The sequence below is a fragment of the Halobacillus trueperi genome (assembly GCF_003386945.1).
Lineage (GTDB): Bacteria > Bacillota > Bacilli > Bacillales > Halobacillaceae > Halobacillus > Halobacillus aidingensis.
Genome location: NZ_QUAE01000013.1, coordinates 1 through 56366 on the forward strand (window position 1 = coordinate 1; position 56366 = coordinate 56366).

The 56366-nt window shown below is 43.8% G+C and carries 63 protein-coding genes and 1 pseudogene (1 of these 64 running past the window's edge); 22 read left to right on the forward strand and 42 right to left on the reverse strand.

The annotated features are described in order from the left end of the window. Window positions 1–330: 330 nt before the first annotated feature. From pdaA to DYE48_RS21200, 3 genes are all read right to left on the reverse strand, one after another. Window positions 331–1110 (reverse strand): delta-lactam-biosynthetic de-N-acetylase, encoded by a 780-nt coding sequence (pdaA, locus tag DYE48_RS14355; RefSeq protein WP_115824226.1) that lies wholly within the window; start codon window positions 1108–1110, stop codon window positions 331–333. An 83-nt stretch (window positions 1111–1193) separates the two neighbouring features. Further along, window positions 1194–2501, reverse strand: coding sequence for a Na+/H+ antiporter family protein (locus DYE48_RS14360; protein ID WP_115824227.1), 1308 nt, complete (start codon window positions 2499–2501; stop codon window positions 1194–1196). A gap of 111 nt (window positions 2502–2612) precedes the next feature. Beyond that, window positions 2613–2762: an SE1561 family protein gene (locus DYE48_RS21200; protein WP_167356021.1), complete on the reverse strand. Its 150-nt coding sequence runs from the start codon at window positions 2760–2762 to the stop codon at window positions 2613–2615. Window positions 2763–2902: 140 nt separating this feature from the next. Between DYE48_RS21200 and DYE48_RS14365 the strand changes: the two genes are divergently transcribed. Beyond that, window positions 2903–3781: a mechanosensitive ion channel family protein gene (locus tag DYE48_RS14365; protein ID WP_115824228.1), complete on the forward strand. Its 879-nt coding sequence runs from the start codon at window positions 2903–2905 to the stop codon at window positions 3779–3781. On the opposite strand, the gene DYE48_RS14370 is transcribed toward DYE48_RS14365, so the two are convergent. From DYE48_RS14370 to DYE48_RS14380, 3 genes are all read right to left on the reverse strand, one after another. Then, window positions 3751–4545, reverse strand: a complete 795-nt coding sequence (locus DYE48_RS14370; RefSeq protein WP_089651702.1) for a YfkD famly protein — start codon at window positions 4543–4545, stop codon at window positions 3751–3753. The two genes, DYE48_RS14365 and DYE48_RS14370, sit on opposite strands and share 31 nt — an antisense overlap. A gap of 62 nt (window positions 4546–4607) precedes the next feature. Further along, the gene (locus DYE48_RS14375; RefSeq protein ID WP_115824229.1) at window positions 4608–5219 is read right to left on the reverse strand and encodes a YczE/YyaS/YitT family protein; all 612 of its coding nucleotides are present in this window, start codon (window positions 5217–5219) and stop codon (window positions 4608–4610) included. 841 nt (window positions 5220–6060) lie between these two features. Further along, window positions 6061–6453 (reverse strand): OsmC family protein, encoded by a 393-nt coding sequence (locus tag DYE48_RS14380; protein ID WP_089651700.1) that lies wholly within the window; start codon window positions 6451–6453, stop codon window positions 6061–6063. A gap of 153 nt (window positions 6454–6606) precedes the next feature. Here DYE48_RS14380 and DYE48_RS14385 point away from each other — a divergent pair, with 153 nt between their 5' ends. Then, window positions 6607–7779, forward strand: coding sequence for an MFS transporter (locus tag DYE48_RS14385; protein WP_115824230.1), 1173 nt, complete (start codon window positions 6607–6609; stop codon window positions 7777–7779). An 82-nt stretch (window positions 7780–7861) separates the two neighbouring features. On the opposite strand, the gene DYE48_RS14390 is transcribed toward DYE48_RS14385, so the two are convergent. From DYE48_RS14390 to DYE48_RS14415, 6 genes are all read right to left on the reverse strand, one after another. After that, window positions 7862–8929 (reverse strand): metal ABC transporter solute-binding protein, Zn/Mn family, encoded by a 1068-nt coding sequence (locus DYE48_RS14390; RefSeq protein ID WP_115824231.1) that lies wholly within the window; start codon window positions 8927–8929, stop codon window positions 7862–7864. 136 nt (window positions 8930–9065) lie between these two features. Further along, the gene (locus DYE48_RS14395; protein WP_115824232.1) at window positions 9066–9476 is read right to left on the reverse strand and encodes a Fur family transcriptional regulator; all 411 of its coding nucleotides are present in this window, start codon (window positions 9474–9476) and stop codon (window positions 9066–9068) included. Then, window positions 9476–10330 carry a metal ABC transporter permease gene (locus DYE48_RS14400; protein ID WP_089651696.1) on the reverse strand — a complete coding sequence of 285 codons (855 nt, stop codon included), beginning with the start codon at window positions 10328–10330 and terminating at the stop codon, window positions 9476–9478. The genes DYE48_RS14395 and DYE48_RS14400 overlap by 1 nt, the downstream gene beginning before the upstream one ends. Next, window positions 10323–11108, reverse strand: a complete 786-nt coding sequence (locus DYE48_RS14405; protein WP_115824233.1) for a metal ABC transporter ATP-binding protein — start codon at window positions 11106–11108, stop codon at window positions 10323–10325. Before DYE48_RS14405 ends, DYE48_RS14400 begins: the two co-directional genes overlap by 8 nt. A 370-nt stretch (window positions 11109–11478) precedes the next feature. Further along, on the reverse strand, window positions 11479–12171 hold the full coding sequence (locus DYE48_RS14410; RefSeq protein WP_089651694.1) for an amino acid ABC transporter permease: 693 nt from the start codon (window positions 12169–12171) through the stop codon (window positions 11479–11481). A gap of 10 nt (window positions 12172–12181) precedes the next feature. Further along, window positions 12182–13063, reverse strand: coding sequence for a transporter substrate-binding domain-containing protein (locus DYE48_RS14415; protein ID WP_115824234.1), 882 nt, complete (start codon window positions 13061–13063; stop codon window positions 12182–12184). A 234-nt stretch (window positions 13064–13297) separates the two neighbouring features. On the opposite strand from DYE48_RS14415, the gene DYE48_RS14420 reads away from it, so the two are divergent. Next, on the forward strand, window positions 13298–15208 hold the full coding sequence (locus tag DYE48_RS14420) for a heavy metal translocating P-type ATPase (RefSeq protein ID WP_115824235.1): 1911 nt from the start codon (window positions 13298–13300) through the stop codon (window positions 15206–15208). A gap of 46 nt (window positions 15209–15254) precedes the next feature. Here DYE48_RS14420 and DYE48_RS14425 read toward each other — a convergent pair whose 3' ends face one another. The 3 genes from DYE48_RS14425 to DYE48_RS14435 are packed head-to-tail and all read right to left on the reverse strand — an operon-like array spanning window position 15255 to window position 16916. Then, window positions 15255–16085 (reverse strand): YihY/virulence factor BrkB family protein, encoded by an 831-nt coding sequence (locus tag DYE48_RS14425; protein WP_089651691.1) that lies wholly within the window; start codon window positions 16083–16085, stop codon window positions 15255–15257. Between the two features lie 22 nt (window positions 16086–16107). Beyond that, entirely contained in the window at window positions 16108–16437 is a 330-nt protein-coding gene (locus DYE48_RS14430) for a YtxH domain-containing protein (RefSeq protein ID WP_115824236.1), read from the reverse strand. An 11-nt stretch (window positions 16438–16448) separates the two neighbouring features. Beyond that, entirely contained in the window at window positions 16449–16916 is a 468-nt protein-coding gene (locus DYE48_RS14435; protein ID WP_115824237.1) for a low molecular weight protein-tyrosine-phosphatase, read from the reverse strand. A gap of 221 nt (window positions 16917–17137) precedes the next feature. Between DYE48_RS14435 and DYE48_RS14440 the strand changes: the two genes are divergently transcribed. Further along, window positions 17138–18529, forward strand: a complete 1392-nt coding sequence (locus DYE48_RS14440; protein WP_115824238.1) for an alanine/glycine:cation symporter family protein — start codon at window positions 17138–17140, stop codon at window positions 18527–18529. Window positions 18530–19185: 656 nt separating this feature from the next. Here DYE48_RS14440 and DYE48_RS14450 read toward each other — a convergent pair. Genes DYE48_RS14450 through DYE48_RS14470 form a run of 5 tightly spaced genes read right to left on the reverse strand, consistent with a single transcriptional unit; the run spans window position 19186 to window position 22137 of the window. Beyond that, window positions 19186–19851 (reverse strand): SOS response-associated peptidase, encoded by a 666-nt coding sequence (locus DYE48_RS14450; protein WP_115824240.1) that lies wholly within the window; start codon window positions 19849–19851, stop codon window positions 19186–19188. Between the two features lie 59 nt (window positions 19852–19910). Beyond that, window positions 19911–20282 carry a DnaJ family domain-containing protein gene (locus tag DYE48_RS14455; RefSeq protein ID WP_115824241.1) on the reverse strand — a complete coding sequence of 124 codons (372 nt, stop codon included), beginning with the start codon at window positions 20280–20282 and terminating at the stop codon, window positions 19911–19913. Window positions 20283–20293: 11 nt separating this feature from the next. Further along, window positions 20294–20749, reverse strand: a complete 456-nt coding sequence (locus DYE48_RS14460; RefSeq protein WP_115824242.1) for a nucleoside deaminase — start codon at window positions 20747–20749, stop codon at window positions 20294–20296. A gap of 13 nt (window positions 20750–20762) precedes the next feature. Next, the gene (locus tag DYE48_RS14465) at window positions 20763–21404 is read right to left on the reverse strand and encodes an MOSC domain-containing protein (RefSeq protein ID WP_115824243.1); all 642 of its coding nucleotides are present in this window, start codon (window positions 21402–21404) and stop codon (window positions 20763–20765) included. Next, the gene (locus DYE48_RS14470) at window positions 21394–22137 is read right to left on the reverse strand and encodes a YkgJ family cysteine cluster protein (protein WP_115824244.1); all 744 of its coding nucleotides are present in this window, start codon (window positions 22135–22137) and stop codon (window positions 21394–21396) included. Before DYE48_RS14470 ends, DYE48_RS14465 begins: the two co-directional genes overlap by 11 nt. Before the next feature lie 163 nt (window positions 22138–22300). On the opposite strand from DYE48_RS14470, the gene mreBH reads away from it, so the two are divergent. The 4 genes from mreBH to DYE48_RS14490 all read left to right on the forward strand — a co-directional run bounded on the left by mreBH (window position 22301) and on the right by DYE48_RS14490 (window position 25537). Beyond that, window positions 22301–23308 (forward strand): rod-share determining protein MreBH, encoded by a 1008-nt coding sequence (gene mreBH / locus DYE48_RS14475; RefSeq protein ID WP_115824245.1) that lies wholly within the window; start codon window positions 22301–22303, stop codon window positions 23306–23308. A gap of 583 nt (window positions 23309–23891) precedes the next feature. Then, window positions 23892–24197, forward strand: a complete 306-nt coding sequence (locus DYE48_RS14480; protein ID WP_089651680.1) for a hypothetical protein — start codon at window positions 23892–23894, stop codon at window positions 24195–24197. A gap of 26 nt (window positions 24198–24223) precedes the next feature. After that, window positions 24224–24595 (forward strand): DUF1428 family protein, encoded by a 372-nt coding sequence (locus DYE48_RS14485; RefSeq protein ID WP_089651679.1) that lies wholly within the window; start codon window positions 24224–24226, stop codon window positions 24593–24595. A 21-nt stretch (window positions 24596–24616) separates the two neighbouring features. Further along, window positions 24617–25537, forward strand: a complete 921-nt coding sequence (locus tag DYE48_RS14490; RefSeq protein WP_115824246.1) for a ketopantoate reductase family protein — start codon at window positions 24617–24619, stop codon at window positions 25535–25537. Window positions 25538–25575: 38 nt separating this feature from the next. Here the strand turns inward: DYE48_RS14490 and DYE48_RS14495 are convergent, their stop codons facing one another. Continuing rightward, a complete protein-coding gene (locus DYE48_RS14495; RefSeq protein ID WP_115824296.1) occupies window positions 25576–26136 on the reverse strand; it encodes a M15 family metallopeptidase in 561 nt (186 codons plus the stop codon). Window positions 26137–26290: 154 nt separating this feature from the next. Here DYE48_RS14495 and DYE48_RS14500 point away from each other — a divergent pair, with 154 nt between their 5' ends. The 6 genes and pseudogenes from DYE48_RS14500 (at window position 26291) to DYE48_RS14525 (ending at window position 30265) form a co-directional block, all read left to right on the forward strand. Then, complete coding sequence (locus DYE48_RS14500) at window positions 26291–27019, forward strand: hypothetical protein (protein WP_341865620.1); 729 nt, start codon at window positions 26291–26293, stop codon at window positions 27017–27019. Between the two features lie 266 nt (window positions 27020–27285). Further along, window positions 27286–27417: a winged-helix domain-containing protein gene (locus DYE48_RS14505; protein ID WP_115824247.1), complete on the forward strand. Its 132-nt coding sequence runs from the start codon at window positions 27286–27288 to the stop codon at window positions 27415–27417. A 60-nt stretch (window positions 27418–27477) separates the two neighbouring features. Continuing rightward, on the forward strand, window positions 27478–28119 hold the full coding sequence (locus DYE48_RS14510) for a hypothetical protein (protein WP_244199442.1): 642 nt from the start codon (window positions 27478–27480) through the stop codon (window positions 28117–28119). Between the two features lie 112 nt (window positions 28120–28231). After that, window positions 28232–28423 (forward strand): hypothetical protein, encoded by a 192-nt coding sequence (locus tag DYE48_RS14515; RefSeq protein WP_115824248.1) that lies wholly within the window; start codon window positions 28232–28234, stop codon window positions 28421–28423. A gap of 21 nt (window positions 28424–28444) precedes the next feature. Then, window positions 28445–29446 (forward strand): annotated as a pseudogene (locus DYE48_RS14520) (acrylyl-CoA reductase family protein). A gap of 420 nt (window positions 29447–29866) precedes the next feature. Next, window positions 29867–30265, forward strand: coding sequence for a hypothetical protein (locus DYE48_RS14525; protein ID WP_115824249.1), 399 nt, complete (start codon window positions 29867–29869; stop codon window positions 30263–30265). 83 nt (window positions 30266–30348) lie between these two features. On the opposite strand, the gene DYE48_RS14530 is transcribed toward DYE48_RS14525, so the two are convergent. The 3 genes from DYE48_RS14530 to DYE48_RS14540 form a co-directional block, all read right to left on the reverse strand. After that, complete coding sequence (locus tag DYE48_RS14530; RefSeq protein WP_089651673.1) at window positions 30349–30543, reverse strand: YwbE family protein; 195 nt, start codon at window positions 30541–30543, stop codon at window positions 30349–30351. A gap of 700 nt (window positions 30544–31243) precedes the next feature. Next, window positions 31244–31456 (reverse strand): DUF2188 domain-containing protein, encoded by a 213-nt coding sequence (locus DYE48_RS14535; RefSeq protein WP_089653273.1) that lies wholly within the window; start codon window positions 31454–31456, stop codon window positions 31244–31246. 81 nt (window positions 31457–31537) lie between these two features. Next, the gene (locus DYE48_RS14540) at window positions 31538–31987 is read right to left on the reverse strand and encodes a DUF2188 domain-containing protein (RefSeq protein WP_115824250.1); all 450 of its coding nucleotides are present in this window, start codon (window positions 31985–31987) and stop codon (window positions 31538–31540) included. 216 nt (window positions 31988–32203) lie between these two features. Here DYE48_RS14540 and pxpB point away from each other — a divergent pair, with 216 nt between their 5' ends. The 5 genes from pxpB to DYE48_RS14570 all read left to right on the forward strand — a co-directional run bounded on the left by pxpB (window position 32204) and on the right by DYE48_RS14570 (window position 37308). Then, a complete protein-coding gene (gene pxpB / locus DYE48_RS14545) occupies window positions 32204–32923 on the forward strand; it encodes a 5-oxoprolinase subunit PxpB (RefSeq protein WP_115824251.1) in 720 nt (239 codons plus the stop codon). Next, window positions 32920–33921: a 5-oxoprolinase subunit C family protein gene (locus DYE48_RS14550; RefSeq protein ID WP_115824252.1), complete on the forward strand. Its 1002-nt coding sequence runs from the start codon at window positions 32920–32922 to the stop codon at window positions 33919–33921. The genes pxpB and DYE48_RS14550 overlap by 4 nt, the downstream gene beginning before the upstream one ends. A 12-nt stretch (window positions 33922–33933) precedes the next feature. Next, window positions 33934–34707, forward strand: coding sequence for a LamB/YcsF family protein (locus DYE48_RS14555; protein WP_115824253.1), 774 nt, complete (start codon window positions 33934–33936; stop codon window positions 34705–34707). Between the two features lie 51 nt (window positions 34708–34758). Then, on the forward strand, window positions 34759–35949 hold the full coding sequence (locus DYE48_RS14560) for an NRAMP family divalent metal transporter (protein ID WP_089653283.1): 1191 nt from the start codon (window positions 34759–34761) through the stop codon (window positions 35947–35949). A 693-nt stretch (window positions 35950–36642) separates the two neighbouring features. Then, entirely contained in the window at window positions 36643–37308 is a 666-nt protein-coding gene (locus DYE48_RS14570) for an O-methyltransferase (protein WP_115824255.1), read from the forward strand. A gap of 128 nt (window positions 37309–37436) precedes the next feature. On the opposite strand, the gene DYE48_RS14575 is transcribed toward DYE48_RS14570, so the two are convergent. From DYE48_RS14575 to DYE48_RS14630, 12 genes are all read right to left on the reverse strand, one after another. Next, window positions 37437–38252 carry a protein phosphatase 2C domain-containing protein gene (locus DYE48_RS14575; RefSeq protein ID WP_167449518.1) on the reverse strand — a complete coding sequence of 272 codons (816 nt, stop codon included), beginning with the start codon at window positions 38250–38252 and terminating at the stop codon, window positions 37437–37439. Further along, the gene (locus DYE48_RS14580; protein ID WP_115824257.1) at window positions 38249–38806 is read right to left on the reverse strand and encodes a GNAT family N-acetyltransferase; all 558 of its coding nucleotides are present in this window, start codon (window positions 38804–38806) and stop codon (window positions 38249–38251) included. Before DYE48_RS14580 ends, DYE48_RS14575 begins: the two co-directional genes overlap by 4 nt. Window positions 38807–38911: 105 nt before the next feature. Then, window positions 38912–39886, reverse strand: a complete 975-nt coding sequence (locus DYE48_RS14585; RefSeq protein ID WP_115824258.1) for a quinone oxidoreductase family protein — start codon at window positions 39884–39886, stop codon at window positions 38912–38914. A gap of 11 nt (window positions 39887–39897) precedes the next feature. After that, a complete protein-coding gene (locus DYE48_RS14590; protein ID WP_115824259.1) occupies window positions 39898–40683 on the reverse strand; it encodes an enoyl-CoA hydratase/isomerase family protein in 786 nt (261 codons plus the stop codon). Window positions 40684–40700: 17 nt separating this feature from the next. Beyond that, window positions 40701–42461 carry an acyl-CoA dehydrogenase family protein gene (locus DYE48_RS14595; protein ID WP_115824260.1) on the reverse strand — a complete coding sequence of 587 codons (1761 nt, stop codon included), beginning with the start codon at window positions 42459–42461 and terminating at the stop codon, window positions 40701–40703. Beyond that, a complete protein-coding gene (locus DYE48_RS14600) occupies window positions 42442–43185 on the reverse strand; it encodes a 2-phosphosulfolactate phosphatase (protein WP_115824261.1) in 744 nt (247 codons plus the stop codon). Before DYE48_RS14600 ends, DYE48_RS14595 begins: the two co-directional genes overlap by 20 nt. A 1-nt stretch (window position 43186) precedes the next feature. Further along, window positions 43187–44248, reverse strand: a complete 1062-nt coding sequence (locus DYE48_RS14605; protein ID WP_115824262.1) for a phosphotransferase family protein — start codon at window positions 44246–44248, stop codon at window positions 43187–43189. Between the two features lie 12 nt (window positions 44249–44260). Next, a complete protein-coding gene (locus tag DYE48_RS14610; protein WP_115824263.1) occupies window positions 44261–44659 on the reverse strand; it encodes an acyl-CoA thioesterase in 399 nt (132 codons plus the stop codon). Window positions 44660–44671: 12 nt separating this feature from the next. Then, window positions 44672–45544 carry a 3-hydroxyacyl-CoA dehydrogenase family protein gene (locus DYE48_RS14615; RefSeq protein ID WP_115824264.1) on the reverse strand — a complete coding sequence of 291 codons (873 nt, stop codon included), beginning with the start codon at window positions 45542–45544 and terminating at the stop codon, window positions 44672–44674. Next, window positions 45534–46112, reverse strand: coding sequence for a TetR/AcrR family transcriptional regulator (locus tag DYE48_RS14620; RefSeq protein WP_115824265.1), 579 nt, complete (start codon window positions 46110–46112; stop codon window positions 45534–45536). Before DYE48_RS14620 ends, DYE48_RS14615 begins: the two co-directional genes overlap by 11 nt. Before the next feature lie 28 nt (window positions 46113–46140). Further along, window positions 46141–46920: an SDR family oxidoreductase gene (locus DYE48_RS14625; RefSeq protein ID WP_115824266.1), complete on the reverse strand. Its 780-nt coding sequence runs from the start codon at window positions 46918–46920 to the stop codon at window positions 46141–46143. Window positions 46921–46924: 4 nt separating this feature from the next. Continuing rightward, entirely contained in the window at window positions 46925–48136 is a 1212-nt protein-coding gene (locus DYE48_RS14630) for an acyl-CoA dehydrogenase (protein ID WP_115824267.1), read from the reverse strand. A 955-nt stretch (window positions 48137–49091) separates the two neighbouring features. Here DYE48_RS14630 and DYE48_RS14635 point away from each other — a divergent pair. Further along, window positions 49092–49652, forward strand: a complete 561-nt coding sequence (locus DYE48_RS14635; RefSeq protein ID WP_115824268.1) for a CotY/CotZ family spore coat protein — start codon at window positions 49092–49094, stop codon at window positions 49650–49652. A 37-nt stretch (window positions 49653–49689) separates the two neighbouring features. Here DYE48_RS14635 and DYE48_RS14640 read toward each other — a convergent pair whose 3' ends face one another. After that, the gene (locus DYE48_RS14640; protein WP_115824269.1) at window positions 49690–50172 is read right to left on the reverse strand and encodes a hypothetical protein; all 483 of its coding nucleotides are present in this window, start codon (window positions 50170–50172) and stop codon (window positions 49690–49692) included. Window positions 50173–50176: 4 nt separating this feature from the next. Further along, window positions 50177–50638, reverse strand: a complete 462-nt coding sequence (locus tag DYE48_RS14645) for a DinB family protein (protein WP_089653327.1) — start codon at window positions 50636–50638, stop codon at window positions 50177–50179. A gap of 151 nt (window positions 50639–50789) precedes the next feature. On the opposite strand from DYE48_RS14645, the gene DYE48_RS14650 reads away from it, so the two are divergent. Further along, window positions 50790–51626, forward strand: a complete 837-nt coding sequence (locus DYE48_RS14650) for an STAS domain-containing protein (protein WP_115824270.1) — start codon at window positions 50790–50792, stop codon at window positions 51624–51626. 14 nt (window positions 51627–51640) lie between these two features. Here the strand turns inward: DYE48_RS14650 and DYE48_RS14655 are convergent, their stop codons facing one another. Further along, window positions 51641–52420: a nucleotidyltransferase domain-containing protein gene (locus tag DYE48_RS14655; RefSeq protein WP_115824271.1), complete on the reverse strand. Its 780-nt coding sequence runs from the start codon at window positions 52418–52420 to the stop codon at window positions 51641–51643. Window positions 52421–52491: 71 nt separating this feature from the next. Between DYE48_RS14655 and DYE48_RS14660 the strand changes: the two genes are divergently transcribed. Next, entirely contained in the window at window positions 52492–53445 is a 954-nt protein-coding gene (locus tag DYE48_RS14660; RefSeq protein ID WP_115824272.1) for a nuclease-related domain-containing protein, read from the forward strand. Between the two features lie 171 nt (window positions 53446–53616). On the opposite strand, the gene DYE48_RS14665 is transcribed toward DYE48_RS14660, so the two are convergent. The 3 genes in view from DYE48_RS14665 to proC are tightly spaced (at most 39 nt apart) and all read right to left on the reverse strand, a layout consistent with a single transcriptional unit that may run on beyond the window. Then, a complete protein-coding gene (locus DYE48_RS14665; RefSeq protein WP_115824273.1) occupies window positions 53617–54876 on the reverse strand; it encodes a glutamate-5-semialdehyde dehydrogenase in 1260 nt (419 codons plus the stop codon). Window positions 54877–54896: 20 nt separating this feature from the next. Next, window positions 54897–56027, reverse strand: coding sequence for a glutamate 5-kinase (gene proB / locus DYE48_RS14670; protein WP_089653338.1), 1131 nt, complete (start codon window positions 56025–56027; stop codon window positions 54897–54899). 39 nt (window positions 56028–56066) lie between these two features. Next, a protein-coding gene (gene proC / locus DYE48_RS14675) for a pyrroline-5-carboxylate reductase (protein ID WP_089653340.1) crosses the window boundary here: on the reverse strand, window positions 56067–56366 show its 3' portion. Its footprint extends 543 nt past the window's final position; only the last 300 of its 843 coding nucleotides appear in the window; its start codon lies beyond the right edge, outside the window — the gene reads right to left on this strand; the stop codon is at window positions 56067–56069.

Genomic DNA, 56366 nt, shown 5'->3' on the forward strand with positions numbered 1-56366 from the left:
GGCGGAGATAAAGGAAACACGAAGAGCGGAGCGATTCGATGTTGACTTATCGTACAGAAGCGAGGGAAGTCTCACTAGCCGCTAGGCGCCGGAACCGGATATCTAAGAGGAAGTGCGTGGTAGATGAGACCCCGCAGAGCGTTAGCTCGAGGAGGCTCATCACTCGCCCACGGAAAGCGAACCTTTTCCCGGAGCCCCTAAACTCTCACAAAAGTCTCGAAATCGAGTCTTCCACAATCCTGCCATATTCTTCAATAACTTATTATCTACATCAAATTTAACTTTAATGAATATGAAAAACCACTGCACGGAATGTGCAGTGGTTTACCCTCAGAGTCCCCAAACAGGCGCTGGAACCATCTGTTTGATCATAAGATCATTCAAACTTCCAAAACTGTACCCTCTTTTTCTAAGTTCATCAATAAGTTGAGACAAGGCTTCTGCATTATCTTGAGAGACGGTGTGTAAAAGGATGACGGCACCTGGGTGAATTTGATCGATGACACTCCTATACGCATATTCCCAGCCGCGTTGTTTGTCTGTCTCCCAGTCCACAAACGCAAGCGACCAAAACGCATGAGTGTACCCAAATTCTTTTGCCCATTCTAGAGTTTTCTCATTAAAGGTTCCACGTGGTGGACGGACGAAAGTCATCACTTCCTGATCAGTCAACTCTTTCACAGCCTGGTCCACTCTTTCTAACTCCTGCTTCATTTTCTCTTTCGACACTTTTGTAAAATCAGGATGGCTCCAGGAGTGATTCCCAATTAAGTGCCCTTCCTTCGCCATTCGCTTTAATAGTTCTGGTGCACTTTCAATATAATGACCGGTAACAAAAAAAGTGGCCGGTACACCTTTTTCCTTCAATACGTCGAGCACTTGACCTGTGTACCCTTGCTCATAGCCATTATCGAAAGTCAAATAAACAACCGGGTCACCGGAAGGATCCGCATAAAAACCATCATACTTCTCAATCATAGGACCGTATCGACCCACGTCAGGGACGGAACCATCTTTCTTCTTACTGAAACCCCAGCCTTCAGCCAATGTCTGGTTGGGCAAAATCAAAAGGGATAACGCCAGTAATACGGCGAATGTTTTTTTCCACATACGTACCACTCACTTTTTTCTTAGTATGTGTGGACATCCACTGAATATAAAAAAAGGCAGGTGGGAATATTACCCACATGCCTTTATAAAAATAGGGACGCCGCCCATCCGAAGATGAACAGTGGAATATTGAAGTGTAAGAATGTCGGAACACAAGTATCCCAAATGTGATTGTGTTTTCCATCTGCATTCAGACCGGAAGTCGGTCCAAGCGTACTATCAGATGCAGGAGAACCAGCATCACCTAAAGCTCCAGCGGTTCCTATTAAAGCAGCAGTTGCCATTGGTGAAAACCCTGCTGACAAACAAATTGGCACGAAAAGTGCAGCTAAAATCGGAATGGTCGCAAAAGAAGAACCTATTCCCATAGTGACGACTAACCCGACAAGTAACAATAAGAATGCGATAAATGCTTGATTATCACCAAGATATTCGGAACTGACTTCGACAAGAGCTGATACAGACTCAGTTTCTGTCAACACGTTTGCATAACCTGCAGCCACTAACATGACAAAGGCGATGAAGCCCATCATTCCGATTCCTTCATTCACTACTTTGTCTCCTTTGTGATAAGGGACTACACGGAAGATAAACATAAGGATAATTCCTGCAAGGGCAGCTAGAATAAGGTTCTGCCATACCGCTTGAATCACTAAGGTGACAACGATCGCGACAATGGTCCAAATATGCTGAAGGTTGAATTTAGCCGTTTCCACTTTCTTGAGTTCAAACCCTTGTCCTTCTGTAGCCACATCTGGCAAATCACGTTTTTTCCGATACGTAACAAAAATAGCAATGAATAGACCGACAATCATACCTGAACCAGGAATAATCAAAGATTGGGCGATCAAACCAATGCCAAGGTCGATTCCACTGCTGCTCATAGAAGATTGAATCGTTTCATGGAAGATGTATCCAAAACCAACCGGCAACATGACATAGGGTGCTTTCAAACCAAAGGTCAACGCTGCTGCTACTGCCCGGCGGTCCAATTTCATTTCATCAAACAACTTCAGTAATGGTGGAATTAAGATAGGAATAAAAGCAATGTGTACAGGGATAACATTTTGGGACAAGCTCGCAACAAATGCGATGACAAGTACCATCATCGTTCGTTTATCCTTCAAAACTCTAAGCAGATATCCAATCAGCAATGAGGTGATCCCTGAATAACTGATGGCTACCGCAAATGCTCCTAACAATATATAACTAAGCGCTACGCTCGCCTGTTCGCCCATACCGCCGACAAGCAGTTCTAATGAACTCACTAAGGTCTCACCGTTCATGAGTCCTGCAGTCAGTCCAGCGGCAAGAATGGCGATAATGACATTCACACGTAACAAACTTAAGATTGTCATTACGAGGACAGAGACAACAACTGCCCATGCCATAAAACATTCTCCTCTCATTCTTTTCATGCATTAACGATTTATCATGATAAAGCACGAACGTAAAAAAATCAACCCTCAAAAAAATTGAGAGTCAATTCTGACGATAACCGTTTATTCCATGTTCTTTTCTAGATCTTCCAACATGGAAATAAGACGATCGATATCTTCAACAGAAGTTTCTTCCGGGTCTAACTTTTCAATACGTCCCATAAAATCCGCCAGGCGCACTTTCAGATCCTCGATCCGTTCTTGTTGTGACATTCCTCTGCACCTCTTTTCTGCAAACTTTCACGTTTTGGCCACGTCCATCATAGTACATGTCACTGGGTCTGTCCACAAAGAAGAAATCCATCCACCACTAATGCTATAATGCTTGATAGAACATATAGGAGGACGAATCCATGTCATTAGCCGAGTTCAATGCTTACCTGGAAGAACACGCCGTTATCAGGTTGTTATTAATTGCAGCTATTCTTTTTGTAGTTGTTCTCATTCTCCGTAAAGTCATTCACACGTTTTTCAAGAAAACGGACTTTATTGAAGAAAGAAAAGAAAACACTCTAGAATCCATGCTCAATTCCATCATCAGTTATGTGGCACTCATTGGGTTCATTCTTATCGTTCTTGATGAATTCACTTCGATTGAAAAATTACTTGCCGGAGCCGGAGTCATCGGTATTATTGTAGGTTTTGGTGCACAGAGTCTGATCAAAGACTTTTTTGCCGGCCTGTTCCTTTTATATGAAAAGCAGCTCCATAAAGGTGACTTCATCTCCGTCAACAACACCTTCCACGGGACGGTTGAGGACATTGGCCTCCGGTTCTTAAAGGTACGCCAATGGAGTGGAAAGTTACTCACCATAAGCAATGGTCAGATCAACACGATTGAAAACTATAACTTTGAATATATGCGCGTGATTGAGAAGGTAACGACAAGTTTTCATCAAGATCCGAAACAAGCGTATCAAGTCTTAGAAAAAGCTTGTGAGCGTCTCAATGAGGAATTGCATGAGTACTTGAAGAAAGATTTGACGGATAAGCCTTACGAGCCTTTCCAAGTGTATGGCATGTCGTCTTTGAACCATGAACACCGCGGATATGAATACACAGTTATTGGTATGGTCAATGACTTAGTCTACTGGACGGCAGCAAAAAAAACGCGCCTCATTCTTGCTGAAGAATTGTTTGAAAACAACATCTTCATGGCAGAACAGCGCGTCGAATTGAATTCATCCGGTCATGAGGACCATCATTTCACTTCAAATGAAAAGCTCACGTGATCTTGGATCGGAATCCATGCCCCGATTCCTTGCCGCGTGACGTTTTTTACGTTCAACGTTTTTTTCGAACCTTTGAGCTGAATGTACACATCACCAAAGGTCACTTCCCCTTTTTCATTGACAGCTGGTGCATAAGCATGCAGAATTCCTACTTTGTTCGTTGGTACACCATAGGTATTGTTTTGCTTTGTGCCTTTACCAATGACGGTGTTGAAGGAAAGTGGAAGTTTCGTATTCTTTTGTGCTTCCAGAAGAATAAGCTTCATCATTTGGTCGCTGTGACTGATTCTTGAAGTTAAACCACCTTTGATCTGCTTTTCTTCTTTCTGGACATAACTTAACTTCTCTGTTTGCTTCCCACCATGGTTGCTGTATTCATTCGTATTGATCTCCTGGTATTCCCAATTGATATTTGTTTCTTTGGATTCGTAAGCAAGCGGCCATCTCCCTAAAAAAATCTCGCCTCTGTAACCAATGGCGAACGGGGATGGTTTCAATGACGTTTCATTCAACATCTCAATCAATTGCGGGTTCGTCACGCGAATATCCGTATCTTCCATCAATTCTTTCGTAATTTCTTCCGCTTCCAACAACTCTTGATCATCCGTCGAATTCGGGTACGTATTGTCTTTGGATATGTTCAGTACATGGTTCGGAATAGCACTTTCTTTTTCTGCTTTCTTATTTTCAGCTGATATAGATCCAGCACTGATGAACATGAAGATCCCAATAAATATGATCAGTCCTAACCATTTTCTTTTCACATCAGGGGCCACCTTTCTTTTTTTATATTTTGTGAAAAATGGCCCAGACTATACACAGGGAATCACGAAAGCATCTTGTTCATGACGTGGTTCGCCTTCCCATCGAAAAACTGAATGAATGGTCCGATCAAGACAATAATAATGACGGTACCGATTCCAATCGGCCCTCCTAGTGCTAGAGCAAGCACAAGCGCAAAGACTTCCGTCAACGTTTTTGCCGTTCGTAAACTGAAACCAAATCTCTTCTGTAGAGCAACCATGAACCCATCGATGGGGTTCAGAGAAAATTTCGGTTGTAAGTATAAAGAAACTCCAAAGGCAATAATGGCAATTCCACCAACCAGCACCGTCAATTGAATCCAAAATGATGCGAGCCCGAAAGTATCAAAAACCGATAACATCCAGAAATCAATGAATTGTCCAATGACAAAGATAGTGATAACAGCCAATAAATCCGGTTTTTCTTTCGCAATGATAGCGTTTGTAAAAATCAGCATAGCGCCGATAATAATGACCCAGCTCCCCACAGTAAAACCGATGCTCTCAGACAGGCCGACATTCACAGCATCCCACGCACCAGCACCAAGATCTGATTTGATCGTTAGTGTAATCCCAAGGGAAATGATGATTAACCCTATCAGATAAAAGAAAGCTTTAATAAAAATATTCCTCATTCCATCTCTCTCCTCTTTCTATAAATAAAACCAAACAAAGTCGTTGGCATTTCAACATTTATTCAACTATATGGCAGGATTGTGTAAGACTCCGTTTCGAGACTTTTGTTGAGTGGATGGGGGCTGCGGGGAATGAGTCGCTTTTCGTGGGAGCGCGGTGAGCCTCCTCGGACTGCGTCCTGGAGGGTTTCACCATGCACTTTTTCCTCTTAGATATCCGGTTCCGGCGCCTAGCGGCTAGTGAGACTTCCCTCGCTTCTGTACGATAAGTCAACATCGAATCACTCCGTTCTCCGTGTTTCCTTTATCTCCGCCAGCTCAGTCCAGTCCATACGCCGCTGATCAAGGCGCCTCCACACTTAAGGTAGGAGTCTCCCCATTCCCCTCCGCCCCTTTACTATGTAAGTGTCTCGAAACCACTTCTAGAATAAGCAGCCATTCAGCTTGATGGAATTGTAAGAATAAACTCCCATGCTCAGGTGTTAGAATCCTGAAAGCTTGATACAGCGCGCTTTATGCTTCTAACAGTGGGATGGTCGAAGGCAAATCCAACTTGGTAAAGGGGTTCGTTTCTCACCTACATCGAATGGGGTGGTTGGGAAGCTGCAAGACTTTCGTGGGAAAAAGGAGATAGGCGAGATCCCGCAGGACGTAGTCCGAGGAAGCTCGGCCCTCCCCCACAGGAAAGCGAGTAGCTTCCCAACCACCCCTGACGCTCAACCCAGCAACGAAACCCGAAAGAGTCTCGAAACTGAGTCTTCCACAATCGGGAGCTTATGCGCAATAGGATAAAGCACAAAAAAAGAGCGCTTATCCAAATTCAGGATAAGGCTCTTTCATTTTACTTGCTTAGTTGAATGCACTCAAGCGTTTCTTCTACTTCTATACTATTTTGAACCGATTGAACCATGGAACAATTTTTCTGTGATATATCCAGATTCTTCAACAACTTATCCTGATTTAAATGATACCCTTTAATAACATAATGAAGGTAAATCTTCTCGATACGATTGGCTTCATCAGGATTTCTCTCGACCTCGGCCGTCACTTTAATATCCTCATAGTCCGTCCGTTGCTTATCCAGGATCTTTCTAAAAACTCCGATGCTGCAACCTGCAATGGAAGCAACCATAAGCTGATAAGGGCGGAAACCAAACGTCTCATCACCAGAAATGTTCATTTGGCCGTACTCAAATGACGTGCGTACACCGTTTTCTTTTAAATAAAAGTCCATGATTCATTCACTCCTTTGACAATATGCTGCGTCTTTAGTTTTATAATAACCGTTTTCAGTAAGGAAATAACCTTCTTATGAGAAAGAAAAACTTGTCCCCTCCTATCGATTTCTTATACGATAAGGAAGTATGAAAAAGGGGGCAGTCAGTTTATGGTATCCAAACAAACACGATTCTGGATTTTAATAGGTCTCGTGACCATTTCAGGATTTTCCCAGGGGATGCTCCTTCCATTGATCGCTGTCATCCTTGAACAGAACGGCATTTCTTCTTCTATCAATGGATTGCATGCTACTGGGCTTTATATAGGAATTTTACTTTCCTCTCCATTCATGGAAAGACCGCTGCAACGAGTCGGTTATAAACCAATGATTATGGCTGGAGGGGCCCTGGTTATAGTGTCTCTTGCCTTATTTCCCTTCTGGCAGGCGCTATGGTTCTGGTTCATTTTAAGAGTCACCATTGGGATTGGTGACCAAATTCTTCACTTTGGAACTCAAACGTGGATCACAGCCACAGCTGAAAAACACAACCGTGGTCGAAGCATCGCTTATTACGGCTTGTTTTTCAGTGTAGGCTTTACACTTGGACCATTGATGACCAACTTGTTGTCTTTCGGTATCTATGTCCCATTCATCATTTCCTCATTCTTAAGTTTAATTGTCTGGTTATTCATGATCTGGGTGAGAAATGAAACACCTGAAAAAGACCATACCACAGCCTATGGAACAAGTTCAATTAAAAGGTTTGCCAAAGCCATCCGTCTGGCATGGGTCGCTTTTTTGCCACCACTTGCCTATGGATTTCTAGAAGCGACTCTTCATGGAATCTTCCCTGTATACGGGATGAGGATTGGACATGATGTTAACTTATTATCCTTGATTATTCCGAGTTTTGCTGCTGCAAGTTTATTTTCTCAAATTCCTTTAGGTGCTTTAAGTGACCGGATCGGAAGAAAAAAAGTCATCTTGACCGTGGTAGCCGGTGGGATCATGGCTTTCCTTGCCGCTGCTCTGTTTGAAAACTCCGTGGTCGCTCTTTTCGCCACTTTCGCACTAGGCGGTTTATTCGTCGGTTCTTTGTTCTCTTTAGGCATTTCTTTTATGACAGACTTGCTGCCAAAGGACCTTCTTCCTGCCGGGAACATTTTATGTGGAATGGCTTTTAGTATCGGGAGTATTCTTGGGCCTTTTTTATCCGGATTCTTCTTGGATTTTTGGCCGGACCTATCCTTCTTCTACGTCGTTGTTACCCTGTTAATCATTATCTTTGCAGCTACCGTTTACAAAAAAGATCCAAGTGCTTCAGAACCACAGCAGGCTTAATACACTTCTCTAGTTTAAGTGTCCTAAATACTAAAAGAATACGTATGAAAAAAACTGCGGACTTCTTGTCCGCAGTTTTTGCTTATTCAGATAATGCTTTAGTCAGTACATCAAGGTTTTGTTCCATCAAAGTAAAATAATTTTCATCGTTTTCCACATTATCTTCAGTTAATACAGACAGATTGTGGAAACGGAGCGCTTCTGCTCCAATTTCATTTTGGATCACTTCTGAAACTTTCGGAGTGATGTTCTGCTCAAAAACTACATACTCGAGATGATTTGACTCAGCGACTTGAACGATATTTTCAAGGTCTTTTTGAGAAGGCTCATTTGTCGGACTTAGTCCTGACACAGCAATCTGCTCAATCCCGTAAGCCTCTTCCCAATAACCATAAGCAGCGTGAGAAACGATGACTTTGTTTTTAGTTTTTGATTCTACACGATTATGAAACTCCTGATCTAAATCCATCAATTTCGCTTGTAGTTCTTTATGGTTTTCTTCATAAAGCTCTTTCTGTTCTGGATTCATTTTAATCAACTGACTTTTGATTCCTTCTGCCATTTGTGCCGCTCGAACGGGATCCAACCAAACGTGAGGATCCATTTCTCCATGGTCGTGGCCTTCATGATTATCTTCTGCATTGGCATGTTCATCTGTTTTGTGGGCATCTTCTTCATTTGCTTGCTCATCTTCTCCGTGGCTGTCCTCTTCATGGGCATGATCCTCTCCCTCCTGAGCATCTTCTCCATGGTTATGAACATGTTCTTTTAGGTCGATATCCCCTGCTGCTTCGAGGATCTCCACACCCTCTGGCTGAATAGATTCAGAAATTTTCTTTGCATAACCTTCTAAACCGGCACCATTGTAAATGAAAAGATCCGCTTCCGCCATTTTCACCATTTCCTTGGTCGTTGGCTCATATGTGTGTGCGTCAGAACCGGGAGGCAGAATGGATTGTACATTTACCGTCTCTCCACCTATTTGTTCAGTGAAAAATTGTAAAGGATAAACCGTCGTATAAACATTTAGCTCCCCATTCTCGTCATTTGCTGTTTCCTTATTCTGCTCGGTTGATGTCTCTTCATTCCCACAAGCAGTAACCACTAGAATGGTAAGTATAAAAGATAATAAGATTGCTAGTTTTTTCATTCGTCGACCTCCTCATCTTCCAAAAAGATTATATCGTAACCGTTACAGTTTGTAAACAGTAACCATTACTTTTTGCCACACACAAAAAAGATACCCGCGTTAAAAACGCAGGTTCCTTCTCCATCCAGTGCATAGATCAGTGGCATTGTGGACATTTACCATAAATTTCGAACTTGTGGTTTTCAACATCATATCCATTCAGGTTCTCATTGATACTATCCATTGGGCAGAACTCAATCGACTTCGTTTTTCCGCACGTGGTGCAAATGAAATGATGGTGATGTCCATGCGTATCACAGCCTAAACGGAAATGCTTTTCTCCACCGAGCTCCGTCGCCTCCAAAATATCCACGTCTGTCAGCATATAGAGGTTTCGATAAATCGTATCATAACTGACACCCGGAAAATCATTTTGAATTTGTTTTAAGATTTCTTTGGCAGCAATATATTGGTCTTGTTTCACAAAAATCTCTAAGATACGTTCCCGTTGCTTCGTCCTCTTATATCCTTTTTCTTTCAGTTTCTGCAAAGCTGTTTCCACATTCATTATGCTTCACCCTTTATCCATTGTTGAGCTCGTACTCGCTTGTAAAGAATCGACATAATCAAAATCAAAATAGCCGTCACCACAATCGTTCCTCCTGGAGGTACACTGAGATGATAGGACGAAATGAGACCTACCAGAACAGAGGTTTCTCCAAATGCGATCGATAAACCAATCGTTTGCTTAAAGCTTTTTGCAATACGGATCGCTGAGGCCACTGGTAAGGTCATTAAGGCGGAAACAAGTAAAATCCCAACCACCTGCATAGAGGATGCAATCACTAGTGCGACCATGACGATAAACAACAAATGAATCCATCTTCCATTCACACCAGACACAGACGCATGCTCCTCATCAAAGGATAGGACGAAAAGTTCCTTATAAAACAGAATAACGATAAGAATGACAATGGAAGTAATCACCAGTACTGTCCACATACTATCACGGCTGACGGCTGTTACACTTCCAAATAAATAACTGAATAAATCCGTATTAAAACCATCTGCAAGAGAAATGAGAATAACACCAACGCCGATTCCTCCAGAAAGAATAATAGGAATGGCAAGTTCCTCATAGTGTTTATACACTTTTCGAAGCCGCTCAATCAATATCGCTCCGAACACGGAAAAGACCATCCCCATATAAATCGGATTCCAGTCATTGACGGCGGTCACTCTTTTTTCAAGCAGCAGGCTTGCGGCAATCCCTGTTAACGTGATGTGGGATAAGGCGTCCGCAATCAACGAAAGGCGTCTAACCACAATGAACACTCCTAATAATGGAGCAACAATCCCGATTAGGATCCCTGTTATAGCGGCGTTTTGTAAAAATTCATATTGTAGAAAACTATCAATCATTATGGTTCACCTCATGATGCTCATGATTATGGGTCAGCTGCTGGACGGAGTGACCATAAAGCTGATTGAGGTCCTCTTCACTAAACTCCTTATATTCCTCGGAAGCTCCGTGGAAGTGAACCGTTTTATTCATACAGATGACGTGTGTCGCATGGTCTGTGATCGTCCCGATATCGTGGGTGACCATCAAAAGGGTAATCCCCTGCTCTTGATTCAGTTTACCGAGCAAATCATAAAATTCCGTTACGTGCTTGGCATCTACTCCGACCGTCGGTTCATCAAGGATTAATAACGATGGATCACTTACCAAGGCCCTTGCAATAAACACACGCTGTTGCTGTCCTCCGGATAACTCTCCGATATTGGAGTAGGCGTATTCCTCCATCTCGACAACTCTCAAAGCTTCTAAGGCTTTTTCTTTATGTTTTTTATTGAAAAATTTAAATGCTCCAATGCGGGAGACAAGTCCTGTCTTCACGACTTCAATTACCGTCGCAGGAAAACCAGAATTGAAGCTGTTAGCTTTTTGCGAGACGAAACCAATCTCTTGCCAATCCTGATAGTGCTTTAAGGTTTGACCGAATAAGTGGATGGAACCCTGATCCGGTTTAACAAGCCCCAGCATCAGTTTAATCAATGTGGATTTCCCTGACCCATTCGGACCGACAAGACCGAGGAACTGGCCGGATTGGATGTCCAGGTTTACGTCTTTGACGACCCATTCTCGTTCATATTTAAAAGATACATTTTCTAACTTTACAATTGTTCGATTTTCCATGGTCAATCCCTCTCGAAATAATAATCATTACGAATTAAATTATAATGGATACGTACATCAAAGTAAAAACGTCTGTTTTATAGCATTCCCTTTTCAGGATATAAGTTAATTAATAATCATTACGATTTAAACACACAAGTTCCATCATAAAGGATGAACTCTTTCGAATCAAGGCTATCTTTCAATCCTTTTAGTTCTGTACCCGGTACGAACTTTCAACTATGTTTGCCTGGTACATTCATCGATCATCTTGGTACCAGTATGAGCTTACTACCATTCCGCACCTGGTACCTGTTCACGTTGAGCTGATGCGAAATGTTAGTAAGATAGAAAAAAGCCAGAGCTGAATGAAAAGCTCTGGCTTCATCGTTTATAGATATCGGTTGTGACGCTTCTCCAAGTAATCTTGAAGAGCGGAAAAGATCATAGTAAGCGGCCAATACACGAGGGCTGCTGTAATATACATCGTCATCGAATCAACCGTACGTCCTGCTGCAATCTGTGCTTTGTTCAAAATCTCAGGCACAGAGATCATGGCAGCAAGTGATGTGGCTTTCAACAAATCAAGAAAGACATTCCCTAGCGGCGGGATAGCAATTCTCGTTGCCTGAGGCATGATGATTCTTCTTATCGCCTGCCAATACGTAAATCCCAGCGCACGGGATGATTCCCATTGACCATTCGGAACACTGTTCAAAGATGCTCGGTTGATTTCTGCAATATAGGCTGCACTGTTTGTTCCGAATCCGATAATGGCAGCTACGGTTGCCGGCATTTTTATTCCTACAACAGGAAGTCCGAAATACAAAACGAATAAATACACGAGGATTGGGGTACCTCGCATAAAAGATATATAAAATCGGGCCGGCCATCTGAGCCAGACACGATCCGATCCTCTCGCAAGTGCTAAAAAGAAACCCAGAACGAGCCCGACCAGCATACCACTCAAAGCGACCAGCAAGGTCAGGGGAACACCTTCAAGAATAAAAGGAAGGTTCGCCCAGGCACGCTCCGCGTTAAAAAGCTTTTCGATTTGAATTTCGTTTATTTCGATACCTAACATAAGAATCTCCTTACAGTTCTAGACCTTCGATTTCACGGATATCCGCTTCTGGTTTTTTAGAAGCATCCTTGCCACCGAAGAACTCTTCAGAAAGCTTCGTAAGGGTTCCATCTTCTCGCATCTCTTGTAGCACCGCATCGATTTCCTCTTTCATCTCTGATGCATCATTAGGCAAAACAATAGCTGAGTTCGTCGGATGGAACTTCAAATCCGGATGTAGTTGAACTTCGATATTAGGCAGTGCTTTTAGTGCAAGGGACTGCAAGTAATAATCGTTGATAATAAAGTCTGTATTCCCGTTCTCTACATCTCGCAAGTACACATCATTGGTTACATTTCCGTATGTTTTCGTCTCTGCACCAAAGTGTTCAGCAATTTGGGAGAACACGGTAGTCGCTCCACCGCCATGTGTTTTTCCTTCGAGGTCTTCCAATTTCTCGATTCCGGATAAGTCAGACTCACGGACAATCATTGTAGAATAAGAATACTTATATGGTTCACTAAACGTAAACTGTTCCTGCCGAGCTTTCGTCACTTCCATGTCGTTGATTACTGCATCAATACGGCCACTGTTGATCGCAGAAAGCAGTCCGTCCACTCCATATTCTTCAAACTTCAATTCAAGACCGAGGCGATCCGCCACCTCTTTCATGATTTCTACATCATATCCAGTCATCTCATCAGATTCTTCTGGATAATAAGAAGCTGGGAAAAGCGTACCGGAAGTACCGACGACAATCTCCCCTTTTTCTTGGATTTCACTCCATTTGCTATCGGAAGCCTCTTCACTTCCATTGCTATCTGAACTGCTTTCTCCTTCATCACTTGAACCACAAGCAGCTAGGAATCCGGCAAGCATAAGCATAAGTATAAATAAAAGACCTTTGCGCATTCGTTATTTCCACCTTCCATATGTTTTTTGCACCTGTCTAATATAGCAACTTGACACCTGTAATATCAACTGCCTGGACTCTTTTTTACACATCCCGTTATTTCCACTTGTATTCTCACCCTTTCGTGATATTATAATAATATATATTAAATTAAAATAATTTTAAATAACCACCCCTGTTCATCTGCATTAATTGACTTTCATTCTCAATTAACAAAAGGAGTTGAAAATTGTATGAATCAATCACGAACCTTCCCTTCCTTGAAGTGGTGGAAATTACCATCGTCTTCTTCTCTTAAGGAACACGCTGAATTGATCGCAGCCATAAGCAGCGGATTACTTATCTTACTAGCGTGGTATGGTGAACACCATTGGGCGCCTTCCTTTTATGTCAGTTTATATGTGACGGCCTTTCTTATTGGTGGTTTTGCCAAAGCGAAAGAAGGATTAGAGGAAACGGTAAAAGAAAAATCACTCAATGTAGAACTGCTTATGATTCTAGCCGCTATAGGCTCAGCTTCCATCGGATACTGGACAGAAGGAGCCATCCTCATCTTCATCTTCGCACTAAGCGGAGCTCTGGAAACATACACGATGAACAAAAGCCATAAAGAGATCTCTTCTTTGATGAGCTTGCAACCGGAAGAAGCCTTTCTCATTACAAATGCCGGGTATGAATGGGTTCCTGTAAAAACCCTTCAAATCGGCGATCAAATATTAATCAAACCGGGCGAGCGTGTCCCTGCAGATGGCAGGATTGTGAAAGGCAGCTCTACATTAAATGAAAGTGCCATCACCGGCGAATCCCTCCCTGTTAACAAAAGCGAAACTGGAGATGTATTCGCAGGGACAATGAACATTGACGGGAGTCTTGTCGTTTCTGTCACTAAACCAGCAAATGAAACGCTTTTTCAAAAAATCATTGCCATGGTCCAAAACGCTCAAAGTGAGAAATCTCCCTCCCAATTGTTTATCGAACGATTCGAAAGCACTTATGTAAAAATCGTATTAGCTGTCGTAGCCCTTATGTTATTCCTCCCTCACTTTTTATTCGGGTGGACGTGGATGGAAACCATTTACCGGGCAATGATTCTACTTGTCGTAGCATCTCCATGTGCTCTTGTCGCTTCCATTATGCCTGCAACGTTATCGGCCATATCGAAAGGGGCACGCCAAGGCATTTTGTTCAAGGGGGGCGTACACCTCGAACACCTATCCCACCTAAAAGCGATCGCCTTCGATAAAACGGGTACGCTCACAAAAGGGGAGCCGGAGGTCACTGACTTCCTTCCCTTAGAAAGGGGCATGGGACATTCGATTCTTTCTGTCGTTTCTTCCATTGAAAATGAATCCAATCACCCTCTCGCCCAGGCGATTGTAAGCTATGCGAAAAAGAATGACTGTTCTTTTCCTTCGGTCGAAAACGTCAAAGATCATAGCGGAATGGGTGTAAGTGGGCAATATGACAACGAAGAGTGGAAAGTTGGAAAAGCCGATTTTGTCGGGAAAGAAGCAGCAACGGCCTATAAAGATAACTACGCAGAAGACCTTGCTTCAGAAGGAAAAACCGTAATTTTCGTGGCAAAAAACGAAAAAATTGTCGGCCTCTTTGCACTGAAGGATACAGTTCGAAATGAAGCAAAGGCAGCGATTTCAACATTAAGATCGCATGGAATATACACCATCATGTTGACGGGTGACAATGACCGGACCGCAAAAGCCATTGCTGAAGAAGTGGGAATGGATAACTATATTGCTGAGTGTATGCCTGACCAAAAACTCCAGGAAATCAAAACCTTAAAAGACCATTTCTCTCATGTCGCTATGGTCGGGGACGGAATCAATGATGCCCCGGCGCTTGCAGAAGCTGATGTCGGTGTCGCGATGGGCGAAGGAACGGACGTCGCATTAGAAACGGCCGATGTGGTCTTAATGAAAAATGACCTTCCGAGGATTGGTGAAGCGATTCAAGTTTCCCAAAAAATGAACAAAATCATCAAACAAAACATTATTTTTTCCATTACGGTAATCATGCTTCTGATTGTGAGCAATTTCTTACAAATCCTTGATCTTCCTTTAGGTGTCATCGGACACGAAGGGAGTACGATTCTTGTAATATTGAATGGACTCCGACTATTGAAATAAAGAAGAAAGGCGGAACCTTACACGGTCCCGCCTTTCTTTATATGTTCTACCCCCATGTCTCTTTCGTTCTGCGATGATGACTCATAGCATTGATTTCCCCTCCCAGAATAATGACGACTCCTGAAAGGTATAACCAAATCATCAGCACAATCACTGTACCTAAACTCCCATATGTCGCAGAGAAATTCCCAAGACTACTCACATAAAAAGAAAACAACAAGGAAACTAACTGCCAGCCGAATGTGGCAAACACCGCCCCAGGGACGGTATCACGGTATTTTAACCGTTTATTTGGTGCCATAACGTACAAGAAAGATAATACGATGTAAAAGATGATGGATGAAATCACCCACCTCATCCCGTTCCATAACGTCAAAAAGTTTTCAGAAAGTCCGAAGACGGAAAACAGTTGGACGCCGATTGTATGACCGAGGACAGGCAGCAGAAAAGCAATTCCGATAACGAAAACCATTGCCACTGTCAGGACAATCGCGATGATGCGTGATACAAGAAACGAACGGTTCTCACTGACGTTATGAGCACGGTTGAATGCTCGCATAATAGCATTGACCCCATTCGATGCAGCCCAAAGAGTGCCTAGTAAACCGATGGATAGCAAACTTCCATTTTCACTGCTTAATAAGGACGAGACATTTTCCGTAATCAAATCGAACGTTTCAGGCGGCGCATAGGTACTGACGAAAGCAAGTACTCGTTCTTCGTCAATATGTAAATATCCGAGCAGTGTAAGCAGGAATATCATAAAAGGAAACAAAGATAGTAGAAAAAAATACGACAGTTGAGCTGCCATCCCTCCGACATCATCTTCACCGAAGCGAGTAAACAGCTCTTTGCCAAAATTCTTGATGGTCTTCACGATATTCCCTCACCTCTTGTGATCAAGAAGCTTCTTTTGAATCGTCTACAGCTCTCAGCTGCTCTTTCACTTCTTGATTAATTTCCCCTACTTTATTCAGCATACTCTCCGCCTTATCCAATAATTCCAGAAGATCTTCCACTCCCTTATTCACCTGGGAAGAAAAAGCTTCATAGTTCACTCTGATCGTGTGGATTGCCTCTGAAGGGTGCTTCATATAATTTTGACACTTCGCACCTGTCGTTCGTGATTTGTCACCTACATATTGTCTCGTTTCCTTATCCAAAAGAGCGGCCACTCCTCCAACCAAGGCTCCTAATAAAACACCTTTCCAAAGTTTGCTCTGTCCCATAAACATCCTCCTCAAAGATTATGATCGTTTTTTATTTTCTCTAAAAGTTTAAAACACCCATCATGGACGAGCTCATACACATATTCAAAATTACCTGTGAAATATGGGTCCGGCACTTCGCTTTCCTTCGAATGGGGAACGAAGTCCAGTAGTTTAGCGACCACGACATCATTTTTCTCTCGAATTCCTTTTAAGTCCTGGATGTTTTTATTATCCATCGCAATCAAGTAATCAAATTCATCCCAGTCGGACTCCTTCACCTGTCTTGCACTCATCCCCTCATAAGAGATGCTTTTATCATCAAGGATGGCCCGTGTCCCTTCATGAGGTTCAGCACCGATATGCCAATGGCCAATCCCTGCAGAATCGACGATTATTTTTTCGTCCAATCCATCTTTTTTTACCAGATCTTTAAAAATTGCTTCTGCCATAGGTGAACGACAAATGTTACCGAGACAGACGAATAATACACGAATCATAACTATGTTCCTCCAATGTAGTATTTCTCATCTGTTTATTTTCTATGAAAGAGTCGAAAATCCTGCCCAACTAAAACAGTTCACCCAAATATCTTCCCTTTTATTGTCGAAATCAACCGTTCTTTTTCATTTTTGTACTGAAATAACCTTGACATTCGTTGCTAATTTTCGGAATATTTAATATATGGACGAATACTAACTATATGGATAGGGGGAAGATGATGGGTGAAGGTAGTGCACTACACAGTTTTTTAAGTGAATTAAGTGGAATCGTCTGGGGACCGTTCCTCTTGATCTTATTAGTCGGAACAGGGGTTTATTTGACACTTCGTCTAGGTTTTCTTCAGTTTAAAACGCTCCCTTACGCTCTGAAGCTTGCTTTTAAACCAAGCAAAGAGAAGAAAAAGAATGAAAAGGGGGATATTTCTCATTACCAGGCGCTCACCACAGCTCTTGCGGCAACCATCGGAACAGGAAACATTGCTGGCGTTGCAACGGCCGTTGTCCTAGGGGGACCAGGCGCCGTTTTCTGGATGTGGGTGACAGCAGTTTTTGGTATGGCGACGAAATATGCCGAAGCTGTACTAGCCGTTAAATACAGAGTTGAAGGAAAGAACGGTGAAATGTCCGGCGGACCGATGTATTATTTGTCCCGCGGTTTGAAAACGAAGTGGCTTGGGCGTCCTCTCGGTTTCTTATTCGCGATCTTCGGTGCGGTCGCTGCATTCGGAATTGGGAACATGGTACAGTCCAACTCTGTTTCTGATGTCATGGAAGGCACGTTCAATGTTTCTCCATGGGTAACGGGAGTTTTGTTGACCCTTTTGGCAGGTTTAGTATTGCTTGGAGGGATTAAAAGTATCGGGAAAGTTACGGCTTTCTTTGTTCCAATCATGGCTATTTTCTATGTCATTGGTGCATTAATTATACTTATACTCAATTACAACATGGTCATCCCGGCATTTGGTACCATTTTCAATGATGCGTTTACCGCAAGTGCCCTTGGAGGCGGTTTACTCGGAACAGTCATTCGTTATGGTGTCGCACGCGGGGTGTTCTCAAATGAAGCAGGCCTCGGTTCTGCACCGATCGCTGCGGCTGCTGCCCGTACCGACTATGCAGGACGCCAGGCTCTTGTATCCATGACCCAAGTATTCATTGATACTATTATCGTTTGTACAATGACAGGGTTAACGATCGTCATGGCAGGTCAATATCAAGGCGGGCTGGACGGCGCCGACTTGACTTCTACTTCATTCCAAATTTTCCTTGGGGATGTAGGGGCGTATATTGTAACCATAGGCTTAGTCTTCTTTGCCTTCTCTACCATTGTCGGTTGGTCCTACTATGGAGAAAAATGCTTCGGTTACTTGACGAAACAACGATTCATCGGTGTTTACAAGATAGTATTCGTAGCATTCGTCCTTGTAGGATCCGTATCCCAACTGAGCACAGTATGGGTTTTCGCTGATGTCATGAATGGCTTAATGGCCTTCCCGAACTTGATCGGACTATTACTCCTATCCGGGGTCGTAGCCGCCGAAACGAACAAGTTCCTGAAAGTCGCCAAGAAAGAAAAACAACAAGAACGCGAACAACGCCAAGCCGGTTAACCTTAGAATCTAATCAACCATTCAAAAAGAGCTTACAGCCACAAATTGTACTGTAAGCTCTTTTTTTGATGAAACCCCAACTTTATAAATGCTCCCTATTCTTGAAAATTCAGTTTCGAGACTTTTGTTGAGTGGAGGGGGGCTGCGGGGAATGGCTCGCTTTCCGCAGGAGCGCGGTGAGCCTCCTCGGACTGCGTCCTGTGGGGTCTCACCAAGCACTTTTCTCCCGCAGGGGGCTCGCCATTCCCCTCCGCCCTTTTGCCATAAAAGTATCTCGAAACCACTTCCGGAATAAACTGCTTTTATGCCCATGGTAATTGAAGGGGAAAGAACTCCTAAGGACGCTATTCTGCATACGAAAAGCTTGTTATAGAGCGCTTTATGCTTATAACACCAGGATAGTGGAAGGCACCTCCCACAGGAAAGGGTTCGTTTCTCACCTTCATGGTATGGGGTGGTTGGGAAGCTGCGAGACTCCCGTGGGAGAAAGGAGATAGGCGAGATCCCGCAGGACGAAGTCCGAGGAAGCTTGCCACTCCCCCACAGGAAAGCGAGTTGCTTCCCAGCCACCCCTAACGCTCAACACGACAAACGAACCCCGAAGTCTCGAAATCGAGTCTTCCACAATCCTGCCAGATTATTTAATAAAGGTATGGTCACGCTAAGGGGGTGATGCAGTCTGGGCCTTCGTTTTTTGCGGAATTCACATAGTCGCTAACTTCATAGGCTCGGAGGTCGTCCATGGTCAGCTGTTCAACAAAGCCTTTGGCATCTGACGGTGACCATTTCACTGGTTCGATCCACTGATCTTGCCTTCCTTTCGGCAGTATGACAGGCATCCGGTTGTGGATCGGAGCCATGAACTCATTCGCATCCTGAGTGAGAATCGTGCAGGTGTAAAGAGACTCTTCCTCCCCCTCCCACTGGTCCCACAATCCGGCAAAAGCAAAAAGGGGACGGTTTTCCGGTTGAATTCTAACGGGTTGTTTTCCTGATTCAGTTTTCTGCCATTCATAAAAACTATCCGCTACAATCAAGCAGCGCTTTTGACTCATCAGCCTTTTGTAGCTGGGTTTTTCATGAGCTGTTTCACTTCTGGCGTTAATCATTTTATAGCCAATTTTAGGATCTTTGGCCCACGATGGGACAAGCCCCCATTTCATATAACCTGCACGCTTTTGCTTTCCATCATGGATGACCGCCAGTACCTTTTGCCCCGGTGCGATGTTGTACCGTGGTTCATAGCCGTCAATTGGTCTTTCTATTCCGTACTCTCTCAATATTTCCGCTTCTTCTGCTAATAGAGTGTATCTTCCGCACATATCATCGCCTCCTTTTGTTACACCGTGAGCCAATGCTAAAAGTAAAACCCCGGCCAAATTCAAAATCCGAAACGCCGGTCAATCTTGCTTTGATATTGTTTGAATGCCCCTGACTGGTTCAATTTCCTCTTTTCCATCATCATGTCGAAGCGAAGCTTTTTTTCTTTCCATTCTTTTTTATAGTGAGCGGATAACTGAGGGTCTGTAACTTCGGCTAGGAGATCTTCAATTTCTACCATCTCTTTTTTTAGGATCATTTCTTCAGGCAGCATGTTGGCATTCTTCAAAATCCGGTAACTGTTTCTAAGTTCTGGAGGCAGATGAGCGAATTCGTCTTTGGACAGCGGTTTTCCTTTCCCTGGCAAGTTGTCGAAATCCCCTTTTTTCATGGATTGTTTAATCTTTTCTTCAATCAAATGTCCATAATCCATCTTTCTGCCTCCTATCCTTTCTTCGACCCATAGGCTTTCATTGCATCTAACTCTTTATTTTCGATTGGTTCATGGATCATCTTGATTTCACGTTGGCCTTTCGGTTTTTGAAGGTCTTGATAAACTTCTTCTGAAAGGGTAAGCCCAACACGACTTGCATCTTCAACGGATTGCGAGTAAATGACTTTTTTCAAATTAGAAAAACACATGGCTGTGAGACACATCGCACAAGGTTCCCCACTCGCATACATCGTACAATCACTCAAATCAATCGCCCCCCGTGCTTGCTGAGCTTTCTTTATTGCAACCAATTCAGCATGAGCACTGACATCTGGGTGCAGGTGCAGTTCATTCACACCCTCAGCGATAATTTCTCCATCGCAGACAAGGACAGCTCCAAACGGATGCCCTCCACCTTCAACATTCATTAATGCTAATTGTAGAGCCCGTTCTGAAAAAGGATTCATGACCTATTCCCCCTCACTTTTGTAGACGCTTGTTTAGAGATTGCTTCAAACCATCGGCTAGTGGTTCAACAGCTACAATCCGTCTAATTTCAGCGGCATTATCTCGATCGTGGTAGCGCACTTCATTGACATCATCCACCGTCACTCCATCGGGGTGGGACTCAATCAAAGTCATGTAATCCCCCGGGGACACATTTCCCTCCCGTAACACCCTCAAATAAAATCCTGAGAACCCTTTTTCCATGACACGGGCTGGAAAGTCATCGATCCCATGAGTGCGGGCGATGATATAGCATGGTTTCCTCGGCTCAGACACTTGCAGGACGGCGTCTCCGAGCTGAAAAACATCCCCAATACGGACCTCCCGTTCATCAATCCCTTCCACAGTCAAATTCTCCCCAAAAGAAGGAAAACTAAATTCTTGGCTGTAGTGATCTTCCCAGTGCCTATAGTGCTGGGCTGGATAGAGACAGACGGCTTTATCACGACCGCCATGATTCTTTTTATCTGCTTGTTCATCCCCTTCAAAGTTCAGGTAAGTTAAATGAACAGAACCTTTGACAGGGGTTTTCCGATAGGCACTGTTCAACTCGCCTTTATCTGTTTCATAGGTTTCCGGACGGCCGACATTCAAAGATAAGAGTTTATACTTCACTTAAGCTCCCCTCTTTCCACTGCTTGATCCAGGCTGGAAGGTAATCATAACTCCACGCATCCATCGGGTAATCAACAAAAACATCCTCTCCATTTTCATAGAGCGCCTGTATTAACTCATTGATACTTCCGAAATAAAATTGATAAAGAAATTCATAGCTGAACGGTTCTTTTGGCATATGCTGATCGGCACAAACCTGCGGATCACTATAGTTCAAATACGTACGACAAGGAATCGGCCGCACTTCATAAGCCATACACAATTGAGTCTCTGGATCCAGCATCGGACAAGGCAGGTTTAACTTTTTGTATTCCAGCTTCGTCTCTGGTGCTTCATAATCCATAGCCATGGCTATTTGCAATTTATCTTGCTGTTTTTCATAGTAATTTTCCCAATGCGCATAAATCGCTTTTTTTCGATCTTCCGAGAAGTTCTCGATGGAACGAAACAACATTTTCGCTTCCATTTTCGTGATGACAATTGGGAAGTAGCAGCAAAAAGCACACCCCATAAAACAATTCGGCTTCATGGAGGTGAATTCCTCCATCCGCTCGATTTCGTTGTCTACTTCCATCAGGAGACGCTGAAAACCACTCAATATCACAGTTTCCGTATCCTCTTCACTATCCAATAAATCATCTACAATCCCATCGAAAAAAGAAGGATCGATTTCATACGATTGGTTTATTTTTTCACACCGTTTTATAATCTCTTCATGTTTCAAAAAACTCATAAAAAAACTCCTCTGTCTATCGTTAGTACCATTATACATGGGGGATGACTTATGACACCACTTTCTCCCCGACCACGAATTTCCTGTTGTTCAACCCCCAAAAAAATCCTATGATATGAGAAGATATATAAATAGATTATTTCACCTTTGGAGGTACGTCTACATGTTATCAAACGCAGAAATCGGTATCGATCTTGGTACTGCTAATATATTGATTTATTCGAAATCAAAAGGAATTTTACTTAACGAACCGTCTGTTGTCGCCTACAACACAGAAACGAAAAACGTGGTAGCTGTAGGAAAAGAAGCAAAAGAAATGGTCGGAAAGACACCGAGAAACATCATCCCTGTCCGCCCGTTAAGAGATGGTGTCATCGCTGATTATGATATGACCGCACAAATGTTGAAGGAGCTTTTGAAAAAAGTATCCAAAAAATCCGGAATCTCCATGCGTAAACCGACCGTCGTTATATGCACACCTTCAGGCTCAACTTCTGTAGAACGTCGCGCCATTCACAATGCTGTGAAAAGCTATGGTGCTAAAAATGTGCATTTGATTGAAGAACCAATCGCAGCCGCAATTGGTGCTGACCTTCCAGTCGATGAACCCATTGCTAACGTAGTCGTAGATATCGGTGGCGGAACGAGTGAAGTGGCCATCATTTCCTTCGGTGGTGTCGTATCCTGCAAATCCATCCGCACAGGTGGAGACGTCATGGATGAGGAAATCATCCAGCACGTCCGTAAAGCTTACAACGTATTAATCGGAGAGCGCACAGCCGAGCAAATCAAAATGGAAATCGGCTACGCTCTCATCGAGCACCCAGAAGAAACGATGGAAGTAAGAGGTCGTGACATGGTTACAGGTCTACCAAAAACCATCGAACTGAAATCCACGGAAATTCAAGGAGCCTTGAAAGAATCCCTTGAACAACTGCTTGAAACGATTCGTGCAACCCTTGAAGATTGCCCACCGGAACTAAGTGGAGACATCGTAGACCACGGTGTTATCCTTACCGGAGGCGGTTCCTTGCTCAACGGCATGCAAGATTGGCTGTCCAACGAAATTTCCGTACCCGTACACATGGCCCCAAGTCCACTAGAATCCGTAGCCATCGGAACCGGCCGCAGCTTGAAAATGATTCAGAAACTGCAAAAAGCAAGTAAGTAAGAATGAAGTGTGGAACCATCCCGGGAGACTCGACAAGCATAAGACAAGCGGCGCAGTGGAGCGGTCTTCCTCCACGGAGGCGATTGACTTATGTCTCGAGAGTCTGGGTGGTGGAACCGGACAATTCGAAATGCGGAGACGCCCCGGGAGTCCCGACAAGCATAAGACGAGGGGCGCAGTGAGGTGATCTTCCCTCACGGAGGCCATCGACTTATGTCTCGAGGGACTGGGCGTTGGAGCTGGACAAACAGAAGTGTGGAACCACACTGGGAGGCCCGACAACCATAAACCTAAGTTCTGGCGTTCTAATAAAATTCAAAAAATGAAAAACCTCCGGCAATCCCGGGGGTTTTGTTGTTTTCTGCCTTCCTACTACCTTAAAAGTAACAATATTCAAAACGAAAATCCCCTCCCAAGAGAGGAAATAGCATAAGTTGTGTCGAAATACGCAATGAAAGTAGAGATTAATTCACGCTTTTGGTAGAATGTTTCGAAAACCCAGGGAGTGGAAAGATGAGGATAAGGACGATTATTCCACTCTTCCATCTATCGCAAAAGATTACGCAATAAGGAGCAGATTCCAATGAAACTATCTTCTTTACTCAAGTGGTTAACAGGTGGGAGTGAAGCATTCTTAGCTATTCCTATAGCAGGCGGAGCGTTCATTTTCAGTAACGGATGGCTGCCACTTTTATTCATGTTTGTTTTCCACTTGATCACACTCGTAGTATCAGCTAAGGATAAGCGTTCCTACGCAGGAAGTATTCTCGGTATGATCACAAGCGCCATAGGAGCAATTCCTATTGTCGGCTGGGTCATGCATACAGTGACTGCCATTGTTCTTTTAATAGATGCTGGACGGTCCACAAGTCTGGATAATAAATCCTGATAACCTATAGTGCAGGGGGAATAGAGATGTTTACAGTCATATGCCTTTTTCGAGTAAAACAAAAGAATTTGGATGAATTCATAGAATTGAGTAGAAAATCAGGAAATCTCTTAAAGTCTCATGGTGCTCTCGATCATAATATTTATTTTTCCAATAAATTGACCGGCAGCCAAGGATCCATGGGATTTTTGAATGTTGTTGATGTGGAGGAAGATGAGGAACTCGTTCTCGGTCAATCCATATTCAATAGCGAAGATCATTATCATGAAATCATGAGAACAGCAGGATTCGACGATATCATCCAATATTTAGATGATCACATTAAAGATGTTGTAGAAACGACCAGAATTATTACTTCAAGCTTTACAACAGAACGCAGTAAAGAATTAGAAGCATAATTTCTTCGGAGGTGTCGGAATATGAAAATCGTAGTTTTAGGCGCAGGAGCTTTAGGGGCCTATTTTGGAGCACGCTGGCAGGAAGCTGGTCATGAAGTCATTAACCTTGTCCGCGAAGGAAGAGCCGAGCAGATTGAAAAAAACGGTTTGAAGCTACATAGCGAAATGGGGGATTACGAAGTTCCAGATCCTGTGATTGCGAGGAGTCCAGAGGAAATCGAAAGCCCTGACCTTGTTTTTCTTGCCGTCAAAGGCTACCACCTTCATGGTACATTGGACTGGCTGAAAGCTTTGGTAAATAAAGGAGCAAAAGTGTATCCCGTTTTAAATGGCATGGAACACATCAGTATTTTGCAAAAAGAATTGGGAGAGGAAGCTGTTATCGGTGGACTTTCCTACATCATTGCAACCCTAGATGAAGCTGGTCATGTTGTCCATACGAGCCCATTCCATGACCTTGTATTTGGCCCGCTCCATACTTCTCAGCAAGCCATCTGTGAAGAACTTGCCCTCGCGTGTAACCAGGCGAATATGAGTGGAACGTTAAGTACGAATATTTTAGAGGACATGTGGAAGAAGTACATGTTTATCACTGCATTTTCCGGAATTACAACAGCTGTTAATCAACCCATTGGTGTTGTACGAAGTTATCCTCAAACATTCCGTATTGCAGAGCGAATCCTTGCAGAAATGAAAGAACTCGCAAATGCTCACAACATTAGTCTGACAGACGAGCAAGTGCAGCAAGCATTTGAACGCTTACGTGGATTCGATCATGAAATGACTTCTTCGATGCATCAAGATCGACGAAAAGGCCTTCCTCTGGAAGTTGAACACCTTCATGGCGGAGCTTTACGCCTAGGCAGCGAAGTCGGATTGAGCATGCCTTATATCGAAACTATCCATGCGATGATCAAACCTTACGAAGAATACCAACAATGACAAAAAGGGTGCTCCAACTCGGGGGCACCCTTTTCTATCTATTCTTCATCTGCATACTCGTCTACTTCCGGTCGCTTTCCTCTTTTCAATTCCCTGATCGATAATCCGAAGTCCATTTGCAAATGAGGATAATCCTTAAAATTTTCCCAGTCGCCTCCCCACTCAAAGCCAAGACCTTTAGCTACATCTACAATTTCCAACCAATCCGATCGCCCGTTTCCATTTCCATCGTATTCTGTATCCCAAATGACCCGGCCGTCTTCGTGCTCAAGTGCAAAATCGATAGCAAGACCATAATTATGGTAGGACTCACCACCCCTTGCATAAGTGACGATTTTACCCTCAGAAGAACGGCCTTGTTCATATAGCTTATCTTGTCTTTGAACAGAACGGTGACCTTCCGTAATGACGATGTTAATTCCTGCTTCCTGTACCGTTTCGACCAGCTGATCTTTGCGTTTTTCTACCGTCGGGTGAAGGTTCGTGGGCATGGGGACATCTTTTTTATAAAAAACACCTTGAGGAAGTTCCTTTTCTACTTGTGGGACCAAAAAGAAAATTACTAGAGCAACCACGCCAGCAAAAAAGAAAAAGTTCATCAGGTTCGTTAGAATGCGCACTTCCAGCTTCCCTTCTATTCATTTAGTGATTAATTTGAGAATATCACAAGGAGCTTAATAGAGAAATGAATAACTTCCTATTCATAGTCTCCTATAGTATATTTACAGAAACATCCAATTTGGAGGGAGCCTTATGAAATCCGTCTACTTATTACTATCAAACACAGGTACGATCACAAATCAGGCCATCAAAGCATTCACTGCAGCCCCCTATAACCATGCTTCTCTCTCCCTAGATAAAAACATGAAGCGTTTATATAGTTTCGGAAGGCGTCGACCGACAAACCCTTTTTGGGGCGGATTCGTTCAGGAAGACCTTGTTCAAGGGACCTTCAGCTGGTATCCTTACGCGACTTGTGCGGTTTATGAATTAAAAATGACAAGAAGAAAATATCAAAAGCTCGAGCGTCTTCTTAAAGCGTTCGCTAAAAACTATAAAACTTACTTTTACAATTACTTAGGTCTCTTAGGGGTACCTACAAACCAGCCCATTCATGTAAAATCCAGTTATTTTTGCTCCCAATTCGTAGCTGAAGTACTTAAGCGAGCAGGATCCAATCTTTTTCACAAAACCAGTGCACTTGTTACTCCAGATGATTTCCGCGACCACGAAGAACTCCAGTTGATTTATGAGGGACCTCTTTATGAATATCCACATCTCTATTCCAGACCTTATTATCATCCAAAGAAATACAGATCCTTCCCATTCCGGAAGTACATGAAGCAGCAGGTAAGGTCGGAGGTGCTGGGGATTCAAGAAGAGAACGGCGAGCTCTACCAGTTTAGGGACGGCTTCATCAAACCTAAGAAAATCTTAATCTCAAGAAAATGGTACAGAATTAGAAAGTTCCTGAAGCTATAAATCTCACCTCCCACAATAGCTCCCTATTTCGGAAGACTCATTTTCGATACTTTTATTAGGTTTTGAGAAACCACCCGCTTTCCGCGGGAGTCCAGTATCATCCTCAACCTCTGCTCGCGAGGTCTCAGCTAGGACTCTTTTCCTACCAGGAGTCTCGTGGATGCTCAAATGAATAAAAAAGTTTTAGCAATCGTCTGGTCGTTAAATGAATCAATGATTAATGCAAGCCGCAAAAAAATCTATGAAAACTTTCTCAAGACGAATCCATCCCTTTATCAGAACAGCAGATTCGTAGAGTGTTGACAGAGTTAAAAGAGCGAGGATTCGTTACAATCAAACGCGACCGGGCAGGAACACAGATCACAGAGGCCGGGGCTAATTACATCCTCCAAAATTAATGTTCTCCACTTAAGAGAATGATATAATAGTGTCGAATCGACAAAATCAGGGAGAGAGACATGACGATGGGACTACAGACTAGAAAATCCAGTAAAACGTTCTATGAATTATTCATGATCGCTCTTGCCGCCCTTTCCGTCGCCACTATATGGCAGCAAACCGGATATAACAGTGTGATCGTTTGGACGACATGGTCCATCTTCTTTCTCGACTTCCTTTATCGTTTATATAAAGCTGACAGCAAATGGGGTTTTATAAAGAAACACCCCTTCATTGTCATCGCCGCCATTCCCCTTGATGCGATTTTTCAGTTTGCGAGATTTGCTAGAATCCTTCATCTCTTGAGGTTGAAGTCCATCACAAAGTATTACACAATGCCCTTCATACGTTTCCTTAAAAGGCAGCATCTCTTAACAGTGACTGGAGCCACATTCATTCTTGTATTCCTTTTGATCATTCCCTTAAATTTAATTGAAAATGAATTAGACAGTTATGGAGATGCGTGGCTAAGTGCCATCCTTTCCCTCACCTTCTTCGGGAGGTCTGGATTTGAACCAGAAACGATGGCGGGACATATCATCATCGTCGTCTTCACCATCCTCGGGGTCATCCTTCATGGGCTGGTGATCAGCACAACGTTTGATTACTTAATGCAAACTCCCCTATTCCAATCCATAAAAAATAAATTCACCGATAAATAAAAGCCGCCATAATATGAGCGGTTTTTTTCATGCCTTCCTTGGTTGATCAACGTTTAAATCCTTATTGAAAAAGGAATCATAACCGAGACACCCATTTTTTGGAGGTGAAAGAGTGGCTGATCAAAAACGAAACAAAGTATCTGAAAACGACCAAAGTTTTCAAGAAAAACTAAAAAAAGAACGCTTGATTGACGGCATTCCTGATGAAGAAGTTAAAAAAGAAGAACGAGAACAGAATAAAGGAAGAAAATCCAAACAGGACTCGGTTACGGAAGAAGACTACGATGAGGACCTTCGTCCTTAAGATCGGAAATGAGGTGAAACGTTGACAAGTTTCAAGGCATATAAAGTCGATCAGAGCGAAGAAGGTATACATGGTTCGGTGCAAAAACTTTCTTTCTCGGACCTGCCTTCAAGCGATGTTCTAATTAAAGTCCATTATTCCAGCATCAACTACAAAGACGGGATGGTTACCCAACCGGATAACCCCCTCGTCAAAAATTATCCGATTATACCAGGCATTGATTTGGCCGGAGAAGTGGTTCGTTCCTCTGATGAAAAATTTAAAGAGGGCGATTCCGTGATCGCTACCAGTTATGAAATCGGCGTCAACCATCATGGTGGGTATAGTGAATACGCGAGCATCCCGGCCGAATGGGTCGTCCCTCTTCCAGAAGGATTAACGACAGAAGAAGCGATGATTTACGGCACAGCCGGTTTCACCGCTGCCCTCTCCCTTCACCGATTAGAAGAGAACGGCTTGACTCCTGAGCAGGGACCCGTACTGGTGACAGGAGCTTCCGGCGGTGTCGGCAGCATTGCAGTTGCTATGCTTGCTAAAAGGGGTTATACCGTGGAAGCGAGCACAGGGAGCCCTGAACATGAAGAATACTTAAAAGACTTAGGCGCTTCTAAAATCATTTCTCGTGAAGAGGTTTATGACGGAAAGCTTCGAGCCATAGCAAGCGGACGTTGGGCTGGCGCTGTCGATCCTGTTGGAGGATAACAGCTTGCCTCCCTTCTTGGTCAATTGAAGTATGGAGGTTCTGCAGCGGTAAGCGGATTAACAGGAGGTACTAAAGTGCCGACACAGGTTTACCCTTTTATTTTACGGGGTATAAGTCTTATTGGTATTGATTCCGTCAATTGCCCAATGAACCTTAGAAAAAAAGTGTGGCATCGCATGGCCAATGACTTAAAAACCAAAGAAGTCTTCGACCGGATTAAAGTCGTTCATACTCTGGACGAAGTTCCTGAAACAGTCGAAAATATTCTACAAGGAAAAACACGCGGTCGGTCGATCGTGAATCTTATGAATGGATGGTAGTTTCCCAAAACGTATACTATTGACAACTATAAATATAGAGCTTATAATGTTTTGATAGTGCCTTCAAAAGAAGGTAACTCGGAAAAGAAAAGAGTGATTTGTATGAGACTGGCATTCTGCTACGTTTTGATACAACTTAATCACACTGGATCAGCTTCGGAGCTGTAAGGATGCAATAGAGGTAGGGATTGCGTCGTTTAAGTTGCCAAAAACTACCATGTAGAATTTTTGAACCGCGGCATTAACATGGACAAAGTTCCACAACACTTGTTTTAAAAACAAGTAGGTAAAACTTGATATTTTCCGAAAGTATACAAAGCGAGAAGGACTGCAGTCCTTCTCGCTTTTCCAATTTATATAGGTTTAAAGAGATTCGTTCATGGTAATATAAGCCATAGAAGTATAGAAGGAGGCTTAGAAATGTCCCGGTACTTAGACCGTATTGAACCGGAAGATGTCCGCTTTCTTATGGACTTATCAGAATTCAAAACCATCGTACTGGATATGCTCGGCGAAGCCCGGAATTTGGTAAACATACAGATTAACTACGATTTTCTTGATGAGCCTGAAGGAGACACACTCGTCCGTCCGATGGTCCAACTCAATGAAATCAGTAAGTTCACAGAAGAAGACCGTCATACATTGCTGAAAACCGGATTTTCCATTGATGGCGAGCCTTTCGATAACGGGGACTATGCCATGGAGCAAATCTTCGGTGCGGAGTACACGATTCTTGCGATTACAGAAGATGAAGATGGTGCTTTTTTTACGATTGAAATGCCATATAGAAATTTTGAAAAACAAAAGAGCCATATGTAACCATACTTACTTTAAATATCTCTCTAAAAGTCAAAGAGCCCATGTTTTTTCATGAGCTCTTTCTTTTTGCAATGGAGCTATTCTTAGGAATGTATGTTTTTCACTCGACCGACTTGACCGTCTTCCAAGCGTACTTTTATTCCGTGAGGGTGGTTCGGGGACTTTGTGAGAATATCCTTTACTTTCCCGCTGGTCAGCGCACCTGTTCGTTGGTCTTTTTTCAGGACGATATCTACTTCTGCCCCTATTTTAATGTCACTTCTTTTTTGTCCATTCATTTTGGAACCTCCACATTCAGTCTCTCCCGTATTCTATCACAATTCCCCAACCCGTCACTTATTCAACTAAAGCTCCCGTTTGTGGAAGACTCAGTTTCGAGATGTTTGTTGGAGTTTAGGGGCTCCGGGAAACAGTTCGCTTTCCATGGGGCGGGCGCTGAGCCTCCTCAGGCTTCGCCTTCCGGGGTCTCACCTGTCCCACACGTCCCATAGGAGTCTCACCGTTTCCCTCCGCCCCTTGACCATAAGAGTATCTCGAAACCACTTCCAGAATAAGCGGCCCTCTATCGTAATGGGAGTTGGTGTATTCAACTCTCAAACAAGCAGTAAACTATACTCTAACGCTTGCTATAGAGCGCTTCTCAACTAGAAAGCAGTTATTATGGAAGACGCTCCATTCGTGTACGTGGGTTCGTTTATCTCATCTCTCGAGTGGGGGGGGTTGGGAAGCTGCGAGACTCCCGTGGGAGAAGGAGATAGGCGAGATCCCGCAGGACGTAGTCCGAGGAAGCTTGCCACTCCCCCACAGGAAAGCGAGTAGCTTCCCAGCCACCCCTGACGCTCAACATGGCAACGAACCCCGAAAACATCTCGAAACTGAGTCTTCCACAATTCTGCCAGTTAGTTGAATAATAACTTTACTTTTATAAAGATGAACATAAAAAAAGCACTCGCTTCAGAGTGCTTTTTTTATGTTTGATTAACTGCTGTAATTAAATTGATTTTGAATTTTACCTTCTTTTGTATGGATGACCGCTTGAGTCCCTTTGTTTTGAGCGATTTCTTTCGCGCGATCAATCGCATCCTGTTTGTTTTCGTACACTTTCGTCGGTTGTTCCGCACCTTCCGCTTTTACTGCCCAACCTTCTTCATGAGAAACTACATGTTCTGCTTGATTTCTACTTTCAGCCACTTTGAATTCCTCCTTGAATAATTATTATATAACCTATATATCCTGTAACGATAAGTCGTAAACCTAAGATTCTCCATCCATTTACATTTTTTCCTGAATGTTTCCATCTTTTTTATGGATCACTACTTGTGTGCCTTTGTTTTCAGCAATCTCTTTCGCTCGGTCAATCGCATCCTGCTTTTTGTCAAAAACATCGGATGGCTGTTTTGCATCTTCCGTCTTAACTGCCCAACCTTCTTCGTGTGCGACTACATGCTGTCCTTTTTCCAGGAGTTCTGGACGACTCTCTCCCTGCCTTCCTTCTTCATCCCTTGTTTTCAGGTTTTTATCGCTCATTTGCTTTACACGATTGATTTCTTTTTCATCTGCATTTTCATACCATTCTTTCGCCTGCTCTGTAGCAATAGGGATGGCCTGCCCCTCTTTATACCCTTCGTCAATCATGGCGTTCGCTATATCAATCGCTTTTTTCCTAATAGATGTCTCCAAATTTTTAAAAGAACTTGGATAATCGTCTGTATCCCATGGCATTTTAATCGTCCTCCTCGTTGATTGTTTATCTTTATCATTCCCTTCAACAAAGCGTCATTAAACCAATCGGGGACCTTCGTCGAATTGAAACAAGAGGAAAAATAAGATACGATATTAACGTCGATAAGTTAGAAAAAATGACATACTTTGATATTTTATTACCAAAATTTTGGATGCTTTCCATCACTATTTTAATCGAGCATAGGAGGTATTTTCTTGAATATAAGCATTCATCCTCTTGGAGATCAGGCTCTCCTTATTGATTTTGGAGAATCTATAAATGAGGAGACCAATCAACAAGTACGTCAAGCTGCCGCAAAACTAGATGAACAAAAGCCCAAATGGATGATTGAATACATCCCAGCTTTTTCTACTCTAACCATTCTTTATAACCCCTTCTACATAGCTAAACAAATACAAATAAGTTCAAAAGAGATCCTTCCCTATGAATGGGCTCGAACAGAAGTATTAGCCTTATTATCCCAATCTTCTTCCTATTATTCTGAAGAGAGGACAATAGAAATACCTGTGTGTTACGGAGGCGAATGGGGCCCGGACCTCTCCTTTGTCGCTTCACACAATAGCATGAGTGAAGAAGAAGTCATAGATACCCACATGAAGGGGAATTACCTTGTTTATATGATAGGATTCGCACCTGGCTTTCCTTATATTGGAGGAATGGATAAAAAAATCGCCGCCCCTCGCCGTGATGATCCAAGGCTCTCTATCCCTTCAGGTTCAGTTGGAATTGCAGGAGAGCAAACAGGAGTATATCCTATCGAAACTCCAGGAGGATGGCAGTTGATCGGCCGAACTCCACTCAAACTTTTTGAACCTGACAAAGATGAACCTTCTCTCCTTCAAGCAGGAGACCGCATTCGTTTTACACGTATTGATAAAGCGGAATATGACCAATTAAAGGAGGGCGGCCAATGATTTCGGTATTAAAATCAGGATTGATGACGACCATTCAAGATACAGGCCGGTATGGCTATCAAAAGGATGGAGTTATTGTCAGTGGCGCCATGGATCCACAGGCCCACCGGATCGCGAACCTCCTCGTCGGAAATTCTGCCGATGCTGCTACAATGGAAATCACGCTCATGGGGCCTGTCCTTGAATTTCAAGAAGATGCCTTCATCGCTATTTGCGGTGGTAACCTTACACCCATGATTGACGGTGACAGTGTTTCCATGTGGAAACCTTTGTACATAAAAAAAGGAAGTGAGCTTCGTTTCGGCCAACCCAAGAAAGGGTTCAGAACTTACCTTTCCATTGCCGGAGGATTTCAGGTGCGGAAAGTCATGGGAAGCTCGTCTACATATCTACGGGCAAACATGGGTGGTTTTGATGGACGGACATTAGAAAAAGGAGACCAGCTCCGTTTTGGTCATCTCGACTCTCAACCTCAACATTTGAAAGAACAACTCAAAACTGCGGACAAAGCTTTATCTTTTAAAGAAGCCTCCTGGTTCGTCGGTCCTGAGTTCACCAATTATACAAAAAATGACCAGCCGATCCGAGTCATGCCTGGCCGTGAGTTTGACTTATTCACAGAGCAGAGTAAAGAAGATTTTTTTAACGGGCCATTTCAAATCGATTCGAAATCAGACCGAATGGGATACCGATTAAACGGCACGGCTTTAAATCTTGAAAATAAGAAAGATATCGTTTCAGAAGCCGTTACATTCGGCACCATTCAAGTGCCTCCAGATGGAAATCCGATCTTACTATTAGCGGACCACCAAACCACGGGTGGTTATCCAAAGATCGGACAAGTGGCTTCCATCGATTTGCCGAGAATCGCACAAATGCGCCCAGGGGAAAGTGTCAGTTTCTCACCTATTACTCATGAAGAAGCTCAACGCCTGCTTTTAGAAAAAGAAAAAAACTTGAAACAGTTACAAAGAGGAATAGAAACAAAACTACGTTAAGGAGGAGATTCCATGCATATCGTCGATTTGAATTGTGATATGGGAGAAAGTTTCGGTCGCTATACCATTGGCCGCGACGAAGAAATCTTAAAATACGTTACATCCGCGAACATTGCATGCGGATATCACGCCGGGGATCCTACCACTATGAAAAAAACGGTGCAGAGAGCGTTGGAGCATAACGTTGGAATTGGAGCCCACCCAGGCCTGCCAGATCTAGCCGGGTTCGGGCGACGACCAATGGATATTTCTGAAGAAGAAGCTTATGATATGGTTGTCTATCAAATCGGAGCTCTCAAAGGATTTGTCGATACGGAAGGTGGCCGGTTACAACACGTCAAACCCCACGGCGCTCTGTTTAACATGGCTGCGAAAGATCAACCGTTGGCACGTGCCATTGCCAAAGCTGTTTACGATGTGGACCCAGAACTAGTTCTCTTTGGACTGGCCGGAAGTGAACTCGTGAAGGCCGGACATGAACAAGGACTTAAGACTGCAAGCGAAGTATTCTCGGATCGTACCTATCAACAAGATGGATCACTTACTTCACGAAGAGAGCCAAACGCGCTCATCACCGATCACGAACAAGCGGTTGAACAAGTGATTCGCATGATTAAAGAAAACAAAGTCCATACCGTACAGGACACGGATATCGATATTGATGTGCACACGATTTGTATCCATGGTGATGGAGAAAGCGCCATCGATTTCGCCAATTATATTACAAAAGCCTTGAAAGAATCAGGAATCACACTCCAATCCATTGGTGAATTTATCACAAAATAAGCAAACAATAGAAAACATATATCACAATAAACATAGCAAAGGAGCTACTCCATGAAGGAACAATCGACAAGAAGTCTCCTGTTAGGGGCCGCTTTCCTGATGGCAACGTCCGCCATCGGTCCTGGCTTTCTAACACAAACGACTCACTTCACTCAACAACTTGCAGCAAGTTTCGGATTTGTCATCTTAATCTCCATTATTATAGACATCGGGGCCCAACTGAACATATGGCGAATTATTGCCGTATCGGAAAAACCGGCTCAGGACATCGCCAATAACCTACTCCCAGGCCTTGGAGTATTTCTATCTGTACTGATTGTTGCCGGTGGATTAGCCTTTAATATTGGAAATATCGCAGGGGCTGGCCTTGGTACCAATGTACTTTTCGGAATCTCGCCTGAAATGGGGGCATTATTCAGCGGCGTTGTCGCCGTCGCCGTATTCCTCGTGCGTGAAGCTGGGAAAGTCATGGACCGATTCGCACAGATTGCAGGATTTGTCATGATTGCACTAACGATCTTTGTCATGTTCTCTGCCCAACCACCTGTTGGAGAAGCCGTAACGAAAACATTCGTCCCTGATACCATTGATTTTCTGGCTATCATCACGCTCGTCGGTGGAACCGTTGGAGGATATATTACCTTCGCCGGCGGCCACCGTCTTCTAGATGCAGGGGTGAAAGGAAAAGAAGCACTCCCACAAGTCACGAAAAGTTCCGTGTCGGCAATCGGAATTGCTTCCGTCATGAGGATCTTCCTTTTCCTTGCTTCCTTAGGTGTTGTAGCCTCAGGTTTCACACTAAACCCTGAAAACCCACCCGCTTCTGTTTTCCAGGCAGCAGCAGGAAATGTCGGTTACAAAATCTTCGGTGTCATCATGTGGGCCGCTGCCGTAACTTCTGTAGTCGGAGCCGCTTACACCTCCGTTTCATTCATTCGTACTTTTAATAAAACAATCAACAAGCATCACAAATGGTTCATAGTCGCGTTTATCGTTATTTCAACCACCGTTTTCGTTTCTGTCGGTGAGCCTGTCAAAGTATTGATCCTTGTTGGCTCGTTAAATGGTTTGATTCTGCCAATTGCACTAGGTGTTATGCTGGTTGCGGCATATAAACAAAAAATTGTCGGAGATTACAAACATCCGCTATGGTTGACCATCTTCGGAGTCCTGATCGTCATTGCCATGTCATACATGGGCGTCATGTCACTCATCCAGGGCATTCCAAAACTATTCGGTTAACCTTCCCAAAGAGCTCAGTCCCACTGAGCTCTTTTTTCATACACAAAAGCTCCCGTTTGTAGAAGACTTAGTATCGAGATGTTTCGGGGTTCGTTTACCGTGTTGAGCGGTGGGGGTGGCTGGGAAGCAACTCGCTTTCCTGTGGGGGAGCGCCGAGCTTCCTCGGACTACGTCCTGCGGGATCTCGCCTATCTCCTTCTCCCACGGGAGTCTCGCAGCTTCCCAATCACCCCAATTGATGTATGTGTGAAACGAACCCCTATACCAAGATGGGCTGTCTCCTTCCCAATCAGAAGCAGTTATAAAACGCTTTATATCAAGCTTTCACATCCAGAATTAGAGGCTATAGTATATATATTTCCACTTTCGCTGTGAGTAGGAGCAAATGATTCCAGAAGCTGTTTCTACACACTTATTTGACTAGGGGCGGAGGGGAATGGCGAGACTCCTGCGGGAAAAAAGTGCATGGTGAGACCCCGCAGGACGCAGTCCGAGGAGGCTCACCGCGCTCCCGCGGAAAGCGAGCTATTCCCCGTAGCCCCCATACACTCGACAAAAGTCTCGAAACTGAGTCTTCCACAATCCTGCCATATACTTTAATAAGGGAACTGGTTATCCAAAGAACCTTTTTGCTCGTGTTTTTAATGGAAGAGGATTACACTGGAAGAAACCTATACATAAGGAGTGGTTTGGTTGAGTAATTTGGATACTTGGAAGAAAGTGGATCAATACTTTATCGATCAGTTAATTCCCGCAGACCCTGTCATGGAGAACGTGCTAAAAGCAAACGAAGAAGCAGAACTCCCTTCCATCGACGTGTCTGCCACCCAAGGGAAGATGCTTCAACTTTTCGTGAAAATGAAAGCCGCGAAAAATGTATTGGAAATTGGCACACTCGGTGGATACAGCACCATCTGGATGGCGAAAGCCCTACCTGAAAATGGTCATGTCACTACTCTCGAATTTAATCCGAAGCATGCGGAAGTGGCCGCCAGGAATATGGAAATGGCAGGAGTAAGGGATAAGGTAGAAGTGATTGTCGGTCCCGCGCTTGATGCTCTGCCCACATTAGAAGGGCGTGAACCCTTTGATTTTATCTTTATCGATGCGGATAAGAATAATAATCCTCACTATATCAAAGAAGTTCTTAAGTTATCTAAACACGGAACGACAATTTTAGTAGATAATGTCGTCCGGGATGGAAGACTGCTCGACTCAGAAAGCAAGGATAAGAGTATTATGGGCATACGAGAGATGTTTGACTTATTAAATAATCACCCACAACTTGATTCCACAGCCTTTCAGACTGTGGGAAGCAAAGGGTATGACGGTTTTGTCCTTGCGGTCGTAACAAAGTAGAGGCTGGGACATAAGTGAAAAATAATCGGTTACCAGTTCAAATTATCAATATAAAAACGCAGGAAATCAAGATTTTCAAATAAGATTTCCTGCGTTTTATTCATTTTAAAAGGGTTTTGTCCCAGCCTCTACTTGAATTTGATCCACACCGCTGTCCTGTCATCGATATGGAGTGAATGTTTATTTAGGTGGTCCGTCAATTCATGAACATAGGTTTCCAACCCTACTTCTCGGATTCTATGATACGTCTCTTCGAGGGTAAGTTCCGGATGAAAGAAACCATCAGAAATAAGTAAGAGGCTTCGGATACCTTTTCTATCTATTACTCCCTGATCAAGATAGTCCATCACTTCAGGCATTCCATTAGCAACGGTATAGCCGCCTTCCACATTCGCGAGCCGACGATTGTAGCGAAGCTTGTTTATTCGTATATCATAATAACTTTCGGGAGGTATTTCCTCCCCGCCCTCTCTTCTTTCGGCACGTTTTTGCTTCGCTCTTTCGCTAATTCCTTTTACAGAGTCCGTTGTGACGACAGTAAAATTTCCAGCCTCATCCTCTATGAGAAACATAGAGTCTCCAAGTTGGACATAATGAATGTGGTCATCCTTGATTTCAACAACAGACACACATGTGGACCAACGTTCTTCTCCGAGGTCTGTCTTGACAGCATGCCTTTCCATCTCTTCCTTCAGATGAAGGTTCGCTTCTTCTACCGCATGCCTTAACCCTTCTCCACCCTTTAACCCCTCCATTTTAGTTTTGAAAATTTGTGCGGCAAGGTATGCTCCATTATGGCCTGCTTCATCCTCAAAACAGACGAGGGGGGTAGCCCCATCTAAAACGCCATAAATACCAGCTTGTTCGTTTAGTACCAGGGCATCTTCACATTCCTTTTTTACCGGGCTCTTTTTTTGGATATGCTCTACGGATATGACGTTCAAGTAACGACCTCCTTTTTCACCCAATCCTCTTTTAACATCCCATAAACCACATGATCCGTATATTCGTCATAAAGCCGGGCTGCTTGACGGATGATACCTTCCTGCTTGAAACCCAAACGCTCCGGCACTCCCCGGCTCTTTTTATTCTCAGATGCCGCTCGAATTTCAATGCGGTTCATCCCCAGCGTTTCAAACGCATAGTCGAAAAGGACTCTACAAGAACGTGTAAGCAGTCCCTTCCCTTTGTAATCGGACCCCATCCAGTAGCCGATGCTTGTAACTCTGTTTTTCTCATCAATTTCATGAAAGTCAATGACACCTGCGATGTTTCCTTTAAAAAGAATACAAACAGTCAGACCGTTGTTTTCTGCATAGCGGCGTAAACTCATCTTTATGTAATTCCTTGTATCTTCGACTTCTTTCGTAAAATGGATCCATGGAAGCCATGTCTTTATGTGGTCCCTGGAACGATCTGATAATTCGAATAGCTCTTCCGCATCGCGGTGATCAATCATTTTCAGTGATAATTCTTCATCGATTCTGTGTTCAAACATTGGTCCTCTCCCCCTTTTTATCTGTGATCATTTGTATTCGACAGAATCCTCGCTTCTTCCTGCAAAAAAAGTACGACAGAACAAGTCTGCCGTACTTTTTATATATTATGGCTTCAAGACCAGCTTTCCTTTTGTTTTTCTAGCTTGCATGACCTCATGTACATGAGCCGCTTCCTCTAAATCAAACACCCCGCCAACGGTCAACTGCAATTCTCCCGACTTAATCATTTTTAGTAAATGATTCAAGCTTTTCTCAAAAAGGACGGGTTTCTTCATAATCTGCGGTAAAAAGAATCCGATCACCGATAGATTACGATTCATTAACCCAGAGGGATACATTTGAGCTGGCTCTCCACTGGCTACCCCATAAACAACGACTCTTCCGAATGCTCTCATGCATTTGACGGTCTCGTGAAAAATATCGCCTCCAGCCATTTCAAGTGCCACATCGACGCCTTTTCCCCCTGTCGCCTCCATTACTTCTTCACGCCAATTTGGACTTGTGTAATTGATCGCATGATCAGCCCCTAAATCACGGGCCAGCTCCAACTTTTCTTCCGAGCTTGCTGTCGCAATCACATTTCCCGCGCCGAAAAGTTTGGCTAGTTGGACGGCGAGAGAACCAACTCCCCCAGCCGCTGCATGGACAAGGACGGTTTCCCCTTTTTCCAGCCTCCCCATTGTTGTGAGTATATGATAAGCGGTTAACCCTTGTAACGGTAAAGCAACAGCCGTTTCATCTGTAACTTCGTTTGGAATGGGAATCAAGGTACTCTCTTTCGCCTTAACATATTCTGCATAACCTCCTGAGCCAATGAGAGTCACTACACGGTCTCCCTTAGAGACACGGCTCACCCCTTCACCAACTTCTTCCACGATCCCGGCTACTTCTGCTCCAGGGATAAAAGGAAGTGGTGTAGGTACTACATACGCCCCTTCACGCCTTGCTGTGTCCGCATAGTTCACTCCTATGGCTTGAACCTTGAGAAGAACTTCCCCTTCGTCAAGTTCTGGACGCTCGACATCAACCTTTTCCAATACGGAAGGTCCTCCATATTCTTTGAACTGGATTGCTTTCATTGTTTTCCTCCTCATTTCCCAACGAAGTTAGGTTTTCTCTTTTCCTTGAATGCCTGCACGCCTTCTTTATGGTCCTCCGTTGAAATCATCATAGCCTGTGTCATTCTTTCTTGTTCAAGAATGGCAGCTAAGTCTGAACGGTCGGCCTGGTCCACAATCTTTTTCATCATCCCCATGGCTCGGCCCGGACCTTTGGAAAGAGCAAGGGCATAGTTCATCGCCTCATCTTCTAAATCAGCCAGTGGAATGACACGATTGACAAGTCCCCATTCGGCTGCTGTTTCGACAGGAATTGGTTCTGCGCGGAACAGCAATTCTTTCGTCCGGTAAGGGCCCAGCAATCTTGATAAAAAGTAATGGCCGCCACCGTCAGCAACAAGTCCGACTTGTGCAAAGCTAAGCACAAATTTGCTTTCTTCCCCTGCCAGAATCTGATCACAGGCAAGGGCGAGGTTGAATCCGGCCCCCGCTGCGTATCCATGCACCACGGCAACTACTGGCTTAGCTAAATCTTTGATCTTTAATATCAACCGATTCAGTTCCCCAACATGATCATACAATTGTTGAGCATCAGCAGAACCCATGGATTTCACATCTCCGCCAGCTGAAAAAGATCGACCAGCGCCTGAAAGGACCACAACTTTCACATCATCATTACGTTCAGCTTCACCGAGGGCTTCCTGCAGCCCGATGATCATTTGATCCGAAAAAGCATTCAAAGCGTCCGGTCTGTTCAGCACACACGATAATACCGGACCTTTTATGTCGACAGTTAAGTGATCATTACCTAATTTCATTCTTGTCATCTCCTTTTTTATGATACATACTGACCTGCTGCAATCATTCGATCGGCAAGCTGACGGTTCCTTTCCATCGACCCTCCCCATTGATATTCACTCAATAGCACGGGGATATGACGTAACGTTTGAACACGTTCCTCCCCTTGTAACAGCGCGGACAAGAGCTGCGTGATTGAACGCTGTACGTTCAATGCTGAGTGTTCAATTAACGTATAGGTCATCATTTCTTTCAATGGAAGGCTTGGGTCTTTCGCATGTTCCGCTTTTCTCGTCCTTAAGACCGCGGACTCGACACGATAAATTTCAATAGCAAGATCAGCAAGCTTCATTAATACTTCTTGTTCTTCCTGTATGGCTTTTCCATACATGCGATAAGCTGCTCCTGCACAAACAAGATACAAATCCTTCATAAGCGCGAGAACTTCCAGACATTGATCAGATCGTTTATATCCACCATTTTTCAGTGAATATTCTGCTTTTTCCATAAGTGATGCAGCATCAAATTCTTCTTTCGCTGCTTTTTGGAAAAAGGCACCCGGAATCAATAGACGGTTAATTTCATTGGTTCCTTCAAAGATCCGGTTGATTCTTGAATCTCGATAAGCTTGTTCAATCGGATATTCCTTGATGAATCCCGCTCCTCCATGCAGCTGCAAGGCCTCATCTACCACTTCGTCCAGAGTTTCTGATCCGGTGACCTTACAAATTGCAGCTTCGAGCTTATGCTCATTCATCGCTTTAGCCGTGGCCTGTCGATCCTCTGAATCGTAGTGGCCATGAAGAGAAGCTTCTATATGGCCTGCTGTTCGATAAAGCAGAGATTCTGTACCATAGATTTGCGCGGCCATCGTGGCGAGTTTTTCCTTCGTTGCCGGAAATTCTGCGATGCTTCTTTTAAACTGTTTCCGTTCTTTCACATGGGTAATGGCTAACTGAAAACTGTATTTCGCTGCTCCCATTGTGGCAAACCCTAAATTGAAACGACCTAAATTCAGAACGTTAAGAGCGATCAGATGTCCTTTACCGACATCCCCAAGTAAGTTTTCAACCGGTACCTCACAATCTTCCATCACTACAGAACAAGTAGAAGAACCTTTAATTCCCATTTTCTGTTCTTCTGGTCCGATTGAAAGCCCAGGGAAATCCTTTTCGACAATAAAAGCGGAAAAGTGCTCCCCGTCTACTTTCGCATAGACGATAAACGTATCGGAAAAAGCTGCATTCGTGATATAAATCTTAGTCCCGTTCAATAAATAATGAGTACCTGCTTCATTAAGCACAGCAGTCGTTTTTGCGGATAGGGCGTCTGACCCTGCTTCCGGTTCTGTAAGGCAATAAGCACCTATGTACTCTCCTGATGCGAGTTTAGGCAAATATCTTTCTTTTTGCTCCTTTGTACCAAAATAGGTGATCGGTAACGTAGCAATACACGTGTGGTTCGAATGCGCAACACTATAGCCACTCGCATTCCCCAATGCTTCACCGACGATCCCTTTACTAATCTTATCTAAACCCAGTCCTCCGTAGTTTTCAGGAATACTATGACCGAGCAGTCCTAAATCTCCAGCATGACGCATTTTTTCCGCTACAAAATTGTAATCTCCGTTTTCTATTCGATCTCTATTCGGGTGAATTTCCCGGGTAATAAATTGTCGAGCCGTGGCAGCCATCATTTTATGCTCATCAGTCCGGTCTTCCGGTGTAAACACTGATTCCTCTGAAACCTCCGAAATCAAAAACTCCCCACCTCGAACGTTATGCTGAACTGGTTGCATTTTTACCCTCCTTGATTTGTCCGCTTTCACGGTCATACGTTAGTATAGATTCAAATAAACCTTCCTCAGCAACAAAATCAATCTCTTGAGGATCAAGCCCGGCATTTACGAGTAATTTTCCAATCCTGCAGGTTCTTAATAATTCCTTTGCAGTACCACTTCCCTCATAAAAACCGAGAGCTGTAACAGCTGCATCGGAAAGCCTCCACTTGCCCTTCTTTTGCATGTGATAGACTAAACTGCCGACACCATAGAAGTCTTCGACCGTAAATTTCCCGCTTGACCCTGCACAGACGAGCACGACATCTTCTTCTATATGATGCTCTGCCAAATGAACCGCCATCGCTGGATTGTTCAGGAGTGAAGAGGCATATAGAGAAGATGCTAGTCTTGATTGATGTAAGGCGACCGTTCCATTTGTTGTCGTTAAAATCAGGTGTTTATTCTGGATGATCGACTTCAAATAAGTTCTTAGTGGTGGTTCGAAACCATCAATCCTTCTCCCTTTATCTTCTCCAGCCATGACGAAGGGATCTTTGAATTGTTCTGCTTTTTTCCGAGCTTCTTCCACGCTGAATACAGGAATGACACTGGCCGCACCATCTGCGATCGCTGCTGTAATGGTCGATGTGGCAAATAAGACATCAAAGACGACGACAACTTTCCCCTTCAGCTCTTCCGACTGAATGTCTTCTTTCTTGAAGATGACTTGAACTTCTCCCATACTAGAGACCTGCTGTTTCTTCCGCATGACGGATCAAATGATTGACGAAAACGTGCATGCCTGCAAACCTTGGATCTTCGGTTTGTCCATTTTTGTAGCGATAATAGATTTGCTGGACGATTCCTGCCAATTTGAAATAAGCGAAGGTCACATAGAAGTCGATGTCTTCCACGTCACGACCACTCTTTTCAGCGTAACGGTGAATGAATTCATCCCTTGTATAGAACCCTCCCCGAACAGTGAGCGGAGGCTTCCCTAGTCCCGTTTTCAGAAGTTCCGGGTCATCTTGTTGGATCCAATAGCTCATGGCAGCACCAACATCGGCCAGAGGGTCACCGACGGTCGTCATTTCCCAATCAAACAAACCTACCATCTTTGAAGGATCATCCTTACTGAACATGGCATTATTCAGCTTGTAATCATAATGAATGATGGATGCATCTTTGGATGTGGGAATATGATCGGCCAACCACTTTTTCAAACGCTCCCCGGAAACCACATCATCAGTTCTCGCTTTTTCATACCTTTTCATCCATCCGTGCACTTGCCTTTCCATAAAACCATCAGGCTTCACCATATCTTTCAAAGAAGTATTGCGGTAATCCAAGGAATGAAGTTCTGCCAGCCGGTCGACCATAGTTTCAGAAAGTTGCCTTCCTAGTTCCTCTGTCGCGTCCACACCTTCCGGAAAGCTATTGTCAAAAACGAGACCTTCTCTACGTTCCATGAGAAAAAAAGGTCGGCCAATCAGATTGCCAGATTCATAGAGGTAGGGTTGCGGGGCCAAAGGATAGACCGGATATAAGGATTGAAGAACCTTGAATTCACGTTCCATGTCATGTGCCTTTGGAGCAACCGGCCCCATGGGAGGACGACGTAAGACCACTTTCCACTCTTCACCGACCGACAGTTCATAAGTCAAGTTGGAATGGCCCGCCCCGAACTGTCTGATTTGCATGTCACCCGAAGGAATTTCTAACTTTTGTCTCAAAAAACGCTCAAGCTTGTTTACATCGAGCTCCTCCCCATGACGGACAGGCCTTGTATCTTCTGTATAAACCATGAAGAACCTCCCTTATTTTGCTACCATTTGATAGGATGACAAGGATTCTTTCATCTCAGATGTCAATGCAACACTTTGCTGTTGTTCAAAATCGAATTGAACAATGACCGACAAGCCTTTGGCCACAAGCTCCCCTGATTCTTTTTCAAACATGTCCTGTTCCAGATGAAAGCTGGAGCGTCCAATTTTCATGACATGGCTGCGAATGATCAGCGTCTGATTAAAATACACCTGCTTGATGAAATCGCACTTCGTCGAAGCAAGGATGAAGTTCCAATCATTACCTACAAGCGCTAAATCATTAAAAAACTGAATACGTGCATCCTCCATATAGACAAAAAAATTGTTGTTGTTTACATGCCCCAATAAATCGGTTTCACAAAATCTGACGTTCACTTCTATTTCATGCATTCGTCTTCCTCCTCAACTTTTCACGGGGTTTTCATACGTGTAAAAACCCTTCCCTGTTTTACGCCCAAGTTCCCCAGCTTTCATTTTCTCTTCCAACGTTTTAGATGGGCGGTCTTTAGGATCACCTGTTTCCTGATACTGTTGCTGCATGACGTAATACCCGACATCTATCCCAGACAAATCCATCAGTTCAAACGGTCCGATTGGATGGTTCAGCGCTTTTTTCACTATTTTATCGATATCTTCATAATCGGCGTATCCACCTTCATACAAGCTCATCGCTTCTTTTTGGATTGCAAATAAAATACGGTTGGCGATAAATCCCGAGATTTCTTTTTGTAAAAGGACCGCTGTGCGATTCATCTCTTCGCATACCTTCATGGCCACAGTAGCCGTCTCTTCTGAGGTATGTTCCCCTTTGACAACTTCCACACAGTCCATGACGAGTGGCGGGAAGAAGAAGTGCATGTTGCACACTTTCTCAGGCCTCGACGTGGCATCGGCAATCAACGAACTGACGATGGTCGAGGAATTGGTCGCAAAAATCGTATGGGAAGGAGCGTACTTATCCAATTTTGCGAACACTTGTCGTTTTACTTCCAGCTTTTCAACGACAGCTTCAATGACAAGATCTGCACCTCCGACGGCTTCATCCAACTCTGTTGTAAAATGAAGGCGGGTAAAAGCTTCTTCACGATCGGCCTTTGAAATTTTTTCTTTTTTTACCCATTTATCCATTATTCCTGCCAGTTTCGCCTCTGCCTTTTCCAGTGATTCCCGGCTGATGTCCTGCAGCTTCGTTTCATATCCAGCTATTGCGCCAAGCATGGCAATCTGATGCCCCATGCTGCCCGCTCCGACAACCGCTAAATTTTTAATGATCATTGGTCTCCTCCTCAATTCCTTTAAAAATCAATCGCATATACAAATCTGTCAACGACTTTTCGTCCACTTCTCCATCAGGTTCGTACCAAAAATAGCTCCAGTTCGCCATCCCGAGGACCGCGTAGGACAACATGTCTGCACGCAAGTCTTTCTTGAACTCTCCGGCCTTCATCCCTTCTTCCAACACTTTCTGGATATTCTCTTGAAATTGTTGGCGCTTCGGCAGGATGATGGCTGTTTTCTCTTCACTCAGGTGTCTCATTTCTTGAAAAAAAACAAGTGCACTATGACCGTTCGTGCGAATATTATCGATCAACAACTCTACGATTTGATACAACTGATCACTATGAGAAAGATCCACATTCGTGATAATCTTCTCTTGTCCTTCCAGAAGGTGATCAATAAAAGATTGATGAATGTGAACGAGCACATCTTCTTTGTTTTTGAAATAGTAATAAAATGTCCCTTTCGTCACTCCATTCGCTTCGACGATGTCCTGGATTGAAGTGCCCTGGAACCCCTTTTTACCAAATAACTCTATGATTGTGTCCATCATTTTTTCTTTCATGTCTACCGTCCTAACTCAGCAAAATCGATTAACAGGATGCATGCATGCCACCGTCGACAACGAGAACGTCTCCGGTTACATAATCCGATGCCCGGCATGCCAAAAATAGAGCCGCTCCTTTTAGGTCCTCCTCGGAGCCAAAGCGACCGAGCGGGGTTCGATCAAGTATGAACTCTCCACCATGCTCAAGGACCCCTTTCGACATTTTCGTCGGGAAAAATCCGGGAGCCAATGCGTTCACCTGGATGTTATGCATTCCCCATTTCACTGCAAGATCCTTAGTAAAAGTGATGACCGCGCCTTTACTGGCATTGTAACCGACCGTCTCCATAAACCTCGGGTCCGCCCCGCCAAGACCAGCAACAGAAGCGATGTTGATAATCTTTCCTGAATTCTGCTTGACCATAAGCTCGCCAACCTTCTGAGACATTAGGAATGTCCCGGTCACATTGACGTTCATTACCTTTTGAAAAGCTTCTAGTGGCATTTCAAGTGTTGGCGCGCCCCAAGTGGCCCCACTGTTGTTAACAAGAATATCAATCGTCACGAATTTGGCTGTCGCTTCATCCACAACACGGTCAATATCTTCAGGGTTCGTAACATCACACCCAAGCGCAAGCGACTCAACACCACATTCACTTTCCAGCCTGAGCGCTGTTTGTTCACACGCCTCTTTTTTACGAGAACAAACAATAATATTCGCTCCTGCTTCCGCAAGACCTTCCGCAATTTGCTCACCAAGGCCACGGCCGCCTCCTGTAACGAGTGCGGTTTTCCCTTTCAAATCAAAAAGATCTTTGACATGCATGATCTCACTCCCCATATTTGGATAATTCAAGTTTAGCGATTTGTCTACGATGGACCTCATCCGGGCCGTCTGCCAACCTCAATGTTCGGGAGTTCGCCCATTGAGCAGCTAAGGTGAAATCATCACTGACTCCTGCACCCCCATGAGCCTGAATAGCCCGGTCGATCACTTTCAATGCCATATTCGGGGCGACGACCTTAATCATGGCTATTTCGGTTTTCGCTTCTTTATTTCCGACCGTGTCCATCATATAAGCGGCTTTCAAAGTGAGCAGGCGTGCCTGTTCAAGCTCAATCCGGGAATCGGCGATCCATTCCCTCACGACTCCTTGCTCAGCTAAAGGACGATGAAAGGCTTCTCTTTTTTGAACACGCTTACATAAATCCTCAAGCGCTCGCTCTGCTGCTCCGATTAACCGCATGCAATGATGAATCCTTCCAGGTCCAAGACGGCCCTGAGCGATGGCAAATCCTTTTCCCTCTCCCCAAATCATGTTTTCCTTCGGTACACGGACATTATCGAAATCAATTTCCGCATGACCATGAGGAGCATGGTCGTACCCAAATACAGGTAACATGCGTTTAACGTTAACGCCCTCTGTATCCAAAGGGACAAGAATCATCGACTGTTGCTCATGACGATTGGCTTCCGGATCCGTTTTGCCCATAAAAATGGCTATTTTACATCTTGGATCTCCTGCACCCGAAGACCACCATTTCCGACCATTAATGACGTAATCGTCTCCATCTCTCCTAATACTAGACTTTATATTCGTAGCATCAGAAGAAGCTACGTCCGGCTCGGTCATAGAAAAACACGATCTGATCTCCCCCTTTAGAAGAGGTTCCAACCATTCTTCCTTTTGAGCTTCACTTCCATAGCGGGCAAGCACCTCCATATTACCTGTATCTGGTGCATTGCAATTGAAAACTTCGGGACCAATGAGCGAGCGCCCCATCATCTCACAGAGCGGAGCATATTCAAGATTCGACAGACCCGCTCCATATGTATCATCAGGTAAAAATAAATTCCAAAGTCCTTCTTCCTTCGCTTTCAATTTCAGCTCTTCCATTATAGGAGGCACTTCCGAAAAACGATCCTTTTGTGCATTTAATTGATCCTCATACACCGACTCATTTGGATAAACATGTTCATCCATAAACCGCTGCAGTTTTTCCAGGTAGCCTTTCACCTTATCGGAATAATCAAAGTTCACCCTTTTTCCCCCTTCTTCACAAAAACATACCAAACGGTTAGTATGTATTCATTTTATACCTACTATTCTGAAAATTCAACAAAAAGTGAATGATTATTCATATCTCTTAATAGATCGTATTAATTATTAATTCAACTAAAGCTCCCTATTCTTCAAGACTCAGTTTCGAGATGTTTGTGCGGTGCGTTGGGGCTGCGGGGGATAACTCGCTTTCCGCGGGAGCGCGGTGAGCCTCCTCGGACTGCGTCCTGTGGGGTCTCACCATGCACTTTTTTCCCGCAGGAGTCTCGCCATCCCCCTCCGCCCCTTTGCTATATGAGTATCTCGAAACCACATCCATAATAAGCCGCTTTTATGCACTTGATAAGCGGAGTGGATTAAATTCCCAATGACGATATTCTGCATGTAGAAATCTTGGTATAGAGCGCTTTATGCCTATAATACCAGGGTAGTGGGAGGTACATTCCCACAGTAAAGGGGCTCGTTTCTCACATTTATGGAATGGGGTGGCTGGGAAGCTGCGAGACTCCCGTGGGAGAAAGGAGATAGGCGAGATCCCGCAGGGCGTTAGCCCGAGGAAGCTCGCCACTCCCCCACAGGAAAGCGAGTTGCTTCCCAGCCACCCCTGACGCTCAACTCAGCAACGAACCCCGATTACCTCGAATTCAAGTCTTTCACAATCCTGCCATTATGTGTAATAAAGAGAAATAAAAAAAGATGCCAGTGTACGCTGGCATCAGACCGTAGGGAAATTTTCCATGGCGTGGCAAACCATGAACCTCGAGCTTTCATGAACTCTCAGTACTATAAGATATGCCTCTATCCTCTCGTTGCCTTGGCGTTCACCTACCATTTTTACAAACTATGAAGATTCTTAGAATAATAGGCACCTATACAAGCACTCTCTACGAAAAGCCATAGAATGTAGAGAAAAAACAAAGGAGGAGATGTTTTTATGAGTTGTAAAGGAAGAGATAGCAGCTGCGTACGTGACGTCATTAAAGAAATCATTAAAGCGCAAGATGAAGTAGCTGGATTGATGGATAATGGGTGTTGTGATGTCAGCTGTGAGCGTTCCATCCGTGATTTGCTTTCACCTGCTGCCGAAACACCACGTAACACAACCGTCCCATTCATTTTGTACTGCAAAGACTGCAAGCCCTTCATCGGAAGTGGTGTTATTCGTAAGCAACTAGGAATGTCTGATAACACATTTCTTGATTGCTTGAACTCTCCAATCTTCAGAGCGAAAAAATTCACGAACGATGGAAAATGCGTCAAGCTTGAGCTGTTGATCCCTGTAACCATGGGCGGTTCACAGCCTGGTCCATCCGGTGGTGGAAAGCAGGTATGTGATTACTTCCCTGGAAGTTCCATTCGTAATTTGCGTGCGACAGGAGTCTGCATTACTGTAGACCTTGACTGCTTCTGCAGCATCACATGTCTAGAGCCAACGACTCCATTGATGGCAACACGTCAGGAAATGGACGACGCTATGTCTCAATTCGAAGATTAATTAAAAAACGTGCATGGAATCTTATTCCTGCACGTTTTTACATAATGGATACACGAATCGGATAATAAGCGCGCGTGATTTCTCCATTGGCGTCCTCCCACTGGACCCCAATGCGGTAAACCTTTTCAGAGCCATCCAATCCGTAGACTTCGAAACTCTTCCCCTCTACAGATTTGGTTGTAACAGAGTTTTTATCTATTTCATCGTAGAAGATCATATCTGGATCTCTTGTAGAAAAACTTAACGTAATTTCTGAATCTCGTTTCAACTCGCACTCTTTTATTTTCAATTCTTTCTCCAATTGAGAAATGGAACGTTGTTCTTCAGAAACAGAGCAATCTTCCTCGTGTATGCAAACCACTTTTCCCCTTAAAGGAAGAGATTGTCCTTTTATTTCTAAAGTGATCTCTCCAATGGTGTCTTTCTTCAAAGCTTCTTGTTTATTGTTTCCATTACCAATAAAGAGACTTACACTCGCAATGCCCACTAATAGTACGATGATTACACTATATTTCTTCATAAAATTAACCTTTCACCACTGGATTTACACCCCACCATCCGTTTCGTTTTCGAATGGTTACGATCTGACCGATATGGTAAGCGTTATGCATGAATAAATTCGACAGAGTCTCTGCCCACATTTCCAGCTTTTCTTGACTGCATGATTGAATTTCTTGTCTGAACATCGTCATGACCACTTGGAAGTCAGCCACTCTTGAATGCCACTCCATTTGTCCGTGATTTTGAAACGTATCATAGTGACGCGGGCGCTCTGCCACTTCCTCACCACGGAATCGGCTTAAATACCGTTCATTGTAAAAATAAAGATGATGGACGATTTCCGCAATGGAATGGGGTTGACCTTGCACTTTTTCTACCGCTTGTGGTTCTTCCAATTCTCTTACGGCATAGTTGAAGCAAACGAACCAGCTGTTTTCATCATGAACGGATTTCAACTGCTCCAATAAAACTTCTCTTAAAGCCATTTCACCACCTCCTCGTTTGGATATTCCCTTTTTTAAGAGCCTTAAGTCCATCCTATTGGAAAAGAATAGTTATACCATTTATAATGGAAATAACTGATGATCCTCTCAACCCACTCAAATAGAGGCTCATAGAACAGAGAGGAGCTTGCGAATGGAAACGAACCAAGCTTTACATGACTTTCTTTTGCAGAAAGCAGAGGTTTTAACAGAAGATTGGTACAATACGTTAAACCAACATGATGTGTCAGGGGTATATGCTGCCCAGGACAAAGAGATCATCAATCATTTAAAAGCTCAGAATTATGAATTTCACAAATATATGCCCCAACTTTTCATTCTGGATCGCGATCAATTCTTTAAAAATATTACTGGATGGATTATTGGAATCGGTCGAGACCCCCATCACCTGGAAACTCCAACACACGAAATCATCAGGGAATTTATGCGCGTTCGTGAACAATATCTGGATTTCTTGGAAGAGTTCATCCTCCAACATGAAGCCTCCATCTCCAGGGAGTTGGAAAATGAATGGAAGCGTTTGTTAATTGAAGTCTTTGATGAGATCATGTACAAGGTGACAGAAGAAAAATCCAATCAGTTGAATAAAAAGATTGATCATCAGCGTACGGTTATTAACGAATTAAGTTCTCCGCTCATTCAGTTATCCAATGAGCGTGCCTTACTTCCACTAGTCGGTAATATTGATACCGAGCGCGCTACAGCGATTTTGGAAAACACACTAAAAAATTGTACGGAAGAAAACATTGATGTCCTTTATATCGATCTATCAGGTGTTTATCTCGTCGACACGATGGTGGCTCAACAAATTTTTCAATTGATTGATAGTTTACAATTAATTGGTGTTTCATCTACCGTAGTCGGTATTCGCCCTGAAATTGCTCAGACAGCCGTGCAGCTCGGCGTCGACTTCAGAAATGTCACCACCACCGCCACACTTTCCCAAGCGATGGCCGGCCAATCATTTTAATCAATCGCCCCCCCTCATGAGGGGGGGCGATTTTTCATTTCTTCAATCATTCTCTTCAAAAAAGGAATGGTGTACGTTTCATTCCCCCAACAATCTTCAAGCCACTCCAAATGTTTTTCCATCATAGCAGCCATTTGAACCACAGCCTTTTCATGATGGTCCAAAGAAATCCATCGATACACGTTCTCCATCTCCTGAACGCGAGAGGAGGAAAGAGCATGCGGAACAGCCTTCAAACCAAGCTGTGCTCGATCCGGAGCGTATTTTTGCAAAAGGACCTTCGCCACATTCACGCCTATATCATTGGCTACCTTTACAGCCCAAAGATCATTTCCACGGTCAGCTGCTTTCTTATATTGAAGGAAAAAGAAAGCAATATCATCGACCGCATACAAAAAATCCTTTTTATCCAAATAGAGATTCTGATGTACTTCATGCTTTTCCATGTGTTTTTCTGGATCATAAACAACATGGAAAAAATCTTTATGTATGATTGTTTCATCCGTTACCGTAAAAAGGTCGACATGCAGCAAGTTTTCATATACAGCAATGATTTGAGGAGCGATAATAAAAATATCATCATAAAAAATGATTCGTTGGTAGCTTTCGAGATGCATTTGTCTATTTTTCAAAAAAGCTTCCTTATCTGCCTCATCGACTAGCACATACAAATCTACATCCGAGTGCTCGTCTTCCTCCCCTCGCCCCATCGAACCCTTTAAAAAAACAGCCTTCACAAGATCATCCTTTTTCAAACTTTCCGTTATCGCTTCAACTGCTTCTCTCTGTCTCATCCAACCCCTCCTAAAAATAAAGATTACACCATCATATAATAGAATGAATTTTTTGTAAAAGGAGTCTGAATATGTCTCGACAAAAATCACTGGAAATTGCAAAGCTCGAATCTCTCCTTAATAGAATTTCCATCCACCATCCCTTCCGAGAAGAAATAGCAAACCATCTAGGGCGCTTGTCTGCTGGGCATTTTGGCGAATCAACAGCGGATCATTACATGAAATACTTGCCAGAAAAAAGCATACAGGACATCAGGCTTCACGATAGTATCCAACCTTTTCAAATCGATGCTCTCCTCCTTTCACAGAAATGCTTGGTCATTCTAGAGGTAAAGAACTACAAAGGAGAACTCCAATTTGACCTTGATCACCGGAAACTCATTAGAACGACAGAAGGAAAAAGCGAGATATTTCAGGATCCCTTTGTACAAGTAGAATTACAGAAATTCCAGTTGCAGCGCTGGATCCAGAAGTCTGGCTTTCCCTCCATCCCCATCTACTCGTTCATTGTCATCGCTAACTCAAATGCCTCCCTTACATTTCAAGGAGAAGATCGTAACAAAAGAAAAAGAGTCCTTCTAGTGAAACAGCTCCCTACTCATCTGACAGCATTCTTGGAAGGTTTCAAAGGAGAGGATGTGTGGTCTGACGATTACTTGAACGAATTCTCAGCACAGATTGAATCAGAATATACCCCCTACGATTCGGATGTCATGAAACAATATGGGATCTCTAAAGATGAGCTCATTTGGGGAGCCCCTTGTCCCTCGTGCCGCTTACTTGGTATGATTCGCCGCCGTGATCACTGGCTTTGCGGACGGTGTGGATCGAAATCAAAGGATGCCCATTTACATTTGTTGAGAGATCATCAATTACTGATCGGTGACACTATTACAAATGCAGAATTCCGTGCATCTGCTGGGGTCTGTTCCGTTAAGGTTGCACGCACTCTCCTAAACCAATGTTGCACTCACAACAATCGTCATTCAAAAGGAAGAAAATACACGGTAGATTTAATTAGGTAACTTTCAACAGTGGTTAAGTCACTTTCCTTACTAGTTAGGTTACTTTAGATTTCGTTAGGGCACTTTGCGTGACCGTTAAGTAACTTTCCACCTCCGTTAGGGCATTTTTCTCCCCTACTCAGCACAAAAAAAGAAGGGAAACTCCTAAGAGTTTCCCTTCCGCTAAAAATCTTATCGAATTTGGCCGGTACCCTTCATTAAGAACTTCACTGTCGTTAGTGCAGGAAGTCCCATTGGGCCACGGGCATGCAATTTTTGTGTGGAAATACCGATTTCAGCTCCGAAGCCTAGCGCACCACCGTCCGTAAAACGTGTGGATGCATTGTGATAAAGAGCAGCAGCATCCACAAGTGCAAAGAATGTCTCTGCTGATTCTGCATCTTCTGTCACAATCGCTTCTGAGTGTTTTGTGCCGTACGTTTCGATGTGTGCAATCGCATCGGTTAGATCGTCTACAGCTTTCACTGCGATATCTGTGCTCAAGTATTCGTTCGCCCAGTCTTCTTCACCGGCAAGTACAGAGCCTGGGATGATATCCAGGATATACTCATCGCCGTGCACAGCAATGTTGTTTTCTTTCAATGCAGCGATGAGCGCATCTTTATGCTCACTCAACCACTCTTTATGGACAACGAGTGTTTCGGCAGCGTTACATACCGCCGGGCGGTCTGTTTTCGCGTTCACGAGAATGTTGATCGCTTTTTCAACGTCTGCATGCTTATCGACATAGATGTGGCAGTTTCCAACACCTGTTTCAAGTACAGGTACTGTTGCGTTCTCAACAACGGCCTGAATTAACTTGCCGCCGCCACGTGGAATGAGTACGTCGATGTGTTCTTTCATTTTGAAAAGTTCATTTGTTGCTGCGCGGTCTGTGGATGCGATGAATTGTACCGCTTCTTTCGGGATCTTCGTTTCTTCTAGACCACCGTGCATCACTTCAACAATCGCCTGGTTCGAGTTGATTGCAGAAGATCCACCTTTTAAAACAATCGCATTACCGGATTTCAAAGCTAGACCAGTCGCATCAACGGTCACGTTCGGACGAGCTTCGTAAATCATACCGATAACACCTAAAGGTACGGTTACTTTTTCAACTTGTAGACCATTTTCAAGCGTCCAATCCGTCACCACTTGACCTGTTGGATCTTCTAGTTTGGAAACATCGCGTAACCCTTGGGCAAACTCAGCTACACGCTCTTTAGAAAGGGAGAGACGGTCCATAAATGCATCGGTGAAGCCTTTTTCACGACCATTCGCCAAATCTTTCTCGTTGGCCGCTAGAATCGTCTCGTATTCACGTTCAAGTACATCGGCTAAATGATTAAGCGCCTGGTTCTTCTCTTCTTCAGAAAGAATCATCAATTTTTTCGAAGCTTTCTTCGCTTCAATTGCTTGTGCTTCAACGTTCACATTTGTTGTTAGTGTCATCAAAGACCTCCTTGATTATTTTAAACACCTACGGGCAGGGCAACATCTAAGTGGCAGACAAAATCTTTACGTTCAATGGCTGCTTGTTCATATGATTCAAGTTCAGGTTCAGTCAGGCTGATCATTTCTTCCATTTCATCTGAAGAATAATTAACAACGCCTAATCCAATTTCGTCTCCGTCCAGGTCGTGAATGCGGACAACGGCACCTTTTTCAAAACGTCCCTTTACATGGTGAACGTTCATCGGTAGAAGACTCTTCTTCATATCAACGATTGATTCTTTCGCGCGGTGGTCGATAATGACTTCGCCTTCCGGTCCAGAGTTGAACGCAATCCACTGCTTCTTCTGGTCAAGGTTTTCAGCATCTGTCGTTGTTTCGAAATACGTTCCTGTTGCATTTCCGTAAACAGCATCATAAACGATGTTCGGTGTGTTGGCTTTTCCTAAAAAGGAAGAGATACCGGATGCCATGGAAATCTTAAATGCGTCAATTTTGGATTTCATGCCGCCTGTTCCGACTGCACTACCTGGATCACCAGCTGCGGCTTCAATTTCCGGGGTAATTTCGTGGACTTTATCAAGTAGTTTCGCGTCTTCATTTTTTCTAGGGTCTGCATCGTAAAGTCCATCAATGTCGGATAGAATGACCAATTGATCGGCATCGACAAGACCTGCGACTTTAGCAGAAAGGGTGTCGTTATCTCCGAATTTCAAGCGATCGATTGTAATGGTGTCATTTTCATTGACGATTGGAATAATGCCGCGTTCGAGTAGGACATTAATCGTATTACGTGCATTGTTATAGCGGTCTTCATCAGAAAAGTCGCTACGTGTAATGAGAATCTGAGAACCCATATAACCGTGGGATAGGAAAAGATCGGAATAAGATTCCATCAACAATCCTTGGCCAATGGATGCGGCTGCCTGCTTTTCAGGTAAAGAGCTCGGGCGTTCGAGGCAACCGAGTTTACGATAACCTGCAGCTACGGCTCCTGAGGATACGAGTAAAACTTCGTGGCCGTCGTCTTTAAGTTGGACGACTTCATCTACTAATTTTTCTAATTTACGGCGGCTGACTTCTCCGTGCATGCTGGTGAGGGAACTGCTCCCTATTTTAATTACTACCCTTTTTTTATCTTGACTCAACATATCACTCCTGTTTAACATTTTCGCGTCGATTGGATTCGTTTACTTACTGCCTACAAGTAGTCCTTCAAGTTCTTTGCTTAACTCTTTCGAACGACCGGCTGCTCCTTTAATCGCTTCAGAAATGGCATAACCTCCACCAGCCTGATCAAGAGCGTTAAGCCCTGCTGCTGTCGTACCGTTCGGTGATGTTACATTTTCACGTAGTTCAGTCGGGCTTTCATCGCGTTCCAGCATCATTTTTGCTGCTCCAAGCAATGTTTGAGCTCCGATTTCACGAAGAGTTTCACGATCCATGCCTTCTGCACGGCCTGTTTCTTCAATGTGTTCCATCAAGTAATA

What these genes read in the sequence shown, in the direction of transcription:
- pdaA (WP_115824226.1), bottom strand. Translation starts at nt 1,110, where the DNA reads ATGTGGAAAAAAACATTCGCCGTATTACTGGCGTTATCCCTTTTGATT.
- DYE48_RS14360 (WP_115824227.1), bottom strand. Translation starts at nt 2,501, where the DNA reads ATGGCATGGGCAGTTGTTGTCTCTGTCCTCGTAATGACAATCTTAAGT.
- DYE48_RS21200 (WP_167356021.1), bottom strand. Translation starts at nt 2,762, where the DNA reads ATGTCACAACAAGAACGGATCGAGGATCTGAAAGTGCGCCTGGCGGAT.
- DYE48_RS14365 (WP_115824228.1), top strand. Translation starts at nt 2,903, where the DNA reads ATGTCATTAGCCGAGTTCAATGCTTACCTGGAAGAACACGCCGTTATC.
- DYE48_RS14375 (WP_115824229.1), bottom strand. Translation starts at nt 5,219, where the DNA reads ATGAGGAATATTTTTATTAAAGCTTTCTTTTATCTGATAGGGTTAATC.
- DYE48_RS14380 (WP_089651700.1), bottom strand. Translation starts at nt 6,453, where the DNA reads ATGGACTTTTATTTAAAAGAAAACGGTGTACGCACGTCATTTGAGTAC.
- DYE48_RS14385 (WP_115824230.1), top strand. Translation starts at nt 6,607, where the DNA reads ATGGTATCCAAACAAACACGATTCTGGATTTTAATAGGTCTCGTGACC.
- DYE48_RS14390 (WP_115824231.1), bottom strand. Translation starts at nt 8,929, where the DNA reads ATGAAAAAACTAGCAATCTTATTATCTTTTATACTTACCATTCTAGTG.
- DYE48_RS14395 (WP_115824232.1), bottom strand. Translation starts at nt 9,476, where the DNA reads ATGAATGTGGAAACAGCTTTGCAGAAACTGAAAGAAAAAGGATATAAG.
- DYE48_RS14400 (WP_089651696.1), bottom strand. Translation starts at nt 10,330, where the DNA reads ATGATTGATAGTTTTCTACAATATGAATTTTTACAAAACGCCGCTATA.
- DYE48_RS14405 (WP_115824233.1), bottom strand. Translation starts at nt 11,108, where the DNA reads ATGGAAAATCGAACAATTGTAAAGTTAGAAAATGTATCTTTTAAATAT.
- DYE48_RS14410 (WP_089651694.1), bottom strand. Translation starts at nt 12,171, where the DNA reads ATGTTAGGTATCGAAATAAACGAAATTCAAATCGAAAAGCTTTTTAAC.
- DYE48_RS14415 (WP_115824234.1), bottom strand. Translation starts at nt 13,063, where the DNA reads ATGCGCAAAGGTCTTTTATTTATACTTATGCTTATGCTTGCCGGATTC.
- DYE48_RS14420 (WP_115824235.1), top strand. Translation starts at nt 13,298, where the DNA reads ATGAATCAATCACGAACCTTCCCTTCCTTGAAGTGGTGGAAATTACCA.
- DYE48_RS14430 (WP_115824236.1), bottom strand. Translation starts at nt 16,437, where the DNA reads ATGGGACAGAGCAAACTTTGGAAAGGTGTTTTATTAGGAGCCTTGGTT.
- DYE48_RS14435 (WP_115824237.1), bottom strand. Translation starts at nt 16,916, where the DNA reads ATGATTCGTGTATTATTCGTCTGTCTCGGTAACATTTGTCGTTCACCT.
- DYE48_RS14440 (WP_115824238.1), top strand. Translation starts at nt 17,138, where the DNA reads ATGGGTGAAGGTAGTGCACTACACAGTTTTTTAAGTGAATTAAGTGGA.
- DYE48_RS14450 (WP_115824240.1), bottom strand. Translation starts at nt 19,851, where the DNA reads ATGTGCGGAAGATACACTCTATTAGCAGAAGAAGCGGAAATATTGAGA.
- DYE48_RS14455 (WP_115824241.1), bottom strand. Translation starts at nt 20,282, where the DNA reads ATGGATTATGGACATTTGATTGAAGAAAAGATTAAACAATCCATGAAA.
- DYE48_RS14460 (WP_115824242.1), bottom strand. Translation starts at nt 20,749, where the DNA reads ATGAATCCTTTTTCAGAACGGGCTCTACAATTAGCATTAATGAATGTT.
- DYE48_RS14470 (WP_115824244.1), bottom strand. Translation starts at nt 22,137, where the DNA reads ATGAGTTTTTTGAAACATGAAGAGATTATAAAACGGTGTGAAAAAATA.
- mreBH (WP_115824245.1), top strand. Translation starts at nt 22,301, where the DNA reads ATGTTATCAAACGCAGAAATCGGTATCGATCTTGGTACTGCTAATATA.
- DYE48_RS14480 (WP_089651680.1), top strand. Translation starts at nt 23,892, where the DNA reads ATGAAACTATCTTCTTTACTCAAGTGGTTAACAGGTGGGAGTGAAGCA.
- DYE48_RS14485 (WP_089651679.1), top strand. Translation starts at nt 24,224, where the DNA reads ATGTTTACAGTCATATGCCTTTTTCGAGTAAAACAAAAGAATTTGGAT.
- DYE48_RS14490 (WP_115824246.1), top strand. Translation starts at nt 24,617, where the DNA reads ATGAAAATCGTAGTTTTAGGCGCAGGAGCTTTAGGGGCCTATTTTGGA.
- DYE48_RS14495 (WP_115824296.1), bottom strand. Translation starts at nt 26,136, where the DNA reads ATGAACTTTTTCTTTTTTGCTGGCGTGGTTGCTCTAGTAATTTTCTTT.
- DYE48_RS14500 (WP_341865620.1), top strand. Translation starts at nt 26,291, where the DNA reads ATGAAATCCGTCTACTTATTACTATCAAACACAGGTACGATCACAAAT.
- DYE48_RS14510 (WP_244199442.1), top strand. Translation starts at nt 27,478, where the DNA reads ATGACGATGGGACTACAGACTAGAAAATCCAGTAAAACGTTCTATGAA.
- DYE48_RS14525 (WP_115824249.1), top strand. Translation starts at nt 29,867, where the DNA reads ATGTCCCGGTACTTAGACCGTATTGAACCGGAAGATGTCCGCTTTCTT.
- DYE48_RS14530 (WP_089651673.1), bottom strand. Translation starts at nt 30,543, where the DNA reads ATGAATGGACAAAAAAGAAGTGACATTAAAATAGGGGCAGAAGTAGAT.
- DYE48_RS14540 (WP_115824250.1), bottom strand. Translation starts at nt 31,987, where the DNA reads ATGCCATGGGATACAGACGATTATCCAAGTTCTTTTAAAAATTTGGAG.
- DYE48_RS14550 (WP_115824252.1), top strand. Translation starts at nt 32,920, where the DNA reads ATGATTTCGGTATTAAAATCAGGATTGATGACGACCATTCAAGATACA.
- DYE48_RS14555 (WP_115824253.1), top strand. Translation starts at nt 33,934, where the DNA reads ATGCATATCGTCGATTTGAATTGTGATATGGGAGAAAGTTTCGGTCGC.
- DYE48_RS14560 (WP_089653283.1), top strand. Translation starts at nt 34,759, where the DNA reads ATGAAGGAACAATCGACAAGAAGTCTCCTGTTAGGGGCCGCTTTCCTG.
- DYE48_RS14580 (WP_115824257.1), bottom strand. Translation starts at nt 38,806, where the DNA reads ATGTTTGAACACAGAATCGATGAAGAATTATCACTGAAAATGATTGAT.
- DYE48_RS14585 (WP_115824258.1), bottom strand. Translation starts at nt 39,886, where the DNA reads ATGAAAGCAATCCAGTTCAAAGAATATGGAGGACCTTCCGTATTGGAA.
- DYE48_RS14590 (WP_115824259.1), bottom strand. Translation starts at nt 40,683, where the DNA reads ATGAAATTAGGTAATGATCACTTAACTGTCGACATAAAAGGTCCGGTA.
- DYE48_RS14595 (WP_115824260.1), bottom strand. Translation starts at nt 42,461, where the DNA reads ATGCAACCAGTTCAGCATAACGTTCGAGGTGGGGAGTTTTTGATTTCG.
- DYE48_RS14600 (WP_115824261.1), bottom strand. Translation starts at nt 43,185, where the DNA reads ATGGGAGAAGTTCAAGTCATCTTCAAGAAAGAAGACATTCAGTCGGAA.
- DYE48_RS14605 (WP_115824262.1), bottom strand. Translation starts at nt 44,248, where the DNA reads ATGGTTTATACAGAAGATACAAGGCCTGTCCGTCATGGGGAGGAGCTC.
- DYE48_RS14610 (WP_115824263.1), bottom strand. Translation starts at nt 44,659, where the DNA reads ATGCATGAAATAGAAGTGAACGTCAGATTTTGTGAAACCGATTTATTG.
- DYE48_RS14615 (WP_115824264.1), bottom strand. Translation starts at nt 45,544, where the DNA reads ATGATCATTAAAAATTTAGCGGTTGTCGGAGCGGGCAGCATGGGGCAT.
- DYE48_RS14620 (WP_115824265.1), bottom strand. Translation starts at nt 46,112, where the DNA reads ATGAAAGAAAAAATGATGGACACAATCATAGAGTTATTTGGTAAAAAG.
- DYE48_RS14625 (WP_115824266.1), bottom strand. Translation starts at nt 46,920, where the DNA reads ATGCATGTCAAAGATCTTTTTGATTTGAAAGGGAAAACCGCACTCGTT.
- DYE48_RS14635 (WP_115824268.1), top strand. Translation starts at nt 49,092, where the DNA reads ATGAGTTGTAAAGGAAGAGATAGCAGCTGCGTACGTGACGTCATTAAA.
- DYE48_RS14640 (WP_115824269.1), bottom strand. Translation starts at nt 50,172, where the DNA reads ATGAAGAAATATAGTGTAATCATCGTACTATTAGTGGGCATTGCGAGT.
- DYE48_RS14645 (WP_089653327.1), bottom strand. Translation starts at nt 50,638, where the DNA reads ATGGCTTTAAGAGAAGTTTTATTGGAGCAGTTGAAATCCGTTCATGAT.
- DYE48_RS14650 (WP_115824270.1), top strand. Translation starts at nt 50,790, where the DNA reads ATGGAAACGAACCAAGCTTTACATGACTTTCTTTTGCAGAAAGCAGAG.
- DYE48_RS14655 (WP_115824271.1), bottom strand. Translation starts at nt 52,420, where the DNA reads ATGAGACAGAGAGAAGCAGTTGAAGCGATAACGGAAAGTTTGAAAAAG.
- DYE48_RS14660 (WP_115824272.1), top strand. Translation starts at nt 52,492, where the DNA reads ATGTCTCGACAAAAATCACTGGAAATTGCAAAGCTCGAATCTCTCCTT.
- DYE48_RS14665 (WP_115824273.1), bottom strand. Translation starts at nt 54,876, where the DNA reads ATGACACTAACAACAAATGTGAACGTTGAAGCACAAGCAATTGAAGCG.
- proB (WP_089653338.1), bottom strand. Translation starts at nt 56,027, where the DNA reads ATGTTGAGTCAAGATAAAAAAAGGGTAGTAATTAAAATAGGGAGCAGT.